Source organism: Cohnella sp. GCM10020058 (genome assembly GCF_042683485.1).
Lineage (GTDB): Bacteria > Bacillota > Bacilli > Paenibacillales > Paenibacillaceae > Cohnella.
In genome coordinates this window covers 287,831-345,501 of record NZ_JBHUJV010000004.1, presented here as the reverse complement: position 1 = coordinate 345,501, position 57,671 = coordinate 287,831, and the positions used below count along the sequence as shown (strand labels likewise).

Genomic DNA, 57,671 nt, shown 5'->3' with positions numbered 1-57,671 from the left:
CTGACAACGAGCTTGGGCACGATCTCGTCCTTGATGTTGCCTGAGCCGTCCTCCCGCCATTCGGACAGCAACAGCTTGGTCGCCCGTTTGCCCAGCAGCTCGGTATTCTGGTTGACCGTCGTCAGGCCGGGGTTCGAAAATCGGCTGATCAGAATGTCGTCGTAGCCGACGATGCTGATGTCCCCCGGAATCGCTAGGCCGCGGGCGCCGGCAGCGCGAATCGCGCCATGCGCTTTGTAATCGCTGGTCGCGAAGATGGCGGTAGGCGGCTGCTCCAGCTCCATAAGCTGATGGAATCCCTGCGCCCCCATCTCTTCCAGCTCTTCCTTCCCCTCTACAATGCACACCAGGTCCGGATCGAAAAGGATGCCGTGCTGGGAGAGCGCCAGCCGGTATCCTTCCAGACGCAGCGAGAACTCCTGATTCAGATGGTTCTGCGCATATGCGGTCAGAATAATGCCGATTCGCCGATGGCCGAGAGACAACAGATGCTCCGTGGCCAGATAACCGCCAGTCAAATTGTCCATAATGACATACGGAATATTCAAATGCGGGTAGTAAAAATGCACGGTGACGAGTCTGCGGTTCTCTTCCCTCCAACTGCGCAGTTTGTCAATCGGGATCTCCGCCGGCGTAATCAGCACAAATCCGGCATGCTCGTCCTTCGGCAATTCCAGATCGCGATCGAGCTTGTGCGTATAAAAAGCAATCCCGTTCTGCTCGCACTCCGCCTGCAAGCCGATCAACAAATCGCTGTAAAATTTGTGCATAAAAAAGGACAGCTCAACGTTGTAATAGATGCAGTAAATTCGCCGAACCGCGCCAGCGCCATCGGCAGCCTCGTCTTGAACGGCCCTTCTCTTCACGAAAGTCCCCTTGCCCCGGACACGATAAATCAAATCTTCCTGCACAAGCTCGGATAGAGCCCTCCGCGAAGTAATCTCGCTGATGTTATAGGACTTCGACAGCTCGATTTGCGTGGGTACGGGCTCGTCCGGCTTCATATCCCCCTGCAGGATTTTGGCTTTCAAATCTTGTGCGATTTGCTGATAAAGCGGTTTTTTTTCTTGCTTCTTCATTTCACGATCACTCCATTTGAACATTAGTATACTTTACCGTTTTAAGCTGTGCAACATTAAAAAGAACCGCTTCACATCTAGCAGAATCAACTAAAAACACTTGAAGACGAATAATCTAAATGATAATTATGTATACATTAATTTTTATTTTCTTCAAAAACGGATTGATAAACCGTTTACAGTGTTGTATTATACGCTTTGTATACTTAATTAATCTGATCTTGTAGGTTTAGGGGGGCACATCTGAGCGTAATCTCAAGCTTGCCGCGATTTGTTAAGCGCAATGCCTGCTCCAAATAACATTAGGGGGTTACCGCATGAAAAAAATCGTAGGCTTCAAACCCGTTTTTCGGATGGCGCTTGTCATGATGGTCGCATCTGCAGTTGCAGCTTGCAGCAACAACAACGGCAATTCATCCTCATCACCGACCGCTTCGACACAGCCCAGCGCGAGCGGCGCCGCGTCCGCGTCTCCCGAAGGGACCAAAGAGCTGGATCAGACGCCGGTCACGCTCCGGTTCGCCGCCTGGGTGCCGGCCGAAAACGAAGCATTCACCAAAATCGCCAGAGCATTCGAGAAAAAGTACCCATGGGTAAAGGTAGAATGGAACTTCGTCAACGACAACATGATGCAGGCGGTGACGGAATCCATCGCCGGCGACAATCCGATCGACGTCTTCTGGGGCGCGACGTTCTACGACTATGTGGCGCAGGGCATTGCGGAAGACCTTTCGCCATACATCGCGAAGGACAAAGATTTTCAAGCCTACGAATTCAACCCCGGCATTCTCGAGCCCTTCCAGGTGGATGGCAAGCAGTATGCGCTCTCTCGCGGCAACGATACCTTCCTCGTTTATTACAACAAAGACTTATTGAACAAGTACGGCCTCGAGGCTCCCGCCAACGATTGGACATGGGAAGATCTGAAGGAAATGGCCAAAGCGGCAACCAATCCGGCGGAGAAGGATTATGGCATCGCGAACTCCGCGCTATGGTTCCAATACGGGGCGACCACGCTGCCGAACGCGAACGGGCACGCGCCCAAAAACCGCATGATGAACGAAGACTTCACGAAAAATCTGGCGGACGGCTCCAATCAAGACGTGCTGGACGATTTGCAGTGGATGCTGGACTGGGTCACCAAAGACGGCATTATGCTGAATACGAAGCGGGCGGCCGAGGCGGGCGTAGAGGGCGATACGTGGATGAACGGCCAATCCTTGTTCATGCTGCACGTATCGCCGCTGATCCCGGCCTACAAAGACCAGCTGAAGTTCGACTGGGATATCGCTCCGATGCCGAAGGGAACGGCCAAACAAGTCGGCATGTCCTTCATCAACCCGATGATGATAACCAAAGCATCGAAGCACAAGGAAATGGCCTGGGAATTCATGAAGTTCTGGACGGCGACAGTCGAGGGACAAAAGCTGGTCATGGACGCCGGCGGCACGCTGCTCAACACGCCGAGCCAAGAGCTAACGGACTACTTTAACCAGTTGCCGGTATATGCAAATATCAACAAGGAAGCATTGATCATGGCGTCTAAAGTCGGCGAAATCGATCCCGCCATTACGATGAAGGGCGGGGAAAAAGTGAGCGAGGCGATCAATGCCTGGGCCGGAGACAAGGGATATACGGAGGAAGTATCCGCATTCGACTATTTCCCGGCAGCTATGCAAAAGGTGAACGAAGAATTAAGCAAGTAGAGCCCGCTCGTTCGTCTTGAAGCCCCGGTTGTTTTTTCCGGGGCTTTCGGCAAGCCGGGCCTGCATCGATGGGGGGATCACACGATGGCCAGAGTTTTGTTTCAGCATGTCAGCAAACAATACCCCGGGGAACACCGCCTGTCCGTAAACGACTTTAATCTGGACGTCGCGGACGGGGAGTTTCTGGTGCTGGTCGGGCCGTCCGGCTGCGGAAAGTCCACGCTGCTTCGGATGCTGGCCGGGCTGGAGGACATCAGCGACGGCGAGATTTACATCGGGGACCGCATGGTGAATTACGTATCGTCGAAGGACCGCAATATCTCCATGGTGTTCCAGAACTATGCGCTATATCCGCACATGAACGTGTACGAAAATATCGCGTTCGGCTTGCGCCTCCGCCGAATGCCCAAAGCGGAAATCCAGGAGCGCGTCGTTCGCGCGGCCAAAATTCTGGAGATTGAAGCGCTCCTGAGCAAGCTCCCGGGCCAGATGTCGGGCGGTCAGCGGCAACGCGTCGCGCTGGGGCGCGCCATCGTGCGCGAACCCGAGGTATTCCTGATGGACGAGCCGCTCTCCAATCTGGACGCGAAGCTGCGCGTGCAGATGCGGGAAGAGATCGGCAAGCTGTACAGGAAGCTTAAAACGACGATGATTTATGTGACCCACGATCAGGTCGAAGCGATGACCATGGGCACGCGAATCGTGGTGATGAAGGGCGGCCTGATTCAGCAGGCTGCGTCTCCCCAGGAAATCTACGACAAGCCGGCCAACATGTTCGTGGCGGGCTTCATCGGATCGCCGCCCATGAACTTCGTCTCCGGCATCATCAGAGCGGATCGGGAAGGCTGTCTCTTCGAGACGCGTCGCTACGGACTGCGAATCCCCGACAGCCGCGGTCGCGCGCTAAGAGCAAAATATACGGACAAAAAAGTCATTTTGGGCGTACGCGCGGAGGACATCCTGTATCGGCCGGAGGATCTGGAGCAGGAGCGGCATCGGGCCGCGCGGCTCGATGCCGCAGTGACCCTCAAGGAACATATGGGATCCGACGTCTATCTCTATCTGCACAACAAGGAGCATCGGCTGGTCGTGCGCGTCGATCCCCGAATGGCGTTTGAAGAGGGCCAGGCCGTGAGCGTGGCGCCGGACATGGAGCGCGTGCACTTTTTTGATCCCGACACGGAGGCGGCCATATGGTAAATGCCGGGAAGCTGAAAAGACGGATACTGCCCGCAATCGCGCTGCTGCTGATGGCGTTGGTCGGAACCGCCTCCGGCGCCGCCATAGCCGAGACGGTGAACAAAGCGGCGGAGGCCCGTCCCGCCATCATCGACGATGGCGTCACTACCTATGCGGAATGGCTGAGCGAGCAGTCTGCGGACGAGGCGCCGAGCGATCTGGACAGGATCGAGGTGCCGGCCGTCCACTATGAGAACGTCTCGAACAAAGCGGCGTTCCAGATTGCGGGCGACCGGCTGATCTGGTCGGAGAGCGAGTCGGAAGATTGGGCGGAATGGGAATTTAATGTCTCGCAGGACGGGCTATATCATATCGGACTCGTCTATGATTCCGCCAACGACAGCGGGCTGGATATCGTGCGCAAGCTGGAGATCGACGGCGCTTCTCCTTATGCGGAGGCCGACAGAATTGTATTAAAGCGACGGTTTGCCGATGAAACATATCCGCCCGCGCGCGATACGTTCAATAACGATATTCGTCCTCGTTCGGTGGAGCAAAAAGGCTGGCAGGACGTGCTGCTGACCGATTATACGGCGGATACGGCGCCGCTGCTCTGGCGGTTCACGGCAGGCAAACATACCGTTCGCCTCCTGTCGGACCGCGAACCTATAACGCTGAAATCCCTCTATATCGCCGCTCCGATCCGAACGCCGGACTACGAGGCCTACAAGGCCGCCATGCCGGCGCACGCGACGGAAGGCGACTGGTTCTCCATATACGAAGCGGAGCGGACCGCTTATAAGTCCGATACCTCGCTCACACTGCAGTCGATTGACGCCGCGCTGATCTCGCCTCCGACAGGCGGCGCAATCCGGTATAACGCCATCGGCGGCGAGCAGTTCAGAAGCAGCGGACAATGGATTGAATGGAACTTCGAGGTCCCTCACGACGGTGTCTATCATATCGGCTTCAAGTTTTTGCAAGCCTATATCAACAATTCGTATGCACATCGAACGATCGAGATCGACGGCGCCGCCCCATTCGCCGAGCTGCGCCAAGCGGCGTTTCCCTATAATGCCAAGTGGAGTTGGAGCGGAATGACGCTGTCGGACGGGCAGGACGAGCCCTATGACATTTACTTGACCAAAGGCACGCATCGGCTGCGAATGACGGCCGCCGCCGCCCCCGTCAAAGGCGCCTACGACCGCTTGCTCGCCGGGATCGACCTTGCGGGGGCGCTCGAGCAGAAGATCCGAAAAGTAACGGGCAACTTCGAGCGGTCCGGCGCCAACGCCGACATCGACCGCGACTGGCAGCTGGAAAAATACATCCCGGATCTGGACGACCAGTTGGCGAACATCATTGAACAACTGAACGGCCTGGCGGGAGAGATGCGTTCGCTGACGACGGGCAGCTCCGAAATGGAGAGCGCGATCCGGCTGGCCGTCCGCGACTTCGTCCGATTGAAGAACAATCCGCGGGATATTCCGAGCAGCCTGGCCGATTTCACCAATTTAAGGCAGAATCTCGGGTTCTGGGCTTATCGCCTGCTGGATCAGCCGCTGCTGCTGGATTATTTCTGGGTAGCCGAGCCCGGCGCGAAGCTGCCCAAAGCCGCTCCCGGCTTCCTGGACAGTGTCGGACATGGCGTGAAGGGCTTCTTTAAAAGCTTTACCGTCGATTACGACTTTCGCCGCAGCAATCCGCAGGCGATCGACGTGTGGGTGAATCGAAGCCGGGATTATGTCAACCTGATCCAACAGCTGGCGGATGAGGACTTCACCGCCAAGACTGGGATCGCGGTCAACGTCAATATCGTTCCCGATCCCCAGCTGTTCGTGCTCGGCAACATTGCCGGCATCCAGCCCGACGTGGCGCTTGGCGTGGACCAGACGCTGCCCGTCGATCTGGCGACCCGTGGCGCGCTGGCCAAGCTGAATGATTTTCCGGGATACGAAGAGACGGCGTCGCAGTTCCTCCCGGGTGCGCTGCGGGCGCTTCACTATAATAAAGCCGATTATGGCCTGCCCGAGACGCAGTCGTTCAACCTCCTGGTCTACCGGACGGACATTCTGGATTCCCTCGGGATCGAACCTCCGCGGACTTGGGACGATCTGGTCAAGGTGCTGCCGTCTCTCCAGCAGAACGGCTACGACTTCTACCTGCCGCCGAGCGATTACTCTCCGTTCATCCTGCAGAACGGCGGCAGCTACTATACCGAAGACGGGATGCAGTCCGCGCTTGGGACGGAGGCCGCGTTCAAGGGCTTCCAGCAGTGGACGGACATGTTTAATCTGTACCAGCTGCCGAAGGAAGTGCCCAGCTTCTATACCCACTTCCGGATGGGCGACATCCCGATCGGCGTGGTCGACTACAACACGTATTTGCAAATTCAGTTCGGCGCGCCGGAGCTGGCGGGCAAATGGAAGGTCGCGTCGATTCCGGGCACCGCGCAGCGCGACGGTACGGTCGCGAGATGGTCCGGCGGAGCGCTGTTCGCGGGCATCATCTTCGAGGCATCGAAGAAGCAGCAGGCAGCTTGGACGTTCCTGCAGTGGTGGGTATCGGCGCAGACGCAGACCCGATTCGGCAACGAGATCGAAGCGATGTACGGGCCGGAATACCGCTGGAATACGGCGAATCAGCAAGCGTTCAGCCGGCTGCCCTGGCCGAAGGATCAGCTGCCCGTCATGCTGGAGCAATTGGGATGGTATCAGGAGATGCCCCAGCTTCCGGGCGGTTACTTTACGGGAAGACAGATGGACTTTGCCTGGATCGATGTCGTCGGAAGCGGTAAAAACGCCCGCGAGGCGCTGCGGAAGGCCGTCGACGAGACCAACCGCGAGATGGCGCGCAAGCAGATCGAATTCGGTCTGCGGGATCGGGAAGGGCGCATCCTTCACACGCTGGACGTGCCGGCGCTAAACGAACATCAGGAGGAGTGACGGCGACCATGAGATTAAAAACTGCCGAAGTTCCGCAGACGCCCGGAGCGGACACGACGTCGATTCGTCGGCCGGGGTGGATCGCTCTACTATGGAAGCACCGCGTGTCGTACTTGTTCATCGCCCCCTTCATGATCAGCTTTATTATTTTTATCGTGGTTCCTGTTATCGCCGCGATCGTCCTGTCCTTTTTTACCTTCAACGCGGTATCCGCGCCGCGCTTCAGCGGCTGGAACAACTATCTGGCGATCGTGTCGCAGGACTGGATCTTCCTTCAATATGCGATCCCCAATACGTTTAAGTTCGCGATGATCGTCGGTCCCGGCGGCTATGCGCTTTCTTTTATTCTCGCGTGGCTCATCAACCAGCTGCCGAAGAAAATCAGGGATTACTTCACTTTGGCCATCTACGCGCCCTCCCTCGCGGGAGGCGTCGCGATGGTGGTCGTGTGGGTCGTGCTGTTCAGCGGAGACCGCGTAGGCTATCTGAACAATCTGCTGCTGTCCTTCGGCGTTATCGATACGCCGCAGCTGTGGCTCAAGGATCCGAAGTGGTTCATGAACGTAATGATCGTCATCTCTCTCTGGTCCAGCATGGGCGTCGGCTTCCTCGCCATGCTGGCCGGTCTGCAGACGGTCAACGAGGAGATGCTGGAAGCGGGCGCCATCGACGGCATTTCCAACCGCTTGCAGGAGATTTTCTACATCATCATTCCGGCGATCAAGCCGCAGATGCTGTTCGGGGCGATCATGGCCGTCGTGGGCACCTTGAAGGCCGGCATGGTCGGTTCTATGCTGGCGCAATCCACGGGCCAGAAGATCACGCCGCAATATTCCGGCCATTTGATCATTAACCACATCGACGACTTTGCTTTCATTCGTTACGAAATCGGGTATGCGGCCGCGCTCAGCGTCATTTTGCTCGCGGTCATGTACGGGGCGTCCAAATTCTCGATGAAAATATTCGGCAGCAAGGAGGACGAATAGCCGTGCAACGCGTATGGAAGCTGCTCAAATTGCCGAAGCCGGACCCCTTCCTGATCGTCGCCTTCATCGGGTTGACGCTGCTGGCGCTGTTTATGCTGCTGCCACTCGTATTTATCGTCAATCATGCGTTCAAGCCGATCAACGAACTGTTTATTTATCCGCCGCGCTTCTTGGCAGAACACCCGACGATGTTCAATTTCCGGCAGCTGTTCCTGAACGCGCAGAAAATGTCCATTCCGTTTTCCCGCTATTTTTTCAACAGCGTATTCACGACGGGCGTCACCGTTCTGGTCGCCGTGCTGATCAGCGCGATGGCGGCTTATGCGTTCTCCAAGCATCGGTTCCCTGGCATGCGCGCGTTCTTCGGCCTCATCATCGTATCGCTGATGTTCGCCCCGGAGGCGGTCGTAATTCCCCGGTTCATCCTCGTCTCCGAACTTGGCCTTATGAATACGTATGCCGCCCATATCTGGCCGCTCGTCGCGATGCCCGTCGGGGTATTCCTGATGCGCCAGTTCATCGACCAGGTACCCAACGCGCTCCTCGAAGCTGCCAAGATCGACGGCGCCCGGGAATGGAAAATTTTCTACCGTATCGTCCTGCCGGTCTGTATGCCCGCCGTGGCGACCGTGGCCATTCTTGCGTTTCAAGTGTCATGGTCTCAGACGGAGACGTCCAACTACTACACGCAGGTCGAATCGCTCAAGACCCTTCCGTATTATGTGGCGACATTGACCGGGGGATTGGGGAACAGCGTCGTCGGCCAAGGCGTCGCCGCAGCGGCCGGCCTGGTGCTGTTTTTGCCTAATTTGTTCATATTTCTGTTGTTTCAGCGCCAGGTGCTGATGACGATGGCTCACTCGGGCATCAAGTGATTGGGGGGAGGACTTGCGTGGGAACCACGTCGAGCTGCATACCGAAAAAGCTATTGCGGCGCGCAGCGCTGCTATTGTTAATCCTTGCCCTGGCGCCTTGGAGTACGGCCGAAGCAAGCCTGCCTTATTCCACTGTCTCCAGCGATGCGAACGGTCAACGGATTCTGACCCCGGACGCTTACGTGCCTCGCGAAGTATGGAACGGGTTTAACGACCCTGAGGACCTGTTCGTCACCGCCGCGGACGAATTGTACGTCGCCGATACGGGCAACAACCGCATCGTCCAACTGGACGCGGACGGTCGCGTGCTCCGGACGATTCCGACGGCCCTTGGGGACGGCGAAGACAAGCAGAATCGGGATCCGAAAGAAAAGCTGCGCCATCCCGAAGGCGTATTCGTGACTGCGGAAGGCGAGATCTACGTTGCGGACTCGGGAAGCCGCAGAATCGCCGTATTCGACAAGGACGGGAAGTACGTCAAGGAATTCGCCGCCCCCCAGTCCGAGCTGATTCCCTCCACTTTCACGTACATCCCTTCCAAGGTCATCATCGATGCCCGAGGCTACATGTACATCGTGACCAAGGGCGGCTATCAGGGGATGCTGCAGCTGGACCCGGACGGTCGCTTCTCGGGCTTCTACGGCGCCAACAAGGTGCAGACGGATTGGATGACGCGCATCAAGCGAAAGTACTATACCGAAGAACAGCTCAAGGCCGAGGAGGCCAACTTGCCGGGCGCCATCACGAATATGACGATCGACGGCCGCGGATTCATCTATACGCTGAACCGGGATTTGAAGAGCGGCCAGCTGAAAAAGCTGAACTACGGCGGGATCGACCTGCTGGGCGGCCGCAACTTCGCGCCGTGGCTGGGGCCGCTGGACCGGTTTTCGATGCAGGACGCGGCAGTCGATGCGGACGGTATCGTCACGGTGGTCGAGGCGGCCGCCGGCAGAGTCTATCAGTACGATCCGGACGGCAATCTGTTGTTCCGCTTTGGGAACGCGGCTACGAGCACCCAGCAGATGGGACTGTTCAAGCGGGCGACCAGCGTAGCGGTCAACAGCCGCGGGCAGATCCTCGTCGCCGACGGCGAGCTGAACAATATTCAGGTGCTGGACCGTACGTCGTTCGGGAGTCTCGTCCACTCGGCGGTGTCGATGTATACGCGCGGCGAGTACGAAAAAAGCCGGAAGGCCTGGCAGGAAATTCTGAAGCTGGACAGCATGTACAACCGGGCTTACCAGGGCATTGCCAAGGCCGAGTACGACGCGGGGCAGTACGAGCAGGCGATGCGGCACTTCGAGATGGCCAACGACAAGACGGGTTATTCGGAATCGTACTGGCAGCTGCGGATGAAGGTGCTGATGCGGGAGTTCGGCCGGGCGATGACGGGGATCGTCGTCTTGCTCGCCGCCTGGTACGCATTCCGTCGGATCCGGCGCCGGCGCGCGGAATCGATGCAGCCGCCCGAGGCGAAGCGCCGTCCGGCGGGCCGCTGGGGGACCGCCCTTCGCTTCACGGGACTCGTGCTGCGCAAGCCTTCCCTGGTTATGGGCGAAATCGCCGAACGCCGGACGATCCCGTTTATGTATGCCGTCGGTCTCGTCGTAGCGGGTTATCTCGTTCGCATCGCCGGCGCATGGGCGGTCAGCTTCATCTTTGCGAAGCAGGACTTTATCGATATCAGCCTGCGGTCGGAGGCGGTCTCCTACTTCGTCCCTTGGACGCTGTGGGTGCTGGCCAGCTATCTGATCGGCTCGGTGATGAAGGGGGAAGGCACCTTCCGCAACGTGTTCATCGTCAATGCCTACGCGCTGGTGCCCTATCTCGTGCTGACGCTGCCGATCAAGCTGCTGTCGAACGTGCTGACGCTGCAGGAGAGCGTCCTGTATACGTCGGCGCTTACGGGCATCCAGATCTGGATGCTGCTCCTCTTCTTCATCGGGACGCAAGCCGTGCAAAACTACAATCTCAAGGAAGCGATTCAAATGGCAGCCGTCTCCCTGTTTACGATGGGCTGCATCTGGCTGTTCGGCTTCGTGCTGATCGGGCTGGTCTATCAAGCGGTCGACTTCTTCGTCGATCTGGGGCAGGAGGTGTGGAGCCGTGTTTAAGAAAATCGTACGCGGCGGACTGCGCGGACTGCGCCGCATGAGGGCCGCCCTGCTATCGCTCGCGGCCGTCGCCGCGGTCATCGGGCTGCTGGCGCTGACCTCGGAGGGCCGGCACAAGGGAATCGGCACATACGACGCGGGCAAAGCCCAAGCGTTCGCGGAGGCTCTCACGGTCGGGCAGCAGAAGCCGTCGGGCGAGAGCCGCGAGCTGGGCGGACGGACATGGTACCGCATGGCGGAACAGACCGGCACGGCGCTGTGGCTCGAGCCGACGATGGGACAGATCGCACTGGAAAATACGCGCACGGGCGCGCTCTGGCTCGGCAATCCGGGCGAGACGGAGCTGGCTCAAGCGAACGCCAAGGGCATCTGGGCGACCAACCTGCGCGCGCCGATTCTGTTCCGCTATTTGGACGAAGGACAATCCAACGAAAAGGTCGCGAATACGGTCGATCAGGAGGCAAAGGTGGAATGGGTCTTGGTCGACCGAGGGGTCGGCGTGCTCTACTCGATGGACAAGCTCGGCTTTTCCTTCTATGTGGAGTACACCGTCGAGCAGGGCGAGCTCGTCGTCCGCATGCCCGCGGAGGGCGTGCGGGAGGCAGGGACGAAGCGGCTCGTCAGTCTGGAGCTGCTGCCGTTTTTCGGTGCGACGCCGAACGGTCCGGACGGCTATCTGTTCGTGCCGGACGGTCCGGGCGGGCTGATTCGGTTCAATCGGACCGACAGCGGCCGGCTTGCCCCGTATGCCTTCCCGGTATACGGCTACGATCCGGCCGTCTGGACCGTCGGCGCTTACGAGAATCGTTCGGACATCGCCTTTCCGGTGTTCGGCCTGAACCGGGGTACGGACAGCTACATCGCCGTGATCGAGCGCGGTGCGGCCAATGCCTCCATTCTGGCGTCGCCGGCGGGCATCAATACCGGCTTTAATGAAGTCCATACCCGGATCACGCTGCGCAATTATTATTATCAGCCGATCGGACTGGGCGACAGCAATTGGAAAAATGTCTTTCAGGAACAGCTGGCGCCCGTCGAGGTCCAAATTCGGTATTTGCTGACGGCCGAAGGCCGCTCCGACTACGTAGGCATGGCGCAGCAGTACCGCCAGTATCTCATGACGCATGAGCAGGTGCCGACGCTCCGGGAAAAGAACGGCGCGGACTACGGCCAAGGCAGTCCGCCGCTCATGCTCAATTTGGTGATGAGCGCGGCTGAGCCTACCCCGACAGGGGAAAAGCTGGTCGTCGGCACGACCTTCAAGGAGGCCGACGGCATCGCGAATGCCCTGGTCAAAGCCGGCATCCTTAACATGAACGTCAGCCTGACGGGATGGAACAGCGGCGGCTTTCCCGGACGGCTGCCCGACCGCTTCCCCGTGGAGCGGCAGCTCGGCGGGGATAGCGGACTGCGGCAGCTGCGGGAGCGGCTCGCCGCGATGGGCATCCCGCTGTCGTTGAACGATGCGCCGTTCTACGCCACCGACAAGCGAGCCAACGGCTTCTCGGCGCGCAGCGACGCGATTAAAAACATCAACGGCACGACGGTCGCCTGGACCCAGGGCGGAGACTGGTACGGGGACGCGAACATCCCCGATTTTTACTTCCTCGCGCCGAACGAGGCGCGGAAGAAGTGGGAGCGCACATTGACGGAGCTGAAGCGATTGGGCATCGGCGGCGTGCATGCGCAAACCTACAGCCACGGATTCAGCGACTATCGCGCGGACGGCTACACGACACGCGAGGCGTCGATCGGCACGCTGCAGGACATGCTGGACGAAGCGTCCGCCGAGCTGGGGAGCGTGCAGACGGTCGCCGCCGCATACAGCGTGGGCCATGCGGATCACCTCAGCGGGATGGCGCTGGATTCCAACTACGATCTGATCGTGGACGAGCAGATTCCGTTTTTCCCGATCGCGATCCATGGCTTGGCGACGTATTCGAGCAATCCGGGCAATCTGCGGAGGAATCCGACCGTCGCGTTTTTGCGGGATATCGAATACGGGGCGGTGCCGGCCTTCACGGCGATGGCGGGCGACACGCGGGATATGAGCCGAACGACTTTCGCCTCGATGTTCAGCGGACAATTCTCTCTCATCCAGGATCAGATCGTCGAACAATACGAAGCCTACCGGACCGCCGGCGCGGACGTATGGGCCGGCTTTATCGAGGGTCACCGCCAAGTGGCGGCGGGCGTCTATGAGACCGTCTATGAAGGGGGCCGCAAGATCTGGGTCAACTACAACAACGAGCCGTACGAAGCGGACGGCATCGTGGTGGACGGACTGAACTTCAAGATCGTCGAGGAGGGGCGCGCATGACGGACAATTCGTCGACCATAATGGCTCTGAGCGCCAAGGATCACCGAAGGAAAAAACGACGTCAGAGAGGCCGGGAAGCGCTGCGCGGATATTTGTTTTTGGCGCCCTGGCTGATCGGCATCGCCTGCTTCGTCTGCTACCCGCTCTTCTATTCGGTCTATATCAGCTTCAATAAAGTATCGATCGCCAAGGACGGCTCGGGACTCGCCTACGAATGGATCGGCTGGGGCAACTACCGCTATTCGTTTTTGCGGGACAATGTATTTCCGATCGAGATGCTGTCGTTCCTGCGCGAGCTGCTGTTCATCGTGCCGATCACGGTCATCTTCTCCCTTTTGGTGGCGGTCATGCTGAATCAGAAATTTCGCGGTCGCATGTTTTTTCGCATGATCTTCTTTCTGCCGGTCATTTTCGCCACGGGCGAAGTGCTCACGGAGCTGTTCACGCAGGGACAAGGGGCGATCCCGTTCGGGGACCAATACGATGTCGAGGGGCTGATTTACGGCATTTTCTCGCCGAGCGTCGCGGGTACGATCATGTCGGTCATTTCCCGGTTCGTCATCATTTTGTGGAGCAGCGGCATCCAGATCATTATTTTCCTGGCCGCGTTCCAGACGATCTCCAAGTCGACGTTCGAGGCCGCCCGCATCGACGGCGTCACGCCGTGGGAGTCGTTCTGGAAGATTACGTTTCCGGTCATCGTGCCGTTTATCGTGCTGAATCTGATCTACACGCTCGTCGACCAAGCGACCAATCCGTTCAACCCGATCATCGCGCATATCCTCAAAAACATGAGCGACGCCGAGACGGGATACGGCTACGCCAGCGCGCTGGGCTGGATCTATTGCGCGATCACGCTAATGCCGATTCTGATCCTCGCGAAGTTCGGCAGACCGGCTAACAAGAAGAAGGGGTGAGGCAGATGGTCCTGTTGAATCGTGTCCGGCGCTATTGGACGCGCCATCACATCGCGGAGCGGCTCCGGGTCGCGCTCGTCGGCAGGCAGATCGTCGACGGGCTGCTGTTCAAGGCCGCGTTGATCGCGATTCTGATCGCGATTGCGGTACTTTACGTGAAGCCGCTGCTCTACATGATGTCTACCTCGCTGAAGACGCTGCCCGATTTGCTCGACCAGTCGGTGCGCTGGATACCGGGTACGCTCGCGTGGACGAATTATGAAAAGGCGATCGGCGGCTTAAAGTACTGGCGATCGCTCGGCATCACGTCGTTTATCGCGCTGACGGCCGCCGTTCTGCAGACGCTCGCTTGCGGGATCACGGGATACGCCTTCGCGCGGCTGCATATTCCGGGCAAAAAATTCTGGTTCGCCATCGTCATTCTGACGTTTCTGATTCCGCAGCAGACGCTAGTCATTCCGCTCTATGTCATGTACGTCAAGCTGGGGTGGCTGAATACGGTATTGCCCTTCATCGTGCCGGCGGTCGTGGCGCAGGGAATCAAGGGCTCGCTGTTCATTATCATTTTCCGGCAGTTTTTTTCCACGCTGCCCAAAGAGCTGGAGGAATCGGCGCGGATGGACGGCGCCGGGGCGTTTCGAACCTACTGGAGAATCATGATCCCCCTCTCCCGCCCGGCGCTTTTAATCGTATTCCTGTTCTCTTTCGTCTGGCACTGGAACGACTATTTCGAACCCGCCCTTTACCTGAAAGGCGCAAATTTCTACCCACTCTCGCTTAGTCTGGAGCATCTCCAATCGAATCTGAACTTTATGAGCGGGTCTTCCTCAGGCCTGACGAACGTGGTCGTCGACGTGAACGAGCCGATCAAAATGGCGGCCGCTTTTCTTATCATCTTGCCTCCGCTCATCCTGTACATGTTCGCGCAGCGATATTTCGTCGAAGGCATCGAACGTACAGGAATCGTGGAGTAGGCCGGATTCGCGGCACAACGGCGTTTAGAAGGAGCCTATCTGAAATGAAGAAACAATTGTACGCCACATTCGTCAACCCCGGCCCCGCTTACCGCGGCAAGCCTTTCTGGTCCTGGAACGGAGAGCTGAACCGTGAGGAGCTGCTTAGACAGATCGACGTTTTCGAGCAGATGGGCTTCGGCGGATTTTTCATGCACGCCCGGACCGGGCTTATTACGGAGTACCTGGGCGAAGAATGGTTCGAGCTGACGCGAATCTGCGCGGAGGAAGCGCAGCGGCGGGGCATGGAGGCCTGGCTGTACGACGAGGACCGCTGGCCGAGCGGCACGGCGGGCGGAAAGGTTACGGCGGAGCCGAGACACCGCATGAAATTCGTGAAGATGCACATCTTCGCGGAGGCGGTCTGCCCGTGGCGGGAGACGTGGGTCGCGGCCTTCGAATGCAGGCTGGAGGACGGCGCCTACTATGACGGCCGCAGGCTGGCCCCCGGCGAAGACGCGACGCCGCGTCCAGGCTATGTCACCCTCGCCTTCGAGATCGAAGAGATGGCGCCGGAGAGCTTCTACAACGGGCAGACCTATGTGGACACGATGAACCGCGAAGCGACGGATGCGTTCATCGACGTCACGCACGCGCAATACAAGGCGCGGATGGGCGAACTGTTCGGGAGCGCCATTACGGGCATTTTCACCGACGAACCGCATCGCGGACCGCTGATGACGAACTTCAACGTCGCCAACGCCGATCCGCAGCATATGCTGCCCTGGACATACGACCTGTTCGAGCGCTTCGCCGCCAAGTTCGGCTACGATTTGCGCGACCGGCTGCCGGAAGTGTTTTTCCGTCCGGAGGGACGCAGCGTATCCCAAGTGAAGTGGCATATCGTAGATCTGCTGCAGGAGCTTTTTCTGGACAACTATGTCAAGCCGCTCGACGAGTGGTGCCGGGCAAACAAGCTGATCCTGACCGGGCACCTGCTGCATGAGGACTCGCTGTCCGCCCAGACGGCCATGGTCGGCTCGGTCATGCGCTGCTACGAGCATATGGAATATCCGGGCATCGACGTGCTGACGGAGGGCAACCGCTGCTACTGGGTGGCCAAGCAGCTGTCCTCCGTCGCCAGGCAGATCGGGCGCAAGTGGCTGATGTCGGAGCTGTATGGCTGCACGGGCTGGCAGATGCCGCTTGAAGCGCACAAGGCGGTCGGCAACTGGCAGACGCTGCTCGGCATTAACCTCCGCTGCCACCATCTGTCCTGGTACACGATGGAAGGCGAATCCAAGCGGGACTACCCCGCCAGCATCTCCTATCAATCGGCCTGGTGGCGGGACTATCAGGCGGTAGAGACGTATTTCGCCCGTCTCGGCACAGTCGTGACGCACGGCGCGCCGGTCTGCGACCTGTTGGTCGTCCATCCCGTCGAGAGCGTGTGGTGCCAGGTACATGCCGGCTGGGCAGACGTCCTGGCGGGCAATACGGAGGAGATTCGCAAGCTGGAGACCGACTTTGCCAACGTGTTCAACTGGCTCTCGGGCGCACGGATCGACTTCGACTACGGCGACGAGGACATGATGCAGAGACGATCCGCCGTCGAGCGCGACCCGGACGGCCGCGCAGCGTTCCGACTCGGCAACGCCGTCTACGGCGCCGTGCTGGTCGCGGGCATGACGACGATCCGCGCTTCCACGCTTAGGCAGCTGGCGCTGTTCCGGGAAGCCGGAGGCGTGGTCGTCTTCGCCGGCGAAGCGCCCGGCTATGTCGACGCCGTGCCGTCCGAGGGCGGTCGGACGCTGGCGGCGAGCTCGGTGCAAGTGCCGCTTGATGCGACGGGCATCGCGGCCGTCGGGGCGCATATCGCGGGCGGCCGATTATCTGCCGTCGACGAGCGAGGCGAGCCGATCGCGGATCTGTATGCGCAAGTTCGCCGCGACGATACGCATACGTACGTCGTCCTGCTGAACGTCAACCGCGAGACGGCCTATGCGGGCGTTAAGCTCCGGCTGCCGTACGAGGGCCATGCGGAGGAATGGGACTGCGAGACGGGCGAGCGGATCGCAATCGATGCCAGATGCCTGAACGGCGCGATCGAGTTGACCGCCGACTTCGCCGCGGCGGGCGAAAAAGTATATGTAATCGGCAACGCGCCGGATGCGCCGGATGCACTGGATGCGCCGCCGACCGCGCGGCCGGCGACGCGGACCGTGGCGGCATACGAGTGGGAAGGCAGCTTCGCCTATGCGCTGGACGAACCGAATGTATGCGTGCTCGATCGCGCCTCGTATAAGCTGGACGACGGCGAATGGCGAGATACGATGGAGATTCTGAAGCTGGATCGCGCCGTTCGCCGGGAGCTGGGCTACGCCTACCGCTCCGGCGACATGGTCCAGCCTTGGTATGCGATCCAGACCCGGGCCGGGGCGGCCCGCCAGACGCATCGTTTGACCTTGCGGTATTCGTTCGGCGCGGACCTAGCGGCCGCAAGCGGCACCGCGGGCGGCTGGCAGCTCGCGGTCGAACGGCCGGCGCAGAAGCGGATCAGTCTGAACGGCCGCGAGCTCGCGGGCGGCGACGCGGGATGGTGGGTCGACCCGGTGTTCCGCAAGCTGGACATCCCGCCGGCCTGCCTGCAGCCGGGAATCAATCATATCGAGATCGAAGTCGACTTCGATGCCGGCGTCGATCTTGAGGCGATCTACCTGCTTGGCCCGTTCGGCGTAAAGGTGCATGGCGCGGATAAGACCGTCGGGGCGCTGCCGGAACGGCTGGCCGTCGGCGATCTCGCGCAGCAGGGACTGCCGTTCTACGGCGGCACCGTCACCTACGCGCTCGAGTGGGACGCCTATTTAGAGCCGGCGCAGCGGCATCTGGACAGCGTGCCCGGCGCCGGGGTACAGCTGGAGGTGCCCGCGTACGAAGGCGCCTGTCTGAGAGCGGGCAGCCGGACGGCGGGCAGGGTCACGATTCCCTGGCGGCCGAACGTCGCGGACGTGGCGGGTATCGTCGGCGCGAACGAGCCGCTGCTGCTGGACGTCGTACTGACCCGGCGCAATACGTTCGGGCCGCTCCACATGGAACCGCTGTACAGCGAGGCCTACGGACCCGGCCATTGGCTGACGGAGGGAGACGCGTTCAGCGAAGATTACAAGTTGGTCCCGTCGGGACTGACGCAGCCCCCGCGGTTGCTGCTGCTGGCGCCCGCGCCATGAAGCGAACCGCCGCATCGTATCCTATTCATTCGCGACTTAGGCATTGGAGGTTCTAGACTTGATAAAAATCGCCATTTTGTGGAACGACAGCGTCGGCGACGGCTCGATCGCCGTGGCATACGGCAAGCTGGAGCGCATGGAAGTAACGGCCGGGCGCGGAAGCTGCGATTCTGCCGAGGGAACGTTCGCGCTGCCGGGCCCGGGCAGACTTGAGTTGGAGCTGGGCGACGAAAACGTGAGCCGGGGCGCGTACGCGACGATGGTATCCGTGCGCGGCGCGAAGCATGGGTTCAGCTTTTTCCTGCGGGACGTCAACCGAACCTATCCGATCTATATACCGGCCTACGGCGTAGTCGTGACGGAAGCGGCGCATACGGAATCGTACGATGAGATCGTCGGACGGATCGCGGACAGCGGCCTGCGCACGAATCTTCAGCAGATCGAGGCGGAGCCGGAGGAGTCGTTCGATCGCGCCGCCGAAGCGGGCAGAGCGCTGACCTGTCCGATTTGGCTGGGCTTGTCGCGGGATGCGAGATTGTTCGAAGCGGACTTTCGCGGCGTCGGGGACAACGACAATATCCGCTCGTGGGACTGCGTGCGTCCCCGCTATCCCGCCCGCATCAACCAGCTGCCGGAGACGGGCGACGCGCCCGTCCTCTACTACTATTTGCTCGGACGCGGGATGGGCGCCGAATACCGCGTCTCTCGCAGTCTGGAGGAGCGCGTCTATCCGATCGCGCACGGCTCGATCCGCGACGACGATATCGTCTACGACAATGTCGCCTTCGTTTCCTACGAAGCGAGTCCGTTTACGGCCGAGACCCTGCAGGGCACGCATTACTTGGCCGCCGATCGCGCCAGCGTCGGGTACATGTTCACGCCCGAGCAAGAGGCGAGCTGGGAGCGGCTCGCCGGAGCCGAGCCGGATCGCGCGGAGGAGACGGTCTACTACGCCAAGACAACCGCGACGAATCTCGGCAAGGTGCCGCGATACGCCTGGTTTAAAAATCCCGCCCCCTTGAACGCAGCGTATGCGTTCGAAGGCGGCGGGCTCGGCGTGTTTGAATCGGGCCGTGTCTTCGTCGTATCCAAGCTGGACGGGGGGCCGATGCCCCAAGAGGAAGTCGCGGTGCTGCTACAGCCCGGGGAGTCCGTCACCTTCGAGTTCTACATTCCGCACACGCCGATCTCCAGGGAACGGGCGCTGCTGCTGGCGCGGCAATGCTTCGATTCCCTACATCGGGAATGCCTCGCCTTCTGGAAGGCCAAGCTGGACGGCGCGATGCAAGTCCGGCTCCCCGAGCCGAGAATCGAGGAGATGATGAAGGCGGGTTACCTGCATCTGGATCTCGTCTGCTACGGCAGGGAGCCGGACCGGACGCTCGTGCCGACGATCGGCGTGTATACGGCCATCGGTTCGGAGAGTTCGCCGATCATCCAGTACCTCGACTCGATGGGCGCGCATCGCACGGCCGAGCGGGCGCTGCAATTTTTTCTGGACAAGCAGCATGAAAACGGGTTTATTCAGAACTTCAACGGCTACATGCTCGAGACCGGCGCCGCATTGTACGTCCTGGGCGAGCACTACCGGTATGTACGGGATAAGACATGGCTGAAGCGTATCAAGCCGCAGATGCGCAAAGCGTACGAATACTTGAAAGGCTGGCGGGAACGCAACCTTCGAGAGGAACTGCGAGGGCGCGGCTACGGCATGCTCGAGGGCAAGACGGCCGATCCCGAGGATCCCTTCCGCTCCTATATGCTGAACGGCTTCGCGTATGCGGGATTGAAGCGTCTGGCCGAGATGCTGGGGGAGATCGACGCGCCGCTCGCGGACGCGGTCGGCGCGGACGCCGAGGCGCTCAAGCGGGATATTCTGGCCTCGATCCGGGAATCGCTGGCGAGCTCCCCCGTCGTGCCGCTCGGAGACGGCAGCTGGGTGCCGACCTGCCCGCCCTGGGCTAACTACAGAGGGCCCGTCTCGCTCTATGCGGACGGCGGCAAATGGGGAACGCACGGCTCCATGGTCGTGCGGGATTCCTTGCTTGGGCCGCTGTACCTGGTCATCCAGGAGGTGCTGGAGCCGGACTCCGTGGAAGCCGAATTCCTGCTCGGCTTCCACAATGAGCTCATGTGCATGCGGAATGTCGCGCTGAGCCAGCCGTATTACAGCGTGCATCCCTGGATACACCTCAAGCGCGGCGAGACGAAGCCGTTCCTTAAAGCCTTCTACAATGGCGTAGCCGGGCTGGCGGACAGGGAGACGTATACGTTCTGGGAGCACTATTTCCACGTGAGCCCGCACAAGACGCATGAGGAAGGCTGGTTTCTGATGCAGTGCCGGTGGATGCTCTATCTCGAGGAGGAGCGGACGCTCCGGCTGCTGCCGGGCATCCCGCGGGCATGGCTGGAGCAGGGCAAGGAGATCTCGCTCCGCGAGGCGGCCAGTCATTTCGGGCATTTCTCCATGGACATCCGCTCCGACATCGCGAACGGCACGATAACGGCGCAGCTCGCGTTCCATGCCGAACGCCGCCCCGGCAAGGTCAAGATCCGTCTGCCGCATCCCGGCGGCGCGAAGGCGCTGCGGACCTCCGTCGGCGCCTACGACGCGGCGTCGGAGACGGTAGAGATCGACGAGCCCGGCCGCGAGGTGCAGATCGTGCTGACCTTTGCCTAAGAAGCGCATGCCGCAGACAGCACGCCCGGATTCCGCCAGGAACCGGGCGTTTTTTTAAAGGAGGTATGACTCCGCTCGAAGCATATGTATGATCCGGCGATTGGCAAGGCCTTGAAGTGGCGGGACTGCACTTATCGAATCGGAAGGTGTGAGGCCTGGACATCGACAAAACGGCATTCTCGCTGCAGACTTTGGATGAGACCGGTTTGCGCCGCAGCAAGCGATTACCCGTGCGGAATACGCCGTCATGCTCGTGAACGCGCTCGGACTGGCGGCGCAGCCGGCAGACCGCTTCGACGACGTCCGGACCTCGGACGATTATGATCAGGCATTGGGCGTCTGCAGAGCATTGGGCATCGTGGAAGGAAACGGCAACAACCGCTTCACCCCGACGGCAGTACTGTCGAGACAAGAAATGATGGCCATGACGGAACGCGCATTGGCCGCGATCGGCCGATCGCGTGCCGACTCGAATGATAGCTTGAGCCGGTTCAAGGATTCGGACCGTATCGGGAAGCCGTTCCGGAGCAGCATGGCGAACCTTGCGGCCGCCGGGCTGGTGGAGGGTTCGGATGGCAGAATCGGTCCGGATGCCCTGGCGATTAGGGCTGAGGCCGCCGTGCCGCTCTACCGAGCTTATCTGCTGGCCGCTTAAATCCGGCTGCGCGTTCCCTTCTTTTGATGCGCCTCGATTCTGACGCAGCGTATTATGGCTTGTTCTTGTCTCCGCCATTTTAAGGCTTCTGCCCGCGATTTTTATATGATACGCTTATATAGAAAAGAGAGAAATCCTAACCTTACCATTGGAGGCGCTTGCATGAGCCAAGAGACGCTGCAGGAAGGATACTTCGGGGAGTTCGGAGGCAGCTTCGTGCCGCCGGAATTGCAGGATGTGCTGAGCTATCTCAGCGAGCAATTTTACAAGTTCCGGGACGATCCGGCATTCAACGAGGAGCTGCAGTACTACCTGCGGGAGTACGTCGGACGGGAAAGCCCGCTGACCTACGCGGAGCGTCTGACCGATGCCTGGGGCGGCGCCAAGATCTATCTCAAACGCGAAGACCTGAACCATACGGGCGCGCACAAGATCAACAACGCCATCGGCCAGATCCTGCTTGCCAAGCGCATGGGCGCGAAGCGCATCATCGCGGAGACGGGCGCCGGACAACACGGCGTCGCGACGGCTACGGCTTGCGCCATGTTCGATATGGACTGCGTCATTTACATGGGCGCCGAGGACACGCGACGTCAATCGCTGAACGTATTCCGCATGGAGCTGCTCGGCGCGAAGGTCATCCCCGTCGACAAGGGGCAAGGCCGGCTGAAGGACGCGGTCGACGAGGCGCTGGGCGATCTGGTGCAGAACTATAAGAATACGTTCTACCTGCTGGGCTCGGCCGTAGGGCCGCATCCGTTCCCGACGATGGTCAAGCACTTCCAGGCGATCATCAGCCAGGAGTCCAAGCGGCAGATTCTGGAGAAGGAAGGCCGGCTGCCGGACGCCGTCATTGCCTGCGCGGGCGGCGGCAGCAACGCGATCGGCGCGTTCGCGCATTACATCGACGAGCCGGGCGTTCGTCTGATCGGCGTCGAGCCCGACCAGGCGCCTACGCTGACCGAAGGCGTGCCGGGCATCATCCACGGCTTCAAATGCCTGGTGCTGCTGGACGAAGCGGGAGAGCCGCGCAAAACTTACTCCATCGCAGCTGGACTCGATTACCCGGGCATCGGGCCGGAACACAGCCATCTGAAGGTGTCCGGTCGTGCGGAATATGTGACGGTCACCAATGAAGAGGTGCTGGCAGCGTTCCAGGAGCTGTCGCGCACGGAAGGCATCGTGCCTGCGCTGGAGAGCGCGCACGCGGTCGCCCACGCCAAGAAGCTGGCGCCGACGCTGCCGCGGGACCAGATCCTCATCGTCAACTTGTCCGGCCGCGGCGACAAGGACGTCGAGCAAGTGTTCCATATGCTGAAAAAGTAAGCGGCCGACGCCCGCGAGCGCAGAGAAGCCGTCCCCGAGTCATGTTCGCTGACTTAGGGACGGCTTCTTTGTGTTTGCTGTGCCGGCCATAGAGAATCGAGTTGTCTAAAACAAGGGTCCCATCCGAGGCCATGAAGCTCCGGATAGAGCTTCATAGCTGGACCGCGGCACATTCTGAGGCCATGAAACTCCAGACAGGACTACATTAGCGGGGCCGCGACACCATCCGAGGCAAGAGGCTCTATATCGAGCCCCTCCAGTGATCGCACCGCTAGCCGGGACCACGTAACCTTATCTGCTAGCCCCTTTTCACGCCTCCTGCAGCCACTGCTTCAGATCGTCCGTCGTGCGCAGGATGTCCTGCCGCTGCGCTTCGCCCGAGATCTCGCGCTCGATGATGTACTCGCCCGCGAAGCCGATCTCCTTCAGCTTGCGCACGAACGCCGGGAAGTTCACCTTGCCCGTGCCCGCGCGGACTTCCTCGCCGAGGTTGTCGCCGTCGGTCGGGTACAGCCCGTCCTTTACATGGATGTTGCGCACGTAAGTGCCGATCGTGTCCAGTGCGTCGATCGGATTGCCCTTGCCGTACAGGATGAGGTTGGCCGGGTCGAGGTTGATGCCGAGGTTGGACGTGCCGACCCGCTGGATCGTCCGCAGCAGCACGACCGGCGTCTCCTGCCCCGTCTCGAACCAGAAGCCGATCCCCTTGCTCTCGCAATAGGCGGCGACCTCGCGGACAGCTTCGACGACCGCCGGGTACGCGGGATCCGTCATATTTTCCGGGATAAATCCCACATGCGTAATGATCGCGGGCGCGCCAATCCATGACGCGAAGTCCGCCCAACCCTTCAGCGCCTTCACCCGCTCCTCGCGGTAAGCTTCGGGCACGAGGCCCAGCGTCAGCGGACCCTGCGTGAAGTTCCACTCCGCCGGTCCCGGCACGCCCGCCCATACCGCGCAGATGCGAACGCCCGCCTCGCCTGCTTCCTTGACGACCCGCTCGGCCACTTCCCGCGTACAATCATCCATGTTCCACGAATTCAATTGGCATACGTTAAATCCGTAATCGCTGACGACCTTAAACATATTGTCCTGCGCGCTCGTATCGATCGTATGAATAACGCCAATATTCAAGTCCAATACCCTCCTCGTGTCCCCAAGACGGGGCCGACGCCCGCCAGTGGCTATGTAAGCTTGCTAGCCTCATCATAGCCCCTTTCCCTGCGGCTTGATTTAGAAAATTTGTCGGTAAATTTATACTTCCTTTTGCATAATCGAACGGAAAGTTTATACTTTAAGGAGGAGGGGACAACCGGATGGATTTTATCAAGCATCGGCTGCGCGAGCGGCTCGTCGTGAACGACATCTATACCTGCTATTACTTCGAGCAGTCCAGTCGCGAGCAGTACGTCGCGGAGAGCCATGATTTCTGGGAGATCGTCTACGTGGATAAGGGCGAGGTCAACGCGAACACGGGATCGGGGTATTATCGGCTGAACCAAGGCAACATTCTCGTGCACAGTCCGAACGAATTCCATCAACTGGAGAGCACCGGCAGCAAGGCGCCCAATCTGTTTATCGTCACCTTCCGCTGCGACAACGAAGCCATGGCCTTTTTCGACGAAAACAAGCTGTTCCGCATCGGACAAGCCGAGCATGCGGCGCTCGCGCGACTGATGAAGGAGGGACTGGACGCCTTCGGCCTGAACCAGTATCCGATCGTCCCCAGGCCCGAAGCCGCGTTCGCTGCGGAACAGCTGTTTAAACTCTATTTGGAGCAGTTGCTGATCCTCATCATCCGCAATGCGCAGCCTGCCAGACAGCAGGCCGAGCAGCTCATGTCCACCACCGCCGAGAATCAGAGCGCGCACATGGGCAAGCGCATCGTCGCTTACCTCGAGCAGAATCTATCCGGCAAAATTACGCTGGACGGCCTGTCCGCACAGTTTAATATGAGCCGCACGCAGCTGAACATTCTGTTCAAGCGCACGGTCGGTACGGGCATCATCGCGTACCTCAACCGGCTGAGGATCGAACGCGCCAAAAGCTATATTCGCGAGGAAGTCTATAACTTGACCGAGATCTCGAACCTGCTCGGGTACAGCAGCGTCCATTATTTTTCGCGTCATTTCAAGCAGTCCGTGGGCATGACGCCGTCCGAGTACGCCAGGACGATCAAGGCGAGGAACGAGCGCTGAGCGCGGCGGGCCGCGTCAGAGCTTGAACTTGGCGACCGCTTCTTCCAATACGACGCCTCGACGTTTGAGATGCTCCGTCGTGTCGGCGATCCGTCTCGCCGCTTCGAGCTGGTCGGCAGACATCCGCTGAATGGAGATCGTGCTGTCCGCGCTGACAGCCGAGATCTGCGACATCTGCTCGACCGACGCGGCGACTTCCTCGGACCCGGCAAGCACCTGCTCCGCGGCAGCCGAGATCTCCTGGATATATCCGTTTACAAAGACGAACCGGTCTACCGTATCGTCGAATAACGATGCCACTTCGCCCGACAGCTCCACGCCTTTTGCCATCTCCTGCGCTTCCTCCGCCATCCGCTCCCCGATCTGCGCCGATTCTCGGCGGATCTGCTCGAGCAGCGAGGTGACCTGCGTCGCGGACATCGCGGCTGCCTCCGCAAGCTTGCGGATCTCGCCGGCCACGACGCCGAATCCCGATCCGTGCTCTCCGGCCCGCACTGCCTCGATCGAAGCGTTCAGCGCCAGAATCTTGGTCCGGTCCGCATTGCTCACGATCGACTGGAGGATGGGCTTGATCTCCTGCATATAGTCGTTCAGCACCTGGACCGAGCTCGTCGTCTGCTCTGCGACGCCGGACATCGAGCCGACCTGCGCCTTGAGCCAACGGATAGAGCTTCTACCTTGCTCTGCCGTCGCCAGCGCGTCGCCGGAAGCCGCGGCGACGCTTGACGACGCTTCGGCGACCCGCTGGATGGCCAGCGAGATCTCTTCCATCGACTTCGCGCTCTCTTCCGCTCCCGTTCGCTGATGCGCCGCCCCGTCGGCCAACTGCGCGATCGATTGCTCGAGCTCCACGTTTAGCGTCACCATGCGGCCCGCCTCGGTACCGAATCGATCGGTCGAACGCACGAGCTCCTCCGTCGTCGCCGTCACGTCGCGCAGCACGCTGCCTAACGTGACGCCCAGTCTCTCGGCCATTTTCGCCATTGCGACGTACGCTTGCCCGATCTCGTCCTTGGACCGTACGCGCCGTGCGCCCAGCTGCCGCTGCGCCTCCGCCAGATCGCCGCCGGCCATCGCTTCCGCGCCGCGCACGATCGTGCCGAGCGGCTTGAGCGCCCGGGACATGAACCAGGCGATCAGTAAAAAGACGACCAGCGTAAGCGCACCCATCAATATGAAAACAGGGGTGCTCTTGTCCAGGACCTGGCGATAAATCGAGTTGGAAACGGAGACGTCCGTGTCGATGCCGATAGCCCCGACCACCTGGCCCGACGAATCCCGCAGCGGCGCGTAAGCCGAGATATAATCGCCGTAATCGGCATTGTGAAGAATGCCCGTCTTGGCCGTATTGCCCGCCAATACGTCAGCGATCGCTTCCTGCGGCATGTCGGTGACCTCGCCGATCGGAGACGCCGTCTCTTCGTTCTTCGGCTGGCCGTCGATCAGGATGACAGGCTGCCCCTGATCGTCGATTTTTACCGTATACACGTACAGCGCGCCGATCTCCATCCGATAGCGGTTCAGCGCTTCGCGCAGCTGCCAATACAGGTCGTTCTCCTGCGCATCCTTCATATAAGTCTCGTAGGAGGCCATATCGAAATGCCCCGCATACGCCTCGGCGACGTGCATGCCGAAGCTGCCGATCGCTTCCTCGCTGGCCTGCTTGGTGTTGCGAACTTGCAAATAGATCAACGCGGAAGACAGAATGACGAAGATCGTCAGTATCATAACCGACAGCTTGAATACGAGGCGGCTCCTAAATCTAAACATGCGGATCCATGCTCCTTAGTGTGGTTTGCGACAAATTTCCCTATTTTTCAAGAATGCTCGACATTATAAATTCGATTATTATTCGACTTATCCTTCTTGAAGGAAGGCGTTCGCGGCTAAATAAAGGCTTAGCGCGGCGAGCGCGAGAAAGACGGTCAATAATTGCCGATTGTGCCGGAATTGAGCGTGCCACAAGTCAAAGAAAATGGCCGCGGCCCGCTTGGCCCAGCTCTCATATATCGATTCGTCTCCAAACGACGCGAGCGGCGGGGAGACCGTTTTTGAGATCAGACTGCCGAAGCACGATCGCGCATAGCCTCCCCTTGCAGAGCGCCTCTTATTTTGCTCGGGATCCGATTTAATAGTCAGAAAGCAGTTAATCTGATCCCGGGGAAGGTATCCGGCTCAAATAGTTGTTGAAAAGCATTTAATAGGGTTGCCGGGCGTTCCCGGGAGCAAATTTTCGGGGAATAGCTGCCTTCTAGCAACCTCAACCGCAAATTGACGACCATGAATCATCAACCATCGATCGCCAACCATTAACCGCCAATCAACCGCCACTAGCTACCCCTCACCGCCATTCAACGCATTGCATTTGAGAACCGGGCGGGCCAACCGCCCGGATCTTTGCGTTCGCGTAGGTTAAACAGGCAGCAGCCCCAGCAGCACGCCGCCTGCCGCGCCGGCCAGGACGACGGCCCACGGCGGCAGCTTCCAAAAAGCCAGCAGCAGGAACAGCAGAAGCGCCATAGCCGCGTCCGCCGGCCTCGCGACGGCCGTCGTCCACAGCGGGTCGTACAGCGCCGCCAGCAGAATGCCCACGACCGCCGCGTTGATCCCGGCTAACGCGCCACGAACGCTAGGACTGCTCCGCAGCGCGTTCCAGAACGGAAGCGCACCGACGACGAGCAGGAAAGCCGGCAGGAAAATGGCGATCACGGCGATGGCCGCGCCTCCGATGCCGCCTGCCATCGTCCCCAGGTAGGCGGCAAAAGTAAACAGCGGCCCCGGCACCGCTTGCGCCGCGCCGTAGCCCGCCGAGAAGTCCGCCTGGCTTACCCAGCCCGATGGCACGACGACGCGCTCAAGCAGCGGGAGCACGACATGCCCGCCGCCGAAGACCAGCGCGCCCGACCGGTAAAAGCCGTCGAACATCGCCAGCCAGCGAGCATCGCCGAAGCTTCGGAGCAGCGGCAGGCCCGCCAGCAAAATCGCAAAAAGCACGAGACAAACGACGGCGCTGATACGTCCGGCAGGAATGCGCAGATCGGGCGCCTCTTCCCGCGACGGCTCCTGGCGGTAAATCCGCCAACCGACCAAACCTGCCACGACAATAATAAGCGCCTGGGTGTAGACCGACTGCCACATCAAGACGCCGGCCGCCGCCAGAACCGCTAACGTCGCCCTGCCTCGGTCCGGCGCGAGCTGCCGTCTCATGCCGGTCACCGCCTGGGCCACGATCGCGACCGCGACAAGCTGGAGTCCATGAATCCATCCCGAACTGCCGATGTCGTATCCGCGTACAAAATAGGCAAACACGACGAGCGCGATGACGGACGGCAGGGTGAAGCCCAGCCAGGCTGCGAGACCTCCAAGCAGGCCCGCACGCGATACGCCGATGCCGATGCCGACCTGGCTGCTGGCCGGTCCCGGGAGCAGTTGGCACAAGGCCACCAGATCGGCGTAGCTCCGCTCGTCCATCCATTTTCGCCGGCGCACGTATTCTTCATGAAAGTAGCCAAGATGGGCGATCGGCCCTCCGAAGGAGGTCAAGCCCAGCTTGGTCGATACGGCCAGTACCGCCAGCAGTGTGCCGAGCTTCCCGTTTCGATATGTGCCCCTAACCTCTTGCCGATTCGATAGCATGACGTCTATTAGCTCCTTGCAGCGATTTACTTTTACTTATAACACGCGATTGTTGTCCCTGTGTTGCTCCCCCAATCTCCCGTTCAAAACGATAACCTTACCTTGACGCAAAAAAGTAAAATCCGCCTCCTGCACGCAGGAAAGCGGATTTTTATCATCGTATTATTCCAAATTCAGATGCCGCAGCTTATCCGGATTACGCAGCACATACATCTCCTGCACGCGGTCGTCCTTGAACGCCAAGCTGACGAGCGTAGGGAACGGTTCGAGCGGGCTGGTCAGCCAGAAACCAAGCTGCCCGTTAATTTTGACGAGCCTCAAACCGCCCAGCACGCCGGCCTTCGATATAATTCCCTGGATGAACGCGAGTACGCGCGCGTTCGACGTAATCGGCCGAACCGCGGCACTGACTTTGCCGCCGCCGTCGCTGTACAGCACGATATCCTCGGCGAGCATCGCGAGGAGCCCCTTCATGTCGCCGGAAGCCGTCGCATGCAGGAAGCGGAGCACGAGCTGCTCGCACCTTTCGCTCGATGCCGGATCCGCTGCCGGCTCTTCCTGGATTTTTCGCTTGAGACGGCTGTAAATCTTGCGGCAGCCGATCTCCGTCCTGTCTACGAGGTCCGCAATGTCGCGGTAGTCGTACTCGAAAGCTTCGCGAAGAATGAACACCGCGCGTTCGACCGGCGTCAGCCGGTCGAGCAGGACAAGAAAGGCGTACGATATCGTATCCTCGAGCAAGACGATCTGCAGCGGATCCCGTCCCGCCGCAGCGTCCTGGGCAGCCGCATAATTTTCTACGAGCGGTTCCGGCAACCAGGATCCGACGTACAACTCCCTTTTACGGCGCGCGGACTTCAGGTGGTCGAGACAGCGGTTCGTGACGATTTTGCACAGATACGCCTTTAAATTAAGGATCGGTCCGCCTCGCTGATCCGTATCCTGCTGCTGAACCGTGACGAAGGCATCCTGGACGAGATCCTCGGCCTGCGCGACCGAACCCAGCATGCGATACGCGAGGGAAAGAAGCAGCGGTTTGTACGTCCGGTACGCGGCATCAAGCTCCACGATGCATCCCTTCCTTGACTGTGTCCTTACCGGCAATTATACATCGGGCCGCCTCACGCGCGCTTGCCAGAGATGCGTTGAGCAGCATGCCCGAGGCGCCGACCCAATCCCCGGCTACGTACAGCCCCGGCCGCCCATGGACGGCAGGCCCGGGCCTGCCGGAGAGGCCGCCGCTCGCGGCGTCTACGACCGCATGGGAGACGAGCATCCGCGGCAGAAAGCGGCGTTGCACGACATGCCTGCGCCAGCCCGGCTGAATGAGGTCGAGGAAGCCCTCCAACTCTCTCTCATCTTGCGCGGGATCCGTCTCCTGTGAAGCAGGCAAATACTTCATGACGTGCACGACCTCGCGCGCGGGATTGTCGGAGAGCGAAGCGACGGCCGAATGGTTGGAGTAGTACCACGGATAATCGGCACCAAGCACGAATCGTGTCTTGGGCTGGGGCATGCCGGACACGACGAGATCCAGACATGCGGCGCGAACAGGGACCAGGCGCTCGTATACGGCGGCTTCCGCAGCGGTCAGCGCGGGGCTCAGCAGCGCCAACGTCTCCGCAGGCCCTGCGGTGGAGATCACATGGCGAGCGCTCAGCCGCGTGCCGTCCTTGAGCTCGACCCTCAAGTCGGGGGCGCTGCCGCCGATCTCCCGCGCAAGCGAGCGCGCGCGAATCGACACGCCTGCCTGCTGCGCCTGTTCCGTCAGTCGGTTCACGAGAGACTGCCAGCCGCCATCCACGTACATGACCTGGGCCTGGCCAAGCTGCTCGATGACGGCGCCGGCGCTCACCAACTGCGGGGCATCGCAATACGTGGCTAAGCGTACAAGCGCGAGCACGGCGCTGCGCACGCGCGGACTGCTAAGCTCGGACGCCAGGTAATCCTGCAGGCTGACGTTATGCAGGGCGGCGGTCTCGATCTTGCGGAGCTTGCTGTAGAAACGAAGCAGCTGGGTTTTCTCGTGCCACTTCAGAAACGAGCCGAGCAAGAGTTGTCCGAGCGGGAGCACCTTGTTGCTGCCGTACGCTTGCTTGTACACGAACGCGCCGGTCGTCTTGGGCGTTCCTCCCGCCGGCTCGACCCCGATCTCCCGCAGAATCGGCAGCGCGCTTTTGTACAACGCATGCCCGCCCAGGTTGACGCGCGACTCCGCAATCTCGTTCGACGCGGCGCGGCCTCCAACATTCGCGCCCTTGTCGAGCACCAACACGCTTTGGCCCGCCCGTGCCAGGTAGATCGAAGCCGTCAATCCGGCGATGCCCCCTCCGATGATGACAACGTCCCATTCCTTGTGATCGTCTCTTTGCGTCATGCTTGATCCATCCTCTCCGGTCTGATGGCTACATGACGATTAGGAGATCAAGTTTGTGACACGGGGCGGCGTTAGCGCCTTTTTGCGCTTAGCGGCGCCGCCCGCTAAAGCTCCAGCCGGAACGCCATGACCGTGATTCCATCGTCCGCGGGCTGAAAATCGTATTGCGGAAGCCGCTCGAATCCCAGCTTCTCGTACAGCTGGCGCGCATCCTGCATGAACTCGCCGGTATGCAGGCCGACGGCCCGGCAGCCGGCGTCGCGGGCGCGGCGAATGCATTCGGCGATCAGCGCCGACGCTGCGCCCTTGCCGCGATATGCCGGAGCTACCGCCAGCATGCGGATCTCCGGATAGTCCTGCTTGTCGGCATGCCCCTCATAGGCATCCGACTCCGCGGGGAACAGCGCGACGCTTCCCGCGATCTGTCCGTCCACCTCGGCGACCATCAATTGAACGCCCGGCTGGGCGTCCGCTTCCGAGCCGATCGCTTGGGACAGCGCCCGCCAGTGGGCGGCGGGGATCGACTGTGCGTGCTCGCTGTAGGCATTCAGCCGTTGCTCCCGGATTAAACCTCGCTCTTCGGGCGCGGCATCACGTATATGCATTTTTTTGAATCCTCCTTATTCAGTTGCGCACGAGAAACTTCTCTTCGCGGCCGCTCAGCCGTTGCCGATCGTGCGGGGTCTCCCAGACCGCGAGATCCGGCCCCTTCGGCAAAATGCTCACTTCCTGCTTGTCCGTCGCGATGGTGATCGACAGATGATAGTGGCGCTTGATCGCGTCAAAATCGGTCGTATCTCCGAAGCCCGGCGTCTGGTACAAGTCTCGGGCGTAGCCCCACAAATGCTCGAACTCGCGAAGCAGATTGCGGTTGGTCCGGAAAGCCGTATAGTACGCCGCATCAAACCGGGCGAGCGTCGTATAGAGACGGACGTCGGAGTCCGTGATGAAGTCCCCGTTCAGGAACCGGCTGCGCGCCAGGCGCTGCTCCAGCTCGTCCAATCGCGCGAACAAGGTGTCATAGGCCGCGTCGTAAGCTTCCTGGGAATGGGCGAAGCCGCATTTGTATACGCCATTGTTGATGTCGTGGAAAATGACCTCGTTGAGGGCATCGATCTGCTCGCGCTGAGCCTCGGGATACAGATCCGGTGCGTTCAGCTTGTGAAAAGGCGCCCATACGGTCTCTAAGTAGTTAGTGAGCTTAAAATAATCGTTGTTCGCCACCGCTTGCCGCTGCACGTCCACGACTGCCGGAACCGTCGGCCTGCCTTCGTAAGCCGGGTCCGTCTTCAGATAGATGTCGCTGACATACTGTATGCCTAGCACGGGATCGACGCCGTCCGGATCCAGCGAGAATTCCCAATCTACGCGCGCCAGCCTCGGACGCATCGGGCTCACGGTCCCCAGGCTGATCGCCTCCTCTAGCCCGAGCACGCGGCGGACGATCACGGACCGGTGCGCCCAAGGGCAGGCCGCGGACCAGAGCAGGCGATATCTGCCCGCTTCAACGGGCAGCGCGTCCGCCCCCTCCCCGAACGGCTTCGTAAACCGGTTGACTTGGCGCTTGAACGAACCGTCCTTCGTAATCTCGGCCGGCTTGCTGCCGGCTTGTTCGCTTGCGGACATGGGCTTCATTCCTTTACTGGTGGGATTGTAGCCTTATTGTAGCCGATTCGGTATGAAAAGGCCCGTGGACTGCGCTGCTTGCAGATTCATCCTGCGCGCTAAAATAGAAAGCCCTCGGCATCTCCTTTAGGAGCGCCAGGGGCTTCATTTGATATAACGCTTAGTCCGGCCGGCTTTGAACAGCGACCGCCTCGATCTTGTACTGTCAGTCTTTGTTGAATTTTGCCCCAAACTTCATATTCTGCGTACTCGTCGTTATCGAGCGCTGCCTGGACCAGATATAGACGGTATTTGTATCGCTGCCATTGTAATTGCCTCCGAGAACAGCCGCCGGGATGCTCGGTATGTTATAAAGAAACCGCATATAACGTCGCACTGCCTCCGAATCCGCCAAACCCGCCAAATCCGCCGTTCGCCCGGCTGTCGCCAGCATCGGACTGCGCAGTGCCGCTGCTCGACGACGACTGCCATTCGGAAGCCGGAATCTCCTTGCCGTGCTGTTGAATCCACTGCGTGACCTCGCTACTGCCGCCGCGGCCTCCGCCCATTCCGCCGCCACCGATCAAGAAGTAGGTCACTTCGCCTTTTGCCACCAATGCTTGCAGCTTGTCGGCCGTATAGACCTGGTCCGAACCGTTGAAGCCGTTCAGTATGACGACCGATTCGCCCTTATCGATCATATATGGTGCCGCCGTGCCGTAGTCGGATACCGCAAGCAAATATTTTTGCCCCGTATTGTGCGCCTTCAAATAAGCGTAAAGCCCCTCGTCCACGCTGCCGGACGACTCGCCGCCGCCTTGCCCGCGTCCCGCGAATCCGCCGCCCTGCGGTCCCCCCGCCTCGCGGGAAGAGCTCGGGCCGACGATCGGCGTCATGCTGCTGACGCCATACGTAATCGGCGTCAATGCCCAGTACACGGGGCCGACCAGCAGCGTCAGCAATCCGGCGATCGCCCATATGCGGGCGGGACGCAGATTTTCCCTCGTTCTCCAGAAGATGAGCAGCGCCGTAACGGTCACGCCGGCCAGCCCGATGCCCGCTGCCCACCCGCCGCCGATCGTCGTGTCGTACGGATGAACGATGTACCAGGCGAATACCGTCGTCGCCAAAATAGCAGCGGGCAGCAGCCAGGATGTCCAGGACGCACGATCTCTATAAGCCCGCCACATCTCGACGAAACCCGCTCCGGTCAGCGCGGCGATCGGCGGCGCGAGCATGATCAGATAATATTGGTGAAAAAAGCCTGCGACGCTGAAGAACGCCGCCGCCGGAAACAGCCATGACAGCCAGAAGATCGTCTCTTTGTGCTTATCCGTCCACCGGCGCCTGCGAATGCTGCCAAGCAGGCCGACCGAGCCGATGAGCGCGAACGGAATGAGCCAACTGGCCTGATCGGACAGAGAGGATTGGAACAAGCGCAGCGGCCCCGCCTGGCCTGTTCCGAACATGCCGCCGCTGCGGCCGCCGTTAGGACCGCCGGATCCGCCGGGGCCGCCAAAGCCGCCGCCATCCTGCCGGAAGCCTCCGCCAAAGCCGTCTGTGCCGCCGCCCCGCGGAGCGCCCCGGAAGCCGCCGCCGTCCTGTTGGCCGGACGCCTGGTTCTGGCTCGCTCCTTGGCCTTGCTCCGGCGCTTGGTTCGTGCCGAACCCTTGACCCTGGTCCGGCGTTTGGTTCGTTCCAGCCCCTTGGCTTTGCTCCTGCGCCTGGCTCGCATTCGTCCCTTGGGCCTGACCGGACCTTTGATTCTGTCCGCCCGCCGGGAATCCGCCGCCGTTCCCAAAGTTCGGCGCTCCGCCGCCCTGCCCGCGATCTCCCGTCAGCCGGGACACGCCGTTGTAGCCGAACGCCAGATTCAGCACCGAATTCGTGCCGCTGCTCCCGATAAATGGCCGTTTGTCCGCGGGGATCGCGTCGACGACCACCGCCCAGGACACCGAGACGACTAGCATAAGCGCCGTAGCGCCGGCCAGAAGTCCCGTTTTCTTTTTCCACGAGCGCGAAGACGCGATCCAGTAGAACAAGTAAAATGCCGGGAGCACCATATAAGCCTGCAGCATCTTCATGTTGAAGCCGATACCGACAACCGCAAAAGCGCCCAAAACGCTCCAAGCGCTTCCCTTTCGCACACCGCGGAAAAGCAAAGCAGCGGCAAGCAGCAAGGTGAATACGAGCATACTGTCGATGTTGTTCGTACGGCTGACGGCGACCGCGATCGGCGTGCAGGCCATGACAAGGGCGCCAATCAGCGCCGCAGCCCTGCCGAAGGTCGGCTTGACCAGCTTATATACAAGCAGCACTGAGCCTATGCCGGCCAGCGCCTGAGGCAGGATCACGCTCCAGCCGTGGAGTCCGAAAAGCTTGGCGCTGATCGTCTGGATCCAAAATACGACAGGCGGCTTATCCACTGTGACCGAGCCTGCGGAATCGAGCGAGGCGTAGAAGAAATTGTGCAAATTCTCCATCATCGCCGCAACCGCCGTCGTGTAGTAGGTATTGGCGTACTTATCCGTCCAGATGTTGAAGCCGTTCAAAAACGCGGACAATAAAACGATGAATATCAGCGGAATATCGAATTTAGCCTTAACAGGAGCTCTCATGCGTCCGCCCCTCCTTTGCGCCATCACATCCTTTAACTATGGACATAGAAGCTAAGATGCACATTAAAACAAACTGAATGTTTTCTGAAAATCCGGCGTTGCAATGGAACCATCCACCGCTTCGCCCCGAACCGTCTGGACTAGTCGCATATTTGAACTAACCGTCCCATCGATAACTTTGATCGCATTATCGAAAATGCGGGATAACGGCAGCGGTAAATTCCATGCTACGGTGAGGGCATGAGTTGTATAAGGAGATGAGAAACGCGATGATGAGCGAGCAGCATCTTAAAGGAATATTCGTACCGACAGTCACGCCGTTCTCCGCGGACGAAGAAGTAGATCTCGTATCCTACCGGCGCTATGTGGATCGGCTGCTTGCCTGTGACATTCAGGGCTTGGTCGTCGGCGGCACGACAGGCGAATCGCCCACGCTCTCTTGGGATGAAGTGGCCTCGCTATTGCGCTTGACGCAGGAAGCGGTCCGGGAGAAAGGAAGCCGGCTACCGGTCGTGGTCGGCACGGGCACGAGCAGCACGTCCACTTCGGTCAAGCGGACGGAGGAAGCAAGGCGCCTCGGCGCCGATGCCGTCCTTGTCGTCGTGCCGTACTACAATCGGCCTTCGCAGGAGGGCATACTGGCGCATTTCCGCCTCGTATCGCAGGTTGGCGTTCCCGTTATCGTGTACGAGATTCCGTCCCGCACCGGCACGAGACTCAGCATCGATACGGCCCGTCGCGTGATGGAGCTGGACGGCGTCATCGGTATGAAAGACAGCACGGACGACGCCTCTTTGCTCGAATTGCTGGTGCGGACGACCTCGAAGCCGGTGTTGTGCGGCGAAGACCGGTGCTTCTATGATAGGCTGAGTCGGGGGGCAAGGGGCGGCATCCTCGCTTCGGCGAACGTAAAGACGGACGCCTTTGCCGACGTATATCACAGGCTCGAACGGGGCGATGCCGAGGGCGCCGCCCAAACGTTCGCAACTGTGCTGCCTTGGATTGAGCGACTGTTCGAAGAGCCTAACCCGGCGCCGCTAAAGTGGCTTCTGGCCCGCCAGGGCATGATCGCGTCCGATAAGCTGCGGCTGCCGATGAGCCCGATCTCGCAGTCCCTGGGCGAGGAGCTGGAGGTATTACTCCAGACGTCGTCATAAATAAAAATCGCCGGGGCGTCTGCACCGGCGATTCGTTTTCCTCATTGCGTTAAACTTTTTTCTGCGCCGATTTGCTCTTTGCGTCAATCGGCCAAAATGCTGCGCATCCGCGCATCCAGCTCCACCCTCGCCTGCGAGCCGGCCACCTCCTCGAAAATGGCCATGCCCGCGCTGAGATTCGGCTTCCGGTTCACGTTGTGGGCGTCGGTCGCGAGCGTGTGCGCATGTCCTGCCGCTATAAGCGCGCGCCCGTACCGCTGCGCCTCGGGACCGAAGTTGCCGACGAGGCTGTCCGCCGACACCTGCGTCCACAAGCCCAGCTCGATCAGCTGCGGCAGCAGCTCCGGGTCGTCTCTGAAAAAAGGATGCCGCTCCGGGTGCGCCATCACCGGCGTCACGCCCGCGTCCAGCAGGCGCTGCACGATCTCCGGCGTGGCCGGGTCATAGCCGCTCCAGCGCTGCTCGAAGAGCAGATGCGTGCCCGGCCGGCCCAGCAGCGCGAACGAACGGTTCCTGCGATGCTCGTCGAAAAACGCCGCGCTCACCAGTTGGACCTCGTTTCCCGGATGCAGCCGGATATCGATGCCCTGCCTGTCCAGCTCGCGCTCCAGTTCCTCCAGCTTACGATGCACGACATCGGACATGGTGAGGAACAAGCTGTTGAAGTGAGGCGTCACGACGATATCCCGTATACCGTCCTCGTAGGCGATCCGCGCCATCGCCACGGACTCGTCCAGATCCTTGGCGCCGTCGTCCACGCCATGCAAGATGTGGCAGTGTATATCGATCACATCAGCGCCTCCCTTGTATTTTCCCTATGTTAGCAGACGGCTCCGCGAGGGACAAGGTACGACATCCTGCTGGTCTTATATACCTGCCAGCCAGCTTCGGCAATCCGCTGCCAGCTCCTGAAGCTCATTGAACAGCACGCCTGCATGATATCCGTCGCAAACCGCATGGTGGAGCTGCGCCGACACCGGCAGCCATAACTTGTCGTTTTGCCTATCGTATTTTCCCATCGTGAAGATCGGAAGCAGATAGGTTCCCTCGCCGTATATGTTCAGGTTAAATCCCGTAAAATTCACCCAAGGGATGCTGGAGATCGGAAACGTATTGGGCGGTTCGTCGGTGCATGGGAAAAGCTGTCTGGAGTCCTTGTACTTATCCACTTGTTGCAGGAAGCGGTTGTAAAAAGCGCTAAAATCTTCGCAGTACGGCGCCCAGATGCTCGAAAAGGTTTTGTCCTCCGCATGAAAAATCGTGAAGCTCGGCGACATCCGCTCCCATATGCCCAGCCTGCCTGCGGAATCGAAGCAAGTCCGGAACTCGGGGTGGCGATTCACCGCCGTCGATATCATCTGGATCAAGGCAGGATATAGCCTGATATTACTGCGCTTAAGCGCTGCCTGCAAAAGCGCAATGTCGATGTTCGCAGTCATGCTGTACGTGCAGCGCACCCGGTTCAGGTAGTGTTCGAAATACGAATTTCGGCCCCATGTTTCCATTGCGATCGGATGAAATATCATTTTTTTCGCCCTCCTAAAATATTTTGAATTTTAGGAGGGCACATCGACTGCTTTGACCATATCCGTCCACGTCCCTGGTTTATATTTACGTCTACATATCACATATGGCGCTTGCATCAGCTCATTCTATCACATCATATCCGTATAGTATTAAGCGCCTGCTTTAAGCAAGCCGCGCCTTTATTCTAAATCGCTTCGCATTCGTGCGAATCCCTTTTTCGGTCCGATTGTCTTCCATAAATGCGCGCAAGATCTCAAAGTCGCCCTCCTCTTGTCCGAAGCCGGGAATGATCGGCGTATGCTTCAAAAGAAAGATCAAGTCTTCGGGCGTCCGGTAGTACTCCACCGTATCGAATTCCATGGACTGGATGTCGAAAAAGCCCGCTTCCGCCAACTCTTGCTTATATTTTCGCATCAACGTTCCGTCCGCTTCCCCATAGCTCTGTCCTCGGCCGAAGGCCTGCTTCAGATTAAGCTTGTCGCCCTCGGCGACCTGCTGGGTGATGAAAATACCGTCGCGTGAAAGCACCTTAGCTACCTGTCGCGCGGAGAACCCGGCATGCCGGCACGTCACAATGTCGAAGAACTGCTCGGGAAAGTCGAGCCGTTCGGCATCCATTTCGAAAAAACGCACGTTCGAGGCGCCCGATCTCATCAAGTTCGCTTGCGATGTCTGAATCATGCCGCGTGAGCGGTCGATCCCCACCAGCAGCAGTGCCGCTTCGCGGATGGCCAGTACAGCCTCGCCGCCCCCTGTGCCGATGTCCAGCAGCAGATCGGATTGCCGGCACATCCGTTTGATTTCTCCATAGATGTCGGCCTGTATCCCTTCCGACTCTACCTTCAGCTTGCTGAAATCCCAGCCGTTCGACTGCCCGACGCGATCGTAGAACGCTTTGTAGTCTGCTTCATTCACGATAAATCCGCCTTTCGGATGAGGCTCCCTCTTGTTCCTGATTCAAATTTAACCGAAAATGGGGCGATAGCGCTGAAGGATAGGCTACTGAATGCATGCGAGCGGATTCGTGAGGGTTACCAGCCCGAATAAACTTGCGCTACGACTTGCCCGCTTTGCCCGATCCGGTAAAATGGCTCATCTCCATCGGGGAGATGGGCTTTTTTTTCGACTCCGCCTGCTCCTCGCTCGGGCACTCCCCGCGGTACCGTCCTTCTTCCAGCTTTATATCGATAAAATCGACCACCTGCTGCAGCGAAGCGATCTGGCTGACGATGTTTTCCCGATGATTCCGCAGCTGCGCCACCAGCTCGGGATATTCCGCAGGGTCTGCATCGGCGGAGACGGTCAGGAACGGTCGCATCTCCTCCAGCGGCATCCCCGTTTTCTTCAGGCAAGCGAGCAGCCGGATCGTACGCAGATCCTCTTCCCCGTATACGCGATGCCCGTTTCCTTTTCGCTCCGCCCGGGGCAGCAGCGCGATCTTCTCGTAGTAACGGATCGTATCCTCGGAAATGCCCGTCAGGTCCGCAGTCTGCTTGATCGTAAAAGCGAGTTCTGTCTTCATCATATTCCCTCCCGGCATTTTGCTCGTTACGTGCATTGTACATCTTGGAGTTGACTCCAAGTCAAGCGAGTCGGGCGGATACCGGTACGCTGCTGCCGCATCCTTGACTTGGAGCCGACTCCAACTTATAGACTGTGCGCTATCGGGGAAAACGGCCCCGCAATCGGAGGAGGCGGCGTACGATGAGCACGAGCACGAATATGAATAATCGCGAAAATATCGCTCTGATTACAGGTGCAAACGCAGGGATCGGGCTGGCATTAACCAAAAAAATGCTGGCGGCGCAGTGGCAGGTAGCGGCTGTCGTTCGCTCTAACTTTCCCGCGGATGAAAGGGACATCCAGGAAGCGGTCCGGCGCGGACAGCTGCGCGTTTATAAAACGGCGGACCTTGCCGATTTTGCCGGCTTGCGGCGGGTTCTGGAAGAGATCAAGGCCAAAGAAAGGCGGATCGATATTTTGTTCAACAATGCCGGCGGCTCCTTTCCCGAGCTCAGCTATTCGGCACAGGGGCGCGAGAAGCATTATGAGCTAATGACGGTCGCACCCTATATCATCCTGATGGAGCTGAAGGATAGCCTGAGGAACAGCCGCTTCAAAACGGTGATCAACACCTCGTCTTCGGCGTTAAAATACACGAAGGCATTAAGCATCCACAGCCTGGAGCGCCCCCAAACTTTTCGTAAACTGCTGGGTCCGTACGCCGCCTCCAAGCTGGCGCTCTCCTTGTGGACGCATGCCCTCGCCCCGCAGCTGATGGCGGACGGCATCCGGATTCGCAGCGTCGACCCCGGCGGCAACAATACGCTCAGGAAAGGAAAAAAGTCCGGTTTGCCTCTCGTGGTGATACCGTTGATGAAGCTGTTCTTCTCCCCGCCCACGCACGGCGCCGATCGCCTGTACGAGGGTGCGCTCGGGGAGCATCGTACGGATACAGGCGTATTTCTGCAAAAAGGCCGCGTAACGGAATTAAAGCATCTGGATCAAGCCCGCAGCATTTTGGAAAGAATGCGCGATCTTTACGAGCAGGAGTATCTGGCAGACGCGGTTCGCAATCGAGTAGGAGGAGGCGACTAGCCTCCGACCTCTCACACCACCGTACGTACCGTTCGGTATACGGCGGTTCATGAAATATTCCGTAATGAGTTGTATCTGTCCAATAAACTCTTTAAGCCGTTGGATTTCCAGTATTGGTTATCCAGCGCCCGATGCAAGATGGGACAACCTGCAATCCGCCAATACCCTTTTCGGGTATTTCCCCATTCAAAGGCTTTATCCTTTGGCACGCCTAAGGATATAAGCCTTTTGACTTTGGTTCTCGGATTCTTCCACTGCTTCCACAGGCACATTCGCAGCCTTCTTCGAATCCAGGAATCCATGTTTAGAAAGATACTTGGCGTGTCCGCGAACGAGAAGTAGCCGCACCATCCTTTTTCTATGGCTTCACGCATCGACGGCCAGTTTTGTTTGATGTGTTCGCGTAAGGATTTTACGCTCATTCCATCTACGCCATGGCTTCCTTTATTGGATTCCACACGCTTCCTCGAACCGGAGGTTTGCCGCCGACTTCCTTCAGATTCGACCTCTTGGTCGACACCCGTGTCTTAGGCTAATGACTACTACTGCCTTCGCCATTCGGGACTTTCACCCTATAGATAACGCCCATGCTGGGCGCACAATAAACAAGACGCCGGCAAGCCGGCGTCTTGTTGTGCGTGTGATGCGATTAGCTTTGCGCTTCGCCGTTCAAACTCAGCAGGCGCAGGATCAGCGTGACAGCTTCGGCACGGGTCGTATTGCCGTTCGGCGCGAACTGGTTGCCTGTACGGCCTTCCAGCAGCCCGGCCTTGACGGCGGCGGCCACGTACGGCTTGGCCCATGCAGGCACCGCAGCGGCATCCGCGAAGCTTAGCTCGGCCGACTCGTCGACCGGCAGACCCAGGGCACGCACGACCATGACAGCCATTTGCGCTCGGCTGACGCGTTCAGACGCCCGGAAGGTCTGGTCCGCATAACCCTGGAGAATGCCGTTCCCCGCTGCCAGAGCCACATAGTCTTTGGCATAGGCAGGGATGCTGCCGTCATCCTTAAATGCGACTGCCCCCGTCGAAGGCGTCAGCTTCAGCGCCTTGGCGAGCATCACCGCGATCTCGGCCCGGTTCACTTCGGCATTCGGACGGAACGAACCGTCCTTATAGCCCGTCACGAAGCCGAGTTCAACGGCTTTCTCGATCGAGGCGCTGGCCCAGTGCGCAGCAATATCACTGAGCTTGACGGCAGGCTCAGGCGTCGAAGGAACGCTTGAGCCGTCTTCCGGCTTCGTTCCGCTTCCTTCATCGGTCGCGGGACCGGAGCCCTGCGGCGCTCCCGTCGTCGTATCCTGCAGTTGACCGCGCGGATCGGCGGTTGCCCCCCCTACCGATTGAATCTCGATATCGATCGGATACGTGTTGTGGTAATTCACTTCGTCCCAGTCCACCCGTACGCTCCCGCTCAGTACGACCGGAATCTCGCCCGTCACTTCGAAGCGAACCAGCCGTTTGTTCGCAACTTGATCGTTCTTGATCGTAGCGACCGAAGATCCGCCGACCGACAGACTCGTAATTTCCTTGCCTTTATTCAAGATGATATAAGCGTACTTCTGCGAACCGGAAACTTGCAGCCAGCCCGGATGCTGAATATAGTCTTCCATCACCGAGGGCTGGGTCGTGCCGCTCTTCAGCACGCGATAGTTGAGCGTATAGTAGCCGTCGCTCAGCTTCGGTCCCTCGTTGCCGGGGTTCGACGGGTTCGTCGGATCAGTCGGGTCCGTCGGCGTCGTTCCGGAGCCGGGCGCCTTGACAGGGAGCGGCAAGCCGGCGGCTTGATAGCCGTACTGGACCGTGTGCGTCATCAGCGTCGGTCCGGCCTGCACGGACAGGTACACATTTTGCCGGACGGACAGGTCCGTCGTTTGAATCTCCAGCAAGCGCGTCTTCGCGTCCGCATCGGCGCTCAGTTCGGTCGCGTCAGTCTTGGTGCCTGCCTTGTCATATTGCAGCGTCTTGACCAGATCGCTGCGCGACAGTGTGAAGGAGAGCGCATAATAACCGTTCTGCACCTTCAGGCTCGCCGGCTTGGATACGTAGGTCTCCATGCTCGATGCTTGTTCGGTGCCGTCCTTGTAGACTGTGTACGGCAGCTTGAATACGACGCCGTTCAGGTCGAACGCGAACTGCACGGTATGCGTCATCAGCGTCGGCCCGGCCTGCACCGTCATATGAACGTTCAGCTTCTTGGTCAGATCCGTTACGCGCAGCGCGACGACCCGCTTTTTAGCTGCCGTATCCTCGCTCAGCACCTTCGCTGCTTCCGTTGCTCCGCCTTCGACATCATACGTCAGCGTCGTGATCAGATTACTGCTGCTCAGCGTAAAGGCCACATAATAGCCGGTTTCATCCGAATACAGCGTTCCCGGCTTCGACACGTAGTTGCCCATGCTCGACGGCTCTGTCGTGCCGTCCTTGTAGATGGACAGGCCGATCGGCTGCGCATTGTCCGGGAACAGGCTCGTCTGCGCCAGCGGCACGTTCGTTGCGTTGAACTTGAACTGAACGTCATAGCTCTCATCATACGACATAACGGGAATGACAACGTGGACAGATGCATTTAGCTTGGCCGTAAGATCGGCGACCGCAAACTGCACGACGCGTTTGTATGTAGATGTGGCGTTGTCATATGTATCCTGCGTAATATTCGTTACGTCCGTCAGCGTACCCGCACGCTCGGTCTTCAGCTCCTTGATCCAGTCGCTGTTGGTTAACGTGACTTCGACCGTATTGACGCCGCCCTGCACTTTGAGCTTTGCGGTATCGCTGACATAGTCGTCCATAACAGAAATGTTATCTGTGCCGTTCTCCAACACTGTCACCGGTAAGTCATATTCCCCATCCTGATAAACGGGTATTGACGTTGGCGCGGCCTGCGCGCGTGGCAAAGCTACCGACGCGATCAGTATAAATACTAAAGTTAAAACCGTCATGAATTTCCCATAAGATCGGTTCATTTCTAAGTTCTCCTTCTCTCATAAATATATTTTCCTGCATTTTAGATTATCATTCTCAATTAATTTTTTTAAAAAAGAGCAGCTTTTTGCTCGCTTCCCTCCTCTTTGCAACTTCGATTGGCATGGCTAATCCCACTCCGTGTAGTTTTCCTAAAAACCTATATTTATCAATGATTCCTAACACATTGTTCGACCGCGTTGCGGACAACAGGGAAAATTATAACACCATAAACTATTGATATCAATAATCATTATCAGTTAAACGGGATAAATGATAATGATAATCATATATTAAAAATACGAGTGCGTCCGCTCATAACGACTTGCAGCGAGGCATCGCGCTTCGCTCGACCGGCGAAGAGGCTCGGCGACAAGATGGTCCTCGGCCTGGAAATAGGGTGACCCCCATCATACTCTAGCAAGCGCTCCAAGCATGAGAAGCATCCGCTGCCAACCCCGCCTGCGCCACCGCACACCCAGCCATCGCCACCATGCACATACATGGTGCATCTTCGCAGCGGTGCTCGCGCCATGGCGAGCGCCCCTCTCGCTTCTGTCTCACTCAATAGTAACTGATAATCGTTCTCACTGTTAATCCATCAAATCAATATGGGCTTGGGCGGGGCTTTGGGACGACGAAGGAGACGATCGTCCCGCCTCCGGGACGGCTGCGGACGAGCAGTCCCTTGCCGTAGAGCTGCTTCAGCCTGCGATCGGTATTGGTCAAGCCGATGCCCGCAGGACGGCCGGACGGCCCGCCGGGCAGCTGTGCCTGCGGCAGCCTGTCGGGCGCCATGCCCACGCCGTCGTCTTCAATCGCGATTTCAACTTCGTCTCCGATGTCCTGAACCCGAATCCGGACGGTGCCTCCCTCGTGGCGCTTGAGCACGCCATGGCGAACGGCATTCTCGACCAACGGTTGGATGGACAGCGGCGGAACGGGCAGGTGAAGATGATCCTCCGTCTCCCATATGGCCTCAAGCCGGTCGCCGAATCGCTCTTTTTCAATATACAGATAGGCCCGAATCAGTCCAAGCTCTTTCCCGAGCGGCACGAGCCGGTCCGAATTGGTAGAGTCGAAGCTGGCCCTCAGGTAATCGCCGAACGCCGACAGCAGCTCGCGCATGCGCACGGTATCCACGTCCGCCAGCGCAGCGATGGAATTGAGCGTGTTGAAAAGGAAATGAGGCTGAATCTGTGCCTGCAGCCATGCTGCCTCCATACGTTTCTGTTCGCGCGCGGCCCAGGCCACGTCCGTGAGCGCCTTCACCCGCATCCGCAGCTCATGCGCGTCGACGGGCTTCACGATGTAGTCGTTGGCCTGCGCGTCGAAGCCCGCCGCGATATCTTCCGCCCGGTAACGAGCCGTGAGCAGCAGAATCGGCAGCTCGGAGGCGGAGAAGAGCGTGCGGGCCGTGCGGGCGACCTCGTACCCGGAGATGTCCGGCATCATGACATCCGCGATCAGCAGATCCCATGGTCCCGAATTCAAGAGGACGAGGGCCTGAGCGCCGCTGGTCGTCGTCGTGATCTCGTAGAGCTCTGCCGGAAGCACGTGCTCGAGTATGCGCAGATTGACCGGATCGTCGTCGACGGCCAGAATGCGGGAGCGATCGCCTCGCGCTTTCGTTTCCGATGAAAACAGTTCAGCCGTCCCGACTAGTTCGGGAACCGCAGTTTCTTCGTCCAGCAGCAGCCGGGTCGCGGCGACCTCGCTCGACGCCAGGTTCGCCGGTTCCGAGTCCGCCGGCACTGACGTTGGGGTTGTCGCTGCTGTCGCCACTGCTGTTGCTTCTGCTGCAGCAACTGGCAGCGTAAACCGAAAGACAGAGCCGACGCCTGGCGTCGAGTCGGCAGTTAAGCGTCCACCGTGCAGCTCCACCAGGCGTTTGCTGATTGCAAGTCCCAGACCCAACCCCGCGGCATTCGTATCCGGCTGAAGCTCGCCTTGTTCGTACGGCTCGAAGATGCGCTTCGCCGTGTCCCCGTCCATCCCGATCCCTGTATCGGCAACTCGAATGACCGCATGATCCCGTTCGACATCCGCTTCGATCCAGATCCGGCCCTCGTTCGTGAACTTGATTGCGTTGTGCAACAGGTTGAACAGAATCTGCACCAAGCGGTGCTCGTCCGCCAGCACGGCCGGCAACGTATCAGACACCCTGTTCTCAAGCTGTACGGGCTTGCCGGCGGCCATGTACCGGACCATGTCCAGCACGCCGGCAACTTCCGTCTGCAGCCGGACGGGCGCAGGCTTCACCGACAGGCGATCCTCCCGCAGCCGATTCAGATCGATGAGGTCGTGCAGCAGGATGGACATCCGCTTGCCCATCGCGACGAGCAGCGCGAGACGTTCCCGATTGAAGGCCCCGCCCGTCCGTTCGTCGCTGTCGAGCACGGCCTGGGCCATATTCAGCATGCCGTGAAGCGGATTGCGCAGCTCGTGCGACGTGTGAACGAGAAAGTCATCCTTGCGTTTGTCGGCCGTCTGGAGGCGCTCCGCCAATCGGACGGTCTCGGCGGCATTACGGAAATATCGCTTGAACCAATAGAGGGCGAACAAAATAAAAAACGCGAGCATATCGAGCGGATAATAGCCGACATCCAGCGAGAAGGAGTAGCCGAATATGCCCCATAACAGGTTCCAGGCGACGGCAGCTACGCCTAGCAGCAAATAAATCGCGTCAGGCACGCCTCTTCGGACTGCGAGATAGAAAACGATCGGCGCCGTAACGAACGATGTCAGCAAAAGAATCGTGTGGAGGCCGTCCGCAAAGGCAGAGGTGACCATGTTGACAGGAGACGCCAGCACGAATACGCCGAAGAGGATGCATATGGCGAGATGCCAGCGCGCAAAACGAAGAAGCTTGAATTCGGGCAGCAGACCTCTCACATACTGCAGCAGCAACGCTGCCGTGCCCAGATAGCTCAAGTAAAACGTCTTATAGAGCGTCTCGTAGCTGGCTCCGAACCATACGGACAGCAAGCGATCCTCGTTGCAGAGAATCGTTAAAACACCGCAAATCCCCAGCAGAGAAAAGAGCAGGAGCGTACGCTGCCGGGCGCCGATGAAGTAGAGCGCGATCGCGTACAGGACATGCATGGCCATCAGCAGAATCAGCGCCGCTTGCGAGCCGACGGTTAACGAATAGGATCGGCTCATCGCCTGGGCCGCTCCGAGCCGAACGGGCTCCGTCAAGCCGCCTCTGATACGGTCGTCGTAATTGGCGACTTGGAGCGCAAGGTCCAGTACGTCGCGATCGGCCGTAAACGTGACGGAATAAGGCAAAGCACTCGCCGTATAAGCGGACGCTCGTTCCGCCGGACGGCCGGCGCCGCCCATCGGGCGGCCGTTGACGTACAGCGCCGACGACGCGGAGATTCCCGGCACGCGGATCGTCAACTTCTGTCCCGGCAAGCCGCCGGCCGGCAGCAGGATGCGCAGCCGGTATGTTCCGAACCCGATAAGCGTGTCTCGCGATGGATCGAGCACCCCCTTCCAGGTGCCTGGGACCTTGACTAATCGGGCGGCGCCTGCCGGCGTATCGGCCGCACCTTCCGGACCGGACGTTGCCAGCTGCGAGGGATAGAATGCCCACTGTCCGGCGAGGGAAAGGAGCGGTTGCGATGCGGGATCCCAGCGGCTTAGATCCAACCGGCCGTCTGCGGCCTCCGCTCTCGCGTTATTCGTTTGTACGCCGACCCAGGCCAGGCGAATGCCCGTCAGGACGATCAGGAATAGACCGACGACGGCTAGAATCTTCCGTTTTTTCATCATAGGATACGGGTTCGACAAAAGCCGCTAAAATCCTTCGACGCCACCCGACATCAAGCCGCCCGCCTGCGGATCAGCGATACCGCGTACACGACAAGCAGCGGCACCGTGCCGCAGGAGACGACCCATAGCGGGTGGATGCTCGATACGATAAAGTCCCAGTTCGCCTCGCCGCGAAGGCCGACTGCAATCGAGATAAGCGCCGTGAGGAAGGCAAGCGGGAATAAGAGATGGCGGTTATCCCGGGGCAGCTTGAGCAGGCTGTTCAGCATCAGATGCGCCGCAAAAAGCACGATGGTTGCCTTCATAAAAGAAGCGACGATCATGGAATAGCCCATCAACGCCTCCAGCCGCTCGAAGACCTCTGTAATGTTGACCGTCCGGGCGACCTCGAACATCGAATATTTGCGCTCCCCCGAGAGCGGGCCGAAGACGAGCACCGTGGCCTGCGTGACTACGAGCAGAGAGACTGTGTTCAGCGCGACGGCCAGCGTCAATTTCCGCCCGATGCGATCTTTGGCCTTCACTCGGATGAGCGGCAATATCATGCAGAACATGACCATCTCTCCGTACGGAAAGCCGTAAATAAAATAAATGCCGTGCACGATCGGCTTGACCCCCTCGTCGAAGAGCGGGAGCATATATTCCGGATGGAATCCGGGAGAGGCGAGCGAGATATTGAAGACGACGAACAGCATGACGGAAATCATCAGCAAGCCGAACATCCCCCCGAAGCGGCCGATGCCGACCCGGGCCGTCAGCGCCACGGCTAACGAAGTCAGAACGGTAAAATATCCGTAAGGCGTATTGCGCATCATCGAGCTCTTGAGAAACATCGATATATCCATGATAATGCCGGCCACCGTATGCACGTAAAGCGTCAGGAGCAACAGGCCGAAAATGACGGCAACCGGCCGGGTAACCAGTTTGGCGCCGTACTCGATGTAATCCATATCGGGAAATCTGCGGGCAAGACTGACGAGCGGGATCAGGAGGAGCAGCCCGAGTCCGGCTGCCGCGAGCAGGCTGATCCATGATTCGTTGTCGCTGATCGCGATGAGCGGCGCCGGAATGTTGATGATGGAGGAGCCTGTCAAAAAAACGAATAGCAGCATGGCAGCCTGCTTTGACGTAATCGCATTTTTCATGTCTAGGCGCCTCCTTCCGGGCTAAGATAAGCGACGATCCGCTCCGCGAGCCCGCCGTAAATCCGTACGAAAAAGTCGTAGTAGGACGGTGCGGAAATCGCTCCGAAGACGATCAGGATATGGTAGCCGATCGCCAGCAGCAGCAGCGCATAGACAGCCTTGGTCCGCCATCGGGCGCTGCCCAGGTGTCCGGCGGTCCAATCGTGAACCAAAAAACCGATCAGCGCTATAATCAACATGGCCCTCATCATGTTTCATCCGACCGTTTGTCGACCGGCTTGCCGACATTGGTGCCCGAGGTGAGGATGGTGACATCTGCATGAACTTCGTAGGTCGAACGTGCGAACTGCTGCGGCCAGTTCTTCTTCCATTGCCGCCAAAGCTCTATATGATGCTCGAACAGCCGGTTCCCCGCTCCGACGACGTCAATCTGTTTTTGCAGCAGCCAGTCCATGCTCTCGCCCATCGTCTGCTCCATTGTCTTCTGAATTCGCAGCCGCAGCTCATGCTCCTGCTTGGGCTTAAGCGTCTCCCCGCATACGAGCTCGGAGATCGCCGTCACGGCCTTCACCCGGAAAGTCAGATGAAGATGGTCTCCCGCAGGCCGGACGTTCATCGCCGTCTTGGTCGACAGCACTTCTATCGAATCCTCCCGCAGCATCGTCTCATCGGTCGGATCGGCGGGGCAAGGCACCTCGACGATGCCGGATCTATAGCCGTTGTCAAGCAGTTGAACGCCTTCGAGCAGCTTGGGAGGGATAATCTCCTTCATCTGACCGTCAACGAGGACGGCTGCGCCAGCTACGGTCGGCGCCGATTCGTTAAGGGATTCCCGCTCGTACAGATAGGGAATCATCGCGACCGCCGACGGACTGCGGGATTGCAGCGCAAACTGCAGCAGGTCGGTGGAGACCGACTTGCCCGTCATCTGGTGCGAGGATTGCTCGCTCAAGAAGTATTGCTGACTGACCGAATTCTCGATGTAGGGCGATGTGTCCATGTAATGAGACGCTTCTCCCTTAGCGATCAGCATGTGGGTGGTGAGCCTGGGCTCGTGATCCCGGTACAGAAAATCGAGCAGCCGCATGACCGAATGCTTGCGTGCGAGCGACTCGCTGACCAGAATAATCCGCATATGGCTCCACTGAGCTTTCCGCCCAAGGTGGATCGTAATGTCCCGCACGGCCTCGATCACCGACTCGTCGTCGGTCTGGATATTGATATACGACTTGCTGGGCTTGCCGCGTCCGACGATGCTTTGGGAGGGCTTAAAAATCTGCACGGTCAGTCCGATCCCACCCTCCGGCGCTTCGTCCAGCGCAAGCCCCATGACGAAGCCCTTTTGCGGAAGCTCGGCCCTGTCCCCGCAGCCGGCCAGCAGCGGACCTAGCAGTACGGTCGTCAGCGCGAGCCGGCCGATGGTCACGAATCGGATTATCATACTGCACCTCTGAGCGATCGTTTAGGTGGAGCGGGGCGGCTTCGGACGCCGGATCAGCGCGGGCAGCTTGGTCCTTATCACCGTATCGCGGAACTGTTCTGCCTTCCACGGCGCAATCGGCGTCAAGAAGGGCACGCCAAGCGAGGTCAGCGTGACCAGATGGAGCCAGATGAACAGGTATCCAAGCAAAATGCCGAAGCCGCCGAGCAATGAAGCAAGCGCCATTAGCGGGAACTGAATCATCCGCAGCGCGATGGACAGGTTGTACTGCGGCAGCGAAAAAGAAGCGATGCCCGTCAGCGCGACGACGACGACCATGAACGGCGAAGCGATGCCCGCATTGATGGCGGCTTCCCCGATCACGAGCGCGCCTACGATGCTGACCGCAGAGCCTACCGCTCTGGGCAGCCGAATGCCGGCCTCCTTAAGCAGCTCGAAGAAAAAAACCATGATGACCGCTTCGAGAAAGGCGCCGAACGGAATGCCCTCGCGCGAATCGACGATCGCGAGCAGCAAGACGGTCGGGATCAGCTCGGTGTGAAACGTCGAGATCGCGATATACAGACTGGGCAGCGAGATTGCGATGAAGAGCGCGATGAAGCGAAGCCAGCGGATAAAATTCGACACCAGCACGCGCTGATAGTAGTCCTCGCTCGACTGCAGCAGATCGAAGAACAGCCCCGGACAAATCATGATCGAGCCGGAGCCCTCGACGAGCAGTACGATTTTTCCGCCCAGCATCGCTGCCGCAGCGACGTCTGTCCGTTCCGTGTAACGGAACTGGGGAAAAGGAGATAACGGGTGGTCCTCAATAAGCTCCTCGATGAACGAAGTATCGATGATGTCCCCCTTTCCTTTGCAGCGCTGCAGCCTCTGCTCGAACTCGGCCAGAACGGGGGGATCGACGACGCCGTCCAGATATCCGTAGCCGATCGTCGTATTCGAATGCCCGCCGGCTTTAAAGAACTGAAATTTAAGCGCCGGCGTCTGCAGCCGCATGCGGATCATGCCGACGTTTTTCTGAAGATCCTCGACCGTGCCCTCGCGCGGCCCCTGGACGACCGGCTCGGTCTGCGGCTCCATGACCTGACGCGTCTCCAATCGGTCCGACTCGAAGCAGAGCGCCTGATCCCAGCCGTCCACGACCAGGATCATATAGCCTTGCAGCAGCAGCCGATCGACGGACGCCCATTCCCGCTCCAGGCTCGCCCGCTCGGCAGACACGCCGTGCGCGCCGAAAAACACGCGGAGCATCTCCGGCGTCACGTCCAATCCGGGGCCGATCACATGATTCGTCAGATCCTGCAGGGCGCTCTTCATATAGTTCGTGCTGTTGTCGCATATCGTCTTGAAATACACGGAGGCCGCCCGGTGCTTGAGGTCCGGACCGTACCGCCAGTCCTGGATCGCGAGATCGTCGCACTGCTTGTAAACGCGACGCAGCCGATCCAGACTCGAGGGCAGCGACTTGGACAATAAATCCGCAGCGATGGGGAGCACCTCCGTGTAGTAGGTCGGGTATTTGTAAGGTTTTCCACTTTTAGGCCCATTTTATGCGGCGGGTGACCTTGCCGGCTTGGCTGCGTTCCGTTCATTTGGGTTGATCGGACGGATTCGATATAATTGCAGTAGCTTGTTATCCAATCGCAAACGAAGGAGTGTCTACCGTGGCGCAGAACATCAAAGGAAAAGTAGCATTCGTAACCGGAGCCGGGAAAGGGATCGGCAAAGCCGTCGCGCTCGAGCTGGCCAAAGAAGGGGTCCATGTCGGACTGATCGCGCGAACGGAGAAGGATCTGCTCGATACGGCAAGACAAATTGAGGCACTCGGCGTCAAGGTCGCCTACGCGGCCGCCGATGTGTCTTCCTTGGCCCAGGTCGAGCAAGCGATCGATAACATCACCCGGAACCTCGGCGACGCCGATATTCTGATCAACAACGCCGGGATCGGCAGCTTCGAGAAGCTGGTCGAGATGGACCCCGAGCACTGGAAAAAGATCATCGACGTCAATCTGCTCGGAACCTTTTACGTAACACGTACCGTGCTTCCCCAGTTGATCGCCAAAAACGGCGGAGACATCATCAACATCTCGTCGACGAACGGCCTGAACGGCGCGCCCGGCTCCAGCGCCTACAGCGCCTCAAAGTTCGGCGTCATCGGCTTGACGGAGTCGCTCGCGCAGGAGGTTCGCCGCAACAATATCCGGGTGACGGCGCTCACGCCTAGCACGATCGCGACCGATCTGGCCAAGAGCTCGTCCTTGATCCCGGAAGGCAAAGACGAACAATACATGCATCCGGAGGACATCGCCGAGTTCATCGTCGCTCAGTTGAAGCTGTCTCAGCGCATGTACATCAAGACGGCGAGCATGCTCAACACCAATCCTTTTTAAGAACGGATACCTTGCATAGATGAGAGCACTCCACGACAATCCGGACCGCCCGTACCGGGAGGATCCGGATTTTTACCTCTCCCACTTCGGCAAAGAGGATTGCGTGCCCGGCCATGCCTTCGGACCCGGCGTGCGCGATCATTACAAGATCCATTTCGTCCATCGGGGGACCGGCATCGTGCAGACAGGCGGCCATACGTACAGGCTGTCGGCGGGACAGGCTTTCCTCGCTTATCCGGACAAGATCATCTTTTACCAGGCGGACGAGACTGATCCGTGGACCTACTCATGGGTCGGATTCCGCGGCAATCGGGTCGCGGACGTGCTGGCGCGCACGCGGCTGACGCCCGAGGCTCCCGTATTCCCGATGGACATGCGGTTGATGCCGAATCTGTACGAGCTGCTGCGGGAAGCCGAAGACCGGCCGGTCAACCGCGATCTGCGGTTGACGTCGCTGCTGCTCGACGTGCTTACGTCGCTCGTCGAGCAGATGCCCGTGTCTTTCGAGGGGGGCTCCGGTCTGGGTGCCGCCCTGCCCGGCCGCAAGCAGGACGCATACGTTCACCGCAGTCTGGACTTCCTCCACTGCCACTTCAGTGAACCGATCACGGTAGAGCAGTTAGCGTCGACGCTCGGACTGGACCGCAAGTATTTGTCGGTCATCTTCAAGGAGGCCACGGGGCTGCCCCCGCAGCAATACTTGCTTCATTACCGGATGGAAAGAGCCGGGGAGCTGCTTAGGAAAGGCCAGTATACGATCGGGGAAGTGGCGCGTTCGGTCGGATACCAGGATGCGCTGCTGTTCTCCAAAATGTTCAAAAAGCTGAAAGGCGTTCCTCCCAAGCAGTATCGCTAATCGGCGGCTCGCATAAATCAGACATCATGCCATATTTCCCTTCCATGCGGACATGGGCTTATTCCCCGAGGCACACTATAATGGGCCTATTCGCATAAGAAGGAGCGTTCGAGATGACCTATTCAGCTAGACAAGATCGATACGACGCCATGACATACAATCGCAGCGGCAGGAGCGGCCTGAAGCTTCCGGCCATCTCGCTCGGACTGTGGCATAACTTTGGCGGCATCAACACGTACGAAAACGGCAGAGCGCTCGTACGGCGGGCGTTTGACCTCGGCATCACTCATTTTGACCTGGCCAACAATTACGGTCCGCCTGCCGGATCTGCAGAGGAGTCGTTCGGCCGCATGCTGAAGGACGATCTTCAGCCTTATCGGGACGAGCTGATCATCTCCACGAAGGCCGGCTACTATATGTGGCCCGGTCCGTACGGCGAATGGGGCTCCAAGAAAAGCCTCGTCGCCAGCCTGGATCAGAGCTTGAAGCGGATGGGTCTCGACTACGTCGATATTTACTACCACCACCGTCCCGATGCCGATACCCCGCTGGAGGAGACGATGGCGGCGCTGGATCTGATCGTCCGCCAAGGCAAAGCGCTGTACGTGGGTCTCTCCAACTACAAGCCCGAGGAGACGCGCGAAGCATCGCGCATCCTGAAGCGGCTGGGGACGCCTTGCCTGATCCACCAGCCGAACTATTCCATGATGTCCCGGTGGATCGAAGACGGACTGCAGGATGTGCTCGACGAGGAGGGCATCGGCTCAATCGTATTCTCGCCGCTTAACCAGGGCATCCTGACCGACCGGTACCTGAATGGTATCGCCCCCGACTCGCGTGCGGCGGGGCCGAGCGTGTTCCTGCGCTCCGAGGGCATCGACGAGACGCTCGTCGCAAAGGTCCGGCAGCTCAACGAGCTGGCGGAGGGCAGAGGGCAAAAGCTGTCGCAGATGGCGCTGGCCTGGGTGCTCCGGGGAGGCCGCGTCACGTCCGCGCTTATCGGCGCGAGCAAGGTTGGCCAGATCGAGGATGCCGTAGGCGCGCTCGCGCAGCTGTCCTTCACGCAGGAGGAGCTGGAGCGGATCGATCGCATTCTGGCATAGGGTACAGCAAAGGCGCCGGTTGATCCCGGCGCCTTTTAGTCCCGATCCCCACTTCTGAATTTTCATCACAAAGTACCATTTTCCGGTCGTATCGATATAACCGTTGTCCGTCTTCGTAACGGCCCACGCAAGACGATCCTGGTATGGCTGGATCTCCGTATGCCATCCTCTCTCAAGGCCAACGTGTAATAAGCGCTGTCCGCAATGGCTTTCACGCGGTCGATGCCCTGCACCTGAATCGGCTTGGCTGAGAAATCGAGCTTGGCCGGATCCACGCCCAGAGCCCCGGATGCATTCGAGCCCCATCTCCACACCGTCCCGTCTTTCTTGACGGCGGTCGAGTGCCCGTATCCGGCTGAGATTAATTTTACGCTGTCGATTCCCTTCACTTTCGCAGGCACGACCAGGTAGCTCTGGTCCACCTCGCCGAGCTGATCCCCGATGTTCGTCCCCCAGCCCCACACATAGCCCTCGGTATCCAATGCCAAGAAATGATAATATTCTCCGGCGACGTCGGTGAAAACAGGCTTTGCACCGTTCGTATCGGCGGCTGCCGCATGAGGTGCGCTCTCTGCGAGCAGCAGCAAACTAAGCAGGAAAATCATTAATCTTGAACGTGTACGCGTTAATTGAAGCAGCATGCCCAAATCCCCTCGTGCTGAATTTGTAATGTATTACAAAATTCGGCAATTCTTTGGGAATACCTTCTACTAATGGTGAAAACTCATCCGATTTCAGACGCAAAAAAATACAGAGCAACGGGAATGGATTCCCCGCGCTCTGCTTCATCTTTTCTATTGCGTTCCGGACCAATCGATTTACTTGCTTGTCAATGCTTGCACCACGTCATCGATCTTCAGACTGTCGGCCATCGGACCGTTCAGCGCCCAGTGACGGGCCGATACTTTGAAGACATTGCCTTGTTTGACGGCGGGGATCGCTTGCCATATATTCAGCTTCTCCACTTCCGCGGAGACCGCGACTTCCTTCTGGAAGTCCGCTTCCTTCGACAACGACGATCCGTAATCCATGAACAAGTAATCGGCGGTCAGGTCCGGCAGCGTCTCCAGCGAGATCATCGATCCGCCCCAAGTATCCGAGCTGTTCTTCTCGATGTCCAGCACCTTCGGATCGGGCTTCAGCCCCAGGTCCCGGTACAGCACGGCCGTCCAGATCCACGCCGGAAAATCAAGCTCGACATCCTTCGTCGATGGTCGGATGAAGGCAACCGTCTTGTCTGCGCCGACTTTGTCGACGATGGCCGCTTTGGCCTGCTCAAGCTTGGCCTTGTAATCGTCGATAATGGTCTGCGCTTCCGTCTCCATGCCCAGCGCCTTGCCGAGCTCGGGCAAGGACTGCTGCCAGTCGTCTCTGGCCAGCGGCAGCGTAGGCGCTATTTTGCTGATCTGTTCGTAGCTGCTCTGGTCCAGCATGTTCTTGTTGATGATGATCAGATCTGGATTGGCGGACGCGAATACCTCCATATTCAGATCCATCGAGGTATTGATCGATATTCCCTTCTCCTTAAGCTGGCTGTCCAGATAAAACCCTTCAGCGCTGAACGCCTGCACGAGCGGCACGTTGAGGGACAACAGCATATCCTCCATATCGTAAGATACGATTCGCTGCGGATGCGCCGGCACGACCGTTTCGCCAAAATCGTGCTTGATCGTGACCGCCTGAGCCGGCGATGCCGAGGCCGAGGAAGCTGCAGCGCTCGTTGAAGCTGCCGCGGACGCGGACGCCGATGCCGGCGCGCTTGCCGTTGACTGCGGCGAAGCGTCGGCCGAGTTATCGGCTGCTTTCCCGCATGCGGCCAGCATCAAGATAAGCGTCGCCAGGACAGCCCCCAGCAGAGACGTTTTTCCCATCCGTCTTCTGCCTTTAACGTTTTGAACACCGTGAACATTCTTTTTTCTTGTTGACATATAGATCCCCCAACCTGGTATTGATAATCATTATCACTTACTAGATTGGAGTATATAGCACCTGCCGCTATCCGTATATTCACGATCATGCGGAACTTTCAAGAATCCAGGCACAATATCAGCTTCGCCGCCTGGTGCATGAACCGTTCGTGATTAAAGGCGGTATTCTCCAGCCAAGGATGCACCCACTGATCGTATCCTGCCAGCACATGCACGGCGCCTCTCCGGACGGCAGCCAAGTCCCTCCAATGCCCGGACGCTTGGACGGCCGACCATGTCGCGCGGGAGCGGCTGTCCCGATCCGCGATGACGATGATGCGGTCGGCCTCGAAGGAGGCGAGGCGATCAAGCGAGGTCTCTGCATACCAATGCGATGCATCCACGGAAGGCGCAAGCGACAAACCAAGGTCGTCTATTAAAACTGTCGCCGCTCTGCGTCCCCAAACATAGATCGCGTCTCCCGCGATTTTAAGCGCCAGCATGCGTTCGCCCGCCGTCAAACGGCGCAGCTCCGTCCGCCATCCCTCCGCATTGCGCTCGTAACGCTCCAGCCATTTTGCCGCTTCCTTGCGCTTGTCCAGAAAATCCCCGACAAGCCGCAAGTGTCCCCGCCAATCGGTATGTTCCCATGGAATCAGCAGAACCGGCGCAATCTCCCGCAGCTGCTCCGCCTCCGGCTCGAAAAGCACGGTATCGAGGCCGATAATGCGGTCGGGCGCATGCCGCCGAAGCGCGTCGCGATTAAAAGCATAGTCGTGGCTAAGCGGCACCATCACGTCGTCCCGATAATGCCGGTCAAAGTGGCGCGTCCAGTAGTGATCGATTGGCGCCGCATAGGGAACGACCTGGAGCGGCAGCAGCTGCCCGATCACGGGCCAGCTGTAGGCGGCTACTTTTTGCCTGCTGTTGCGGATAAAGACGGCGGGCGAAATGCCGACCTGCTTGGAGAAAGTGGCGCGAAAATAATGCTCGTTGTGAAACCCGGTCTGAGCGGAAATGGCCTGCATCGATTCCGGCACCGATCGCAGCATGATCTTCTTCGCTTCCCGGATGCGCACCTTCGTCAAATATTGCATGGCGCTCATGCCGAATCGTTCCTTGAACGAGCGCATAAAATGGTATCTGCTCATGCCCGCGGTAGCGGCCAAACGATCGATCGTGATATCCGTCGCATAATCCCGCTCGATTTCTCGGGCTGCCTGCTCCAGCACCAGCGTCACTTCCCGATCGGACAAAATACGAAGCAATAGTTCGTGGAATATCGATTGCGCGCGAAAATAGTTCGTGTCCGCCGGCGCCTGCGACAGCAGCAGTAATTTCTCGCACAAATCCGCCGCCTTAAGGCCAGCTTGTGCGCCGTTAGGAAAAAGCGGGGCCT

At 59.2% G+C, this 57,671-nt stretch carries 42 protein-coding genes and 1 pseudogene (2 of these 43 running past the window's edge); 19 read left to right on the top strand and 24 right to left on the bottom strand.

Features of this window, described 5'->3' with window-relative positions:
* Positions 1-1,079, bottom strand: partial view of a GntR family transcriptional regulator gene (locus ACFSR7_RS07895; RefSeq protein WP_378160297.1) — the 5' portion only. Its footprint begins 31 nt before the window's first position; only the first 1,079 of its 1,110 coding nucleotides appear in the window; it begins with the start codon at positions 1,077-1,079; the stop codon falls past the left edge of the window.
* 317 nt (positions 1,080-1,396) lie between these two features.
* Between ACFSR7_RS07895 and ACFSR7_RS07890 the strand changes: the two genes are divergently transcribed.
* The 13 genes from ACFSR7_RS07890 to trpB all read left to right on the top strand — a co-directional run bounded on the left by ACFSR7_RS07890 (position 1,397) and on the right by trpB (position 22,965).
* Positions 1,397-2,785, top strand: a complete 1,389-nt coding sequence (locus tag ACFSR7_RS07890; protein WP_378160295.1) for an ABC transporter substrate-binding protein — start codon at positions 1,397-1,399, stop codon at positions 2,783-2,785.
* An 84-nt stretch (positions 2,786-2,869) separates the two neighbouring features.
* Positions 2,870-3,985, top strand: a complete 1,116-nt coding sequence (locus ACFSR7_RS07885; RefSeq protein ID WP_378160293.1) for an ABC transporter ATP-binding protein — start codon at positions 2,870-2,872, stop codon at positions 3,983-3,985.
* Positions 3,979-6,909 carry an extracellular solute-binding protein gene (locus tag ACFSR7_RS07880; RefSeq protein WP_378160291.1) on the top strand — a complete coding sequence of 977 codons (2,931 nt, stop codon included), beginning with the start codon at positions 3,979-3,981 and terminating at the stop codon, positions 6,907-6,909. The genes ACFSR7_RS07885 and ACFSR7_RS07880 overlap by 7 nt, the downstream gene beginning before the upstream one ends.
* 8 nt (positions 6,910-6,917) lie before the next feature.
* Positions 6,918-7,895 (top strand): carbohydrate ABC transporter permease, encoded by a 978-nt coding sequence (locus tag ACFSR7_RS07875; protein WP_378160289.1) that lies wholly within the window; start codon positions 6,918-6,920, stop codon positions 7,893-7,895.
* Positions 7,896-7,897: 2 nt separating this feature from the next.
* On the top strand, positions 7,898-8,770 hold the full coding sequence (locus ACFSR7_RS07870) for a carbohydrate ABC transporter permease (RefSeq protein ID WP_378160287.1): 873 nt from the start codon (positions 7,898-7,900) through the stop codon (positions 8,768-8,770).
* Between the two features lie 17 nt (positions 8,771-8,787).
* Complete coding sequence (locus ACFSR7_RS07865; protein ID WP_378160285.1) at positions 8,788-10,887, top strand: SMP-30/gluconolactonase/LRE family protein; 2,100 nt, start codon at positions 8,788-8,790, stop codon at positions 10,885-10,887.
* On the top strand, positions 10,880-13,207 hold the full coding sequence (locus ACFSR7_RS07860; RefSeq protein ID WP_378160283.1) for a DUF5696 domain-containing protein: 2,328 nt from the start codon (positions 10,880-10,882) through the stop codon (positions 13,205-13,207). Before ACFSR7_RS07865 ends, ACFSR7_RS07860 begins: the two co-directional genes overlap by 8 nt.
* Positions 13,204-14,124 (top strand): carbohydrate ABC transporter permease, encoded by a 921-nt coding sequence (locus ACFSR7_RS07855; protein WP_378160281.1) that lies wholly within the window; start codon positions 13,204-13,206, stop codon positions 14,122-14,124. Before ACFSR7_RS07860 ends, ACFSR7_RS07855 begins: the two co-directional genes overlap by 4 nt.
* A gap of 5 nt (positions 14,125-14,129) precedes the next feature.
* The gene (locus ACFSR7_RS07850) at positions 14,130-15,098 is read left to right on the top strand and encodes a carbohydrate ABC transporter permease (RefSeq protein ID WP_378160279.1); all 969 of its coding nucleotides are present in this window, start codon (positions 14,130-14,132) and stop codon (positions 15,096-15,098) included.
* A 44-nt stretch (positions 15,099-15,142) separates the two neighbouring features.
* On the top strand, positions 15,143-18,304 hold the full coding sequence (locus tag ACFSR7_RS07845) for a hypothetical protein (RefSeq protein WP_378160277.1): 3,162 nt from the start codon (positions 15,143-15,145) through the stop codon (positions 18,302-18,304).
* Positions 18,305-18,362: 58 nt separating this feature from the next.
* Positions 18,363-20,984 (top strand): hypothetical protein, encoded by a 2,622-nt coding sequence (locus ACFSR7_RS07840; RefSeq protein WP_378160275.1) that lies wholly within the window; start codon positions 18,363-18,365, stop codon positions 20,982-20,984.
* Between the two features lie 247 nt (positions 20,985-21,231).
* A complete protein-coding gene (locus ACFSR7_RS07835) occupies positions 21,232-21,639 on the top strand; it encodes an S-layer homology domain-containing protein (protein ID WP_378160274.1) in 408 nt (135 codons plus the stop codon).
* A 162-nt stretch (positions 21,640-21,801) separates the two neighbouring features.
* Positions 21,802-22,965, top strand: coding sequence for a tryptophan synthase subunit beta (gene trpB, locus ACFSR7_RS07830; protein ID WP_378160272.1), 1,164 nt, complete (start codon positions 21,802-21,804; stop codon positions 22,963-22,965).
* 309 nt (positions 22,966-23,274) lie between these two features.
* Here trpB and ACFSR7_RS07825 read toward each other — a convergent pair whose 3' ends face one another.
* Positions 23,275-24,099 (bottom strand): sugar phosphate isomerase/epimerase family protein, encoded by an 825-nt coding sequence (locus ACFSR7_RS07825; RefSeq protein ID WP_378160271.1) that lies wholly within the window; start codon positions 24,097-24,099, stop codon positions 23,275-23,277.
* Between the two features lie 182 nt (positions 24,100-24,281).
* Here ACFSR7_RS07825 and ACFSR7_RS07820 point away from each other — a divergent pair, with 182 nt between their 5' ends.
* Positions 24,282-25,163, top strand: coding sequence for an AraC family transcriptional regulator (locus ACFSR7_RS07820; RefSeq protein WP_378160269.1), 882 nt, complete (start codon positions 24,282-24,284; stop codon positions 25,161-25,163).
* A 15-nt stretch (positions 25,164-25,178) separates the two neighbouring features.
* Here ACFSR7_RS07820 and ACFSR7_RS07815 read toward each other — a convergent pair whose 3' ends face one another.
* From ACFSR7_RS07815 to ACFSR7_RS07785, 7 genes are all read right to left on the bottom strand, one after another.
* The gene (locus ACFSR7_RS07815; RefSeq protein WP_378160267.1) at positions 25,179-26,933 is read right to left on the bottom strand and encodes a methyl-accepting chemotaxis protein; all 1,755 of its coding nucleotides are present in this window, start codon (positions 26,931-26,933) and stop codon (positions 25,179-25,181) included.
* Between the two features lie 642 nt (positions 26,934-27,575).
* Positions 27,576-28,799, bottom strand: a complete 1,224-nt coding sequence (gene chrA, locus ACFSR7_RS07810) for a chromate efflux transporter (protein WP_378160265.1) — start codon at positions 28,797-28,799, stop codon at positions 27,576-27,578.
* Positions 28,800-28,961: 162 nt separating this feature from the next.
* The gene (sigJ, locus tag ACFSR7_RS07805; protein WP_378160263.1) at positions 28,962-29,867 is read right to left on the bottom strand and encodes an RNA polymerase sigma factor SigJ; all 906 of its coding nucleotides are present in this window, start codon (positions 29,865-29,867) and stop codon (positions 28,962-28,964) included.
* Positions 29,857-31,176, bottom strand: coding sequence for a phytoene desaturase family protein (locus tag ACFSR7_RS07800; RefSeq protein WP_378160261.1), 1,320 nt, complete (start codon positions 31,174-31,176; stop codon positions 29,857-29,859). Before ACFSR7_RS07800 ends, sigJ begins: the two co-directional genes overlap by 11 nt.
* Positions 31,177-31,280: 104 nt before the next feature.
* Positions 31,281-31,781 (bottom strand): GNAT family N-acetyltransferase, encoded by a 501-nt coding sequence (locus ACFSR7_RS07795; protein WP_378160259.1) that lies wholly within the window; start codon positions 31,779-31,781, stop codon positions 31,281-31,283.
* Between the two features lie 19 nt (positions 31,782-31,800).
* Positions 31,801-32,802: a glutathione S-transferase family protein gene (locus tag ACFSR7_RS07790; protein WP_378160257.1), complete on the bottom strand. Its 1,002-nt coding sequence runs from the start codon at positions 32,800-32,802 to the stop codon at positions 31,801-31,803.
* Positions 32,803-33,149: 347 nt separating this feature from the next.
* Positions 33,150-35,399, bottom strand: coding sequence for a glycosyltransferase family 39 protein (locus ACFSR7_RS07785; protein ID WP_378160255.1), 2,250 nt, complete (start codon positions 35,397-35,399; stop codon positions 33,150-33,152).
* Positions 35,400-35,668: 269 nt separating this feature from the next.
* Here ACFSR7_RS07785 and dapA point away from each other — a divergent pair, with 269 nt between their 5' ends.
* Complete coding sequence (gene dapA / locus ACFSR7_RS07780) at positions 35,669-36,556, top strand: 4-hydroxy-tetrahydrodipicolinate synthase (protein WP_378160253.1); 888 nt, start codon at positions 35,669-35,671, stop codon at positions 36,554-36,556.
* Positions 36,557-36,639: 83 nt separating this feature from the next.
* On the opposite strand, the gene ACFSR7_RS07775 is transcribed toward dapA, so the two are convergent.
* The 4 genes from ACFSR7_RS07775 to ACFSR7_RS07760 form a co-directional block, all read right to left on the bottom strand.
* Entirely contained in the window at positions 36,640-37,347 is a 708-nt protein-coding gene (locus ACFSR7_RS07775) for a tyrosine-protein phosphatase (RefSeq protein WP_378160251.1), read from the bottom strand.
* Positions 37,348-37,422: 75 nt separating this feature from the next.
* Complete coding sequence (catA, locus tag ACFSR7_RS07770; RefSeq protein WP_378160249.1) at positions 37,423-38,082, bottom strand: type A chloramphenicol O-acetyltransferase; 660 nt, start codon at positions 38,080-38,082, stop codon at positions 37,423-37,425.
* A gap of 163 nt (positions 38,083-38,245) precedes the next feature.
* Positions 38,246-38,998 carry a class I SAM-dependent methyltransferase gene (locus ACFSR7_RS07765; protein ID WP_378160247.1) on the bottom strand — a complete coding sequence of 251 codons (753 nt, stop codon included), beginning with the start codon at positions 38,996-38,998 and terminating at the stop codon, positions 38,246-38,248.
* A 139-nt stretch (positions 38,999-39,137) separates the two neighbouring features.
* Complete coding sequence (locus tag ACFSR7_RS07760; protein ID WP_378160245.1) at positions 39,138-39,605, bottom strand: MerR family transcriptional regulator; 468 nt, start codon at positions 39,603-39,605, stop codon at positions 39,138-39,140.
* Between the two features lie 182 nt (positions 39,606-39,787).
* Here ACFSR7_RS07760 and ACFSR7_RS07755 point away from each other — a divergent pair, with 182 nt between their 5' ends.
* Positions 39,788-40,681: an SDR family NAD(P)-dependent oxidoreductase gene (locus tag ACFSR7_RS07755; RefSeq protein WP_378160243.1), complete on the top strand. Its 894-nt coding sequence runs from the start codon at positions 39,788-39,790 to the stop codon at positions 40,679-40,681.
* Positions 40,682-40,728: 47 nt separating this feature from the next.
* On the opposite strand, the pseudogene ACFSR7_RS07750 reads toward ACFSR7_RS07755, so the two are convergent.
* The 8 genes and pseudogenes from ACFSR7_RS07750 to ACFSR7_RS07715 all read right to left on the bottom strand — a co-directional run.
* Positions 40,729-41,034, bottom strand: a pseudogene (locus ACFSR7_RS07750) (group II intron maturase-specific domain-containing protein); the annotation flags it as partial.
* Positions 41,035-41,330: 296 nt separating this feature from the next.
* Positions 41,331-43,514: an NEAT domain-containing protein gene (locus ACFSR7_RS07745; protein WP_378160241.1), complete on the bottom strand. Its 2,184-nt coding sequence runs from the start codon at positions 43,512-43,514 to the stop codon at positions 41,331-41,333.
* 7 nt (positions 43,515-43,521) lie between these two features.
* A complete protein-coding gene (locus ACFSR7_RS07740; protein ID WP_378160239.1) occupies positions 43,522-43,671 on the bottom strand; it encodes a hypothetical protein in 150 nt (49 codons plus the stop codon).
* Between the two features lie 582 nt (positions 43,672-44,253).
* The gene (locus ACFSR7_RS07735; RefSeq protein WP_378160237.1) at positions 44,254-47,427 is read right to left on the bottom strand and encodes an ATP-binding protein; all 3,174 of its coding nucleotides are present in this window, start codon (positions 47,425-47,427) and stop codon (positions 44,254-44,256) included.
* Positions 47,428-47,477: 50 nt separating this feature from the next.
* Positions 47,478-48,572 carry a GerAB/ArcD/ProY family transporter gene (locus tag ACFSR7_RS07730; protein ID WP_378160235.1) on the bottom strand — a complete coding sequence of 365 codons (1,095 nt, stop codon included), beginning with the start codon at positions 48,570-48,572 and terminating at the stop codon, positions 47,478-47,480.
* Between the two features lie 2 nt (positions 48,573-48,574).
* Positions 48,575-48,820 carry a hypothetical protein gene (locus ACFSR7_RS07725; protein ID WP_378160233.1) on the bottom strand — a complete coding sequence of 82 codons (246 nt, stop codon included), beginning with the start codon at positions 48,818-48,820 and terminating at the stop codon, positions 48,575-48,577.
* A complete protein-coding gene (locus ACFSR7_RS07720; RefSeq protein ID WP_378160232.1) occupies positions 48,820-50,013 on the bottom strand; it encodes a Ger(x)C family spore germination protein in 1,194 nt (397 codons plus the stop codon). Before ACFSR7_RS07720 ends, ACFSR7_RS07725 begins: the two co-directional genes overlap by 1 nt.
* A 21-nt stretch (positions 50,014-50,034) precedes the next feature.
* Positions 50,035-51,489 (bottom strand): spore germination protein, encoded by a 1,455-nt coding sequence (locus ACFSR7_RS07715; RefSeq protein ID WP_378160230.1) that lies wholly within the window; start codon positions 51,487-51,489, stop codon positions 50,035-50,037.
* A 191-nt stretch (positions 51,490-51,680) separates the two neighbouring features.
* On the opposite strand from ACFSR7_RS07715, the gene ACFSR7_RS07710 reads away from it, so the two are divergent.
* From ACFSR7_RS07710 to ACFSR7_RS07700, 3 genes are all read left to right on the top strand, one after another.
* The gene (locus ACFSR7_RS07710) at positions 51,681-52,406 is read left to right on the top strand and encodes a 3-ketoacyl-ACP reductase (protein WP_378160228.1); all 726 of its coding nucleotides are present in this window, start codon (positions 51,681-51,683) and stop codon (positions 52,404-52,406) included.
* A gap of 19 nt (positions 52,407-52,425) precedes the next feature.
* Positions 52,426-53,262, top strand: a complete 837-nt coding sequence (locus tag ACFSR7_RS07705) for an AraC family transcriptional regulator (RefSeq protein ID WP_378160226.1) — start codon at positions 52,426-52,428, stop codon at positions 53,260-53,262.
* A 113-nt stretch (positions 53,263-53,375) separates the two neighbouring features.
* Positions 53,376-54,365, top strand: a complete 990-nt coding sequence (locus ACFSR7_RS07700; protein WP_378160225.1) for an aldo/keto reductase — start codon at positions 53,376-53,378, stop codon at positions 54,363-54,365.
* Between the two features lie 65 nt (positions 54,366-54,430).
* On the opposite strand, the gene ACFSR7_RS07695 is transcribed toward ACFSR7_RS07700, so the two are convergent.
* The 3 genes from ACFSR7_RS07695 to ACFSR7_RS07685 all read right to left on the bottom strand — a co-directional run.
* Positions 54,431-55,006: an RCC1 domain-containing protein gene (locus ACFSR7_RS07695; protein ID WP_378160223.1), complete on the bottom strand. Its 576-nt coding sequence runs from the start codon at positions 55,004-55,006 to the stop codon at positions 54,431-54,433.
* 177 nt (positions 55,007-55,183) lie between these two features.
* A complete protein-coding gene (locus tag ACFSR7_RS07690) occupies positions 55,184-56,236 on the bottom strand; it encodes an ABC transporter substrate-binding protein (RefSeq protein ID WP_378160222.1) in 1,053 nt (350 codons plus the stop codon).
* A gap of 155 nt (positions 56,237-56,391) precedes the next feature.
* Positions 56,392-57,671 carry the 3' portion of a helix-turn-helix domain-containing protein gene (locus tag ACFSR7_RS07685; RefSeq protein ID WP_378160220.1) on the bottom strand. 304 nt of this gene lie beyond the right edge of the window, so 1,280 of the gene's 1,584 nt are visible here — the last part of the coding sequence; its start codon lies beyond the right edge, outside the window; it ends in the stop codon at positions 56,392-56,394.

Excerpts from the sequence above, each read along its gene's own strand:
- ACFSR7_RS07890 (WP_378160295.1), top strand. The coding sequence starts at position 1,397 with ATGAAAAAAATCGTAGGCTTCAAACCCGTTTTTCGGATGGCGCTTGTC.
- ACFSR7_RS07885 (WP_378160293.1), top strand. The coding sequence starts at position 2,870 with ATGGCCAGAGTTTTGTTTCAGCATGTCAGCAAACAATACCCCGGGGAA.
- ACFSR7_RS07880 (WP_378160291.1), top strand. The coding sequence starts at position 3,979 with ATGGTAAATGCCGGGAAGCTGAAAAGACGGATACTGCCCGCAATCGCG.
- ACFSR7_RS07875 (WP_378160289.1), top strand. The coding sequence starts at position 6,918 with ATGAGATTAAAAACTGCCGAAGTTCCGCAGACGCCCGGAGCGGACACG.
- ACFSR7_RS07855 (WP_378160281.1), top strand. The coding sequence starts at position 13,204 with ATGACGGACAATTCGTCGACCATAATGGCTCTGAGCGCCAAGGATCAC.
- ACFSR7_RS07850 (WP_378160279.1), top strand. The coding sequence starts at position 14,130 with ATGGTCCTGTTGAATCGTGTCCGGCGCTATTGGACGCGCCATCACATC.
- ACFSR7_RS07845 (WP_378160277.1), top strand. The coding sequence starts at position 15,143 with ATGAAGAAACAATTGTACGCCACATTCGTCAACCCCGGCCCCGCTTAC.
- ACFSR7_RS07835 (WP_378160274.1), top strand. The coding sequence starts at position 21,232 with ATGCTCGTGAACGCGCTCGGACTGGCGGCGCAGCCGGCAGACCGCTTC.
- trpB (WP_378160272.1), top strand. The coding sequence starts at position 21,802 with ATGAGCCAAGAGACGCTGCAGGAAGGATACTTCGGGGAGTTCGGAGGC.
- ACFSR7_RS07820 (WP_378160269.1), top strand. The coding sequence starts at position 24,282 with ATGGATTTTATCAAGCATCGGCTGCGCGAGCGGCTCGTCGTGAACGAC.
- ACFSR7_RS07815 (WP_378160267.1), bottom strand. The coding sequence starts at position 26,933 with ATGTTTAGATTTAGGAGCCGCCTCGTATTCAAGCTGTCGGTTATGATA.
- chrA (WP_378160265.1), bottom strand. The coding sequence starts at position 28,799 with ATGCTATCGAATCGGCAAGAGGTTAGGGGCACATATCGAAACGGGAAG.
- ACFSR7_RS07800 (WP_378160261.1), bottom strand. The coding sequence starts at position 31,176 with ATGACGCAAAGAGACGATCACAAGGAATGGGACGTTGTCATCATCGGA.
- ACFSR7_RS07795 (WP_378160259.1), bottom strand. The coding sequence starts at position 31,781 with ATGCATATACGTGATGCCGCGCCCGAAGAGCGAGGTTTAATCCGGGAG.
- ACFSR7_RS07790 (WP_378160257.1), bottom strand. The coding sequence starts at position 32,802 with ATGTCCGCAAGCGAACAAGCCGGCAGCAAGCCGGCCGAGATTACGAAG.
- ACFSR7_RS07785 (WP_378160255.1), bottom strand. The coding sequence starts at position 35,399 with ATGAGAGCTCCTGTTAAGGCTAAATTCGATATTCCGCTGATATTCATC.
- dapA (WP_378160253.1), top strand. The coding sequence starts at position 35,669 with ATGATGAGCGAGCAGCATCTTAAAGGAATATTCGTACCGACAGTCACG.
- catA (WP_378160249.1), bottom strand. The coding sequence starts at position 38,082 with ATGATATTTCATCCGATCGCAATGGAAACATGGGGCCGAAATTCGTAT.
- ACFSR7_RS07760 (WP_378160245.1), bottom strand. The coding sequence starts at position 39,605 with ATGAAGACAGAACTCGCTTTTACGATCAAGCAGACTGCGGACCTGACG.
- ACFSR7_RS07755 (WP_378160243.1), top strand. The coding sequence starts at position 39,788 with ATGAGCACGAGCACGAATATGAATAATCGCGAAAATATCGCTCTGATT.
- ACFSR7_RS07740 (WP_378160239.1), bottom strand. The coding sequence starts at position 43,671 with ATGAGAGAAGGAGAACTTAGAAATGAACCGATCTTATGGGAAATTCAT.
- ACFSR7_RS07735 (WP_378160237.1), bottom strand. The coding sequence starts at position 47,427 with ATGATGAAAAAACGGAAGATTCTAGCCGTCGTCGGTCTATTCCTGATC.
- ACFSR7_RS07730 (WP_378160235.1), bottom strand. The coding sequence starts at position 48,572 with ATGAAAAATGCGATTACGTCAAAGCAGGCTGCCATGCTGCTATTCGTT.
- ACFSR7_RS07725 (WP_378160233.1), bottom strand. The coding sequence starts at position 48,820 with ATGAGGGCCATGTTGATTATAGCGCTGATCGGTTTTTTGGTTCACGAT.
- ACFSR7_RS07720 (WP_378160232.1), bottom strand. The coding sequence starts at position 50,013 with ATGATAATCCGATTCGTGACCATCGGCCGGCTCGCGCTGACGACCGTA.
- ACFSR7_RS07705 (WP_378160226.1), top strand. The coding sequence starts at position 52,426 with ATGAGAGCACTCCACGACAATCCGGACCGCCCGTACCGGGAGGATCCG.
- ACFSR7_RS07700 (WP_378160225.1), top strand. The coding sequence starts at position 53,376 with ATGACCTATTCAGCTAGACAAGATCGATACGACGCCATGACATACAAT.
- ACFSR7_RS07695 (WP_378160223.1), bottom strand. The coding sequence starts at position 55,006 with ATGCTGCTTCAATTAACGCGTACACGTTCAAGATTAATGATTTTCCTG.
- ACFSR7_RS07690 (WP_378160222.1), bottom strand. The coding sequence starts at position 56,236 with ATGGGAAAAACGTCTCTGCTGGGGGCTGTCCTGGCGACGCTTATCTTG.